At 38.5% G+C, this 57,671-nt stretch carries 53 protein-coding genes and 2 pseudogenes (1 of these 55 running past the window's edge); 29 read left to right on the top strand and 26 right to left on the bottom strand.

What is annotated here, in order from left to right; all coding sequences use genetic code 11:
• A protein-coding gene (gene pncB, locus Aru01_RS04115) for a nicotinate phosphoribosyltransferase (RefSeq protein WP_016654556.1) crosses the window boundary here: on the bottom strand, positions 1 to 834 show its 5' portion. The gene continues 381 nt to the left of window position 1, outside the view; the window shows 834 of its 1,215 coding nt (coding positions 1-834); it begins with the start codon at positions 832 to 834; the stop codon falls past the left edge of the window.
• 289 nt (positions 835 to 1,123) lie between these two features.
• Here pncB and dtd point away from each other — a divergent pair, with 289 nt between their 5' ends.
• Positions 1,124 to 1,564: a D-aminoacyl-tRNA deacylase gene (gene dtd / locus Aru01_RS04110; RefSeq protein ID WP_016654557.1), complete on the top strand. Its 441-nt coding sequence runs from the start codon at positions 1,124 to 1,126 to the stop codon at positions 1,562 to 1,564.
• 93 nt (positions 1,565 to 1,657) lie between these two features.
• Here the strand turns inward: dtd and Aru01_RS04105 are convergent, their stop codons facing one another.
• From Aru01_RS04105 to serB, 3 genes are all read right to left on the bottom strand, one after another.
• On the bottom strand, positions 1,658 to 2,137 hold the full coding sequence (locus Aru01_RS04105; protein ID WP_016654558.1) for a hypothetical protein: 480 nt from the start codon (positions 2,135 to 2,137) through the stop codon (positions 1,658 to 1,660).
• Positions 2,138 to 2,427: 290 nt separating this feature from the next.
• Entirely contained in the window at positions 2,428 to 2,742 is a 315-nt protein-coding gene (aciT, locus tag Aru01_RS04100; RefSeq protein ID WP_016654559.1) for an AciT family ciprofloxacin tolerance protein, read from the bottom strand.
• A gap of 428 nt (positions 2,743 to 3,170) precedes the next feature.
• A complete protein-coding gene (gene serB / locus Aru01_RS04095) occupies positions 3,171 to 4,391 on the bottom strand; it encodes a phosphoserine phosphatase SerB (protein WP_016654560.1) in 1,221 nt (406 codons plus the stop codon).
• A gap of 77 nt (positions 4,392 to 4,468) precedes the next feature.
• Between serB and Aru01_RS04090 the strand changes: the two genes are divergently transcribed.
• The 4 genes from Aru01_RS04090 (at position 4,469) to Aru01_RS04075 (ending at position 8,114) form a co-directional block, all read left to right on the top strand.
• A complete protein-coding gene (locus Aru01_RS04090; RefSeq protein ID WP_016654561.1) occupies positions 4,469 to 5,719 on the top strand; it encodes a hypothetical protein in 1,251 nt (416 codons plus the stop codon).
• A gap of 249 nt (positions 5,720 to 5,968) precedes the next feature.
• Positions 5,969 to 6,484: a 5-(carboxyamino)imidazole ribonucleotide mutase gene (purE, locus tag Aru01_RS04085; protein WP_016654562.1), complete on the top strand. Its 516-nt coding sequence runs from the start codon at positions 5,969 to 5,971 to the stop codon at positions 6,482 to 6,484.
• Between the two features lie 11 nt (positions 6,485 to 6,495).
• Positions 6,496 to 7,623, top strand: coding sequence for a 5-(carboxyamino)imidazole ribonucleotide synthase (locus tag Aru01_RS04080; RefSeq protein ID WP_016654563.1), 1,128 nt, complete (start codon positions 6,496 to 6,498; stop codon positions 7,621 to 7,623).
• A gap of 29 nt (positions 7,624 to 7,652) precedes the next feature.
• Positions 7,653 to 8,114 carry a 2-thiouracil desulfurase family protein gene (locus Aru01_RS04075; protein ID WP_016654564.1) on the top strand — a complete coding sequence of 154 codons (462 nt, stop codon included), beginning with the start codon at positions 7,653 to 7,655 and terminating at the stop codon, positions 8,112 to 8,114.
• 11 nt (positions 8,115 to 8,125) lie between these two features.
• On the opposite strand, the gene Aru01_RS04070 is transcribed toward Aru01_RS04075, so the two are convergent.
• From Aru01_RS04070 to pncA, 3 genes are read right to left on the bottom strand one after another with little or no spacing between them, the layout of a single operon-like run.
• Positions 8,126 to 8,818 (bottom strand): XAC2610-related protein, encoded by a 693-nt coding sequence (locus tag Aru01_RS04070; RefSeq protein WP_016654565.1) that lies wholly within the window; start codon positions 8,816 to 8,818, stop codon positions 8,126 to 8,128.
• A gap of 9 nt (positions 8,819 to 8,827) precedes the next feature.
• Complete coding sequence (locus Aru01_RS04065) at positions 8,828 to 9,775, bottom strand: bile acid:sodium symporter family protein (RefSeq protein ID WP_016654566.1); 948 nt, start codon at positions 9,773 to 9,775, stop codon at positions 8,828 to 8,830.
• Positions 9,776 to 9,798: 23 nt separating this feature from the next.
• Positions 9,799 to 10,425: a bifunctional nicotinamidase/pyrazinamidase gene (gene pncA, locus Aru01_RS04060; protein ID WP_016654567.1), complete on the bottom strand. Its 627-nt coding sequence runs from the start codon at positions 10,423 to 10,425 to the stop codon at positions 9,799 to 9,801.
• A gap of 342 nt (positions 10,426 to 10,767) precedes the next feature.
• On the opposite strand from pncA, the gene dapA reads away from it, so the two are divergent.
• From dapA to Aru01_RS04040, 4 genes are all read left to right on the top strand, one after another.
• Complete coding sequence (gene dapA, locus Aru01_RS04055; RefSeq protein WP_016654568.1) at positions 10,768 to 11,664, top strand: 4-hydroxy-tetrahydrodipicolinate synthase; 897 nt, start codon at positions 10,768 to 10,770, stop codon at positions 11,662 to 11,664.
• A gap of 15 nt (positions 11,665 to 11,679) precedes the next feature.
• Complete coding sequence (locus Aru01_RS04050) at positions 11,680 to 12,285, top strand: lipoprotein-34 precursor (NlpB) (RefSeq protein ID WP_040330992.1); 606 nt, start codon at positions 11,680 to 11,682, stop codon at positions 12,283 to 12,285.
• Positions 12,286 to 12,322: 37 nt separating this feature from the next.
• On the top strand, positions 12,323 to 13,042 hold the full coding sequence (gene purC / locus Aru01_RS04045; protein ID WP_016654570.1) for a phosphoribosylaminoimidazolesuccinocarboxamide synthase: 720 nt from the start codon (positions 12,323 to 12,325) through the stop codon (positions 13,040 to 13,042).
• 205 nt (positions 13,043 to 13,247) lie between these two features.
• A complete protein-coding gene (locus tag Aru01_RS04040; RefSeq protein ID WP_016654571.1) occupies positions 13,248 to 13,625 on the top strand; it encodes a hypothetical protein in 378 nt (125 codons plus the stop codon).
• 105 nt (positions 13,626 to 13,730) lie between these two features.
• Here the strand turns inward: Aru01_RS04040 and Aru01_RS04035 are convergent, their stop codons facing one another.
• The 4 genes from Aru01_RS04035 to Aru01_RS04020 all read right to left on the bottom strand — a co-directional run bounded on the left by Aru01_RS04035 (position 13,731) and on the right by Aru01_RS04020 (position 18,788).
• Positions 13,731 to 15,023 carry a lytic murein transglycosylase gene (locus Aru01_RS04035; protein WP_016654572.1) on the bottom strand — a complete coding sequence of 431 codons (1,293 nt, stop codon included), beginning with the start codon at positions 15,021 to 15,023 and terminating at the stop codon, positions 13,731 to 13,733.
• Positions 15,024 to 15,677: 654 nt separating this feature from the next.
• On the bottom strand, positions 15,678 to 16,220 hold the full coding sequence (locus Aru01_RS04030; protein ID WP_016654573.1) for an OsmC family protein: 543 nt from the start codon (positions 16,218 to 16,220) through the stop codon (positions 15,678 to 15,680).
• A 261-nt stretch (positions 16,221 to 16,481) separates the two neighbouring features.
• Positions 16,482 to 17,087: a hypothetical protein gene (locus Aru01_RS04025; RefSeq protein ID WP_016654575.1), complete on the bottom strand. Its 606-nt coding sequence runs from the start codon at positions 17,085 to 17,087 to the stop codon at positions 16,482 to 16,484.
• Between the two features lie 141 nt (positions 17,088 to 17,228).
• Positions 17,229 to 18,788 (bottom strand): esterase-like activity of phytase family protein, encoded by a 1,560-nt coding sequence (locus tag Aru01_RS04020; RefSeq protein ID WP_016654576.1) that lies wholly within the window; start codon positions 18,786 to 18,788, stop codon positions 17,229 to 17,231.
• Positions 18,789 to 19,006: 218 nt separating this feature from the next.
• Between Aru01_RS04020 and Aru01_RS04015 the strand changes: the two genes are divergently transcribed.
• From Aru01_RS04015 to Aru01_RS04005, 3 genes are all read left to right on the top strand, one after another.
• Positions 19,007 to 19,768, top strand: coding sequence for a PA3715 family protein (locus Aru01_RS04015; RefSeq protein WP_016654577.1), 762 nt, complete (start codon positions 19,007 to 19,009; stop codon positions 19,766 to 19,768).
• Positions 19,769 to 19,979: 211 nt separating this feature from the next.
• Positions 19,980 to 21,392, top strand: a complete 1,413-nt coding sequence (locus Aru01_RS04010; protein ID WP_016654578.1) for an amino acid permease — start codon at positions 19,980 to 19,982, stop codon at positions 21,390 to 21,392.
• 105 nt (positions 21,393 to 21,497) lie between these two features.
• A complete protein-coding gene (locus Aru01_RS04005; RefSeq protein WP_016654579.1) occupies positions 21,498 to 22,274 on the top strand; it encodes an IclR family transcriptional regulator in 777 nt (258 codons plus the stop codon).
• Between the two features lie 206 nt (positions 22,275 to 22,480).
• Here Aru01_RS04005 and gmtX read toward each other — a convergent pair whose 3' ends face one another.
• Positions 22,481 to 23,152, bottom strand: a complete 672-nt coding sequence (gmtX, locus tag Aru01_RS04000; RefSeq protein ID WP_016654580.1) for a gamma-mobile-trio protein GmtX — start codon at positions 23,150 to 23,152, stop codon at positions 22,481 to 22,483.
• A 128-nt stretch (positions 23,153 to 23,280) separates the two neighbouring features.
• Between gmtX and Aru01_RS03995 the strand changes: the two are divergent.
• The 3 genes and pseudogenes from Aru01_RS03995 to Aru01_RS03985 form a co-directional block, all read left to right on the top strand.
• Positions 23,281 to 24,660 (top strand): annotated as a pseudogene (locus Aru01_RS03995) (type I restriction-modification enzyme R subunit C-terminal domain-containing protein); the annotation flags it as partial.
• A gap of 17 nt (positions 24,661 to 24,677) precedes the next feature.
• The gene (locus Aru01_RS03990) at positions 24,678 to 26,528 is read left to right on the top strand and encodes an ATP-dependent nuclease (protein WP_016654583.1); all 1,851 of its coding nucleotides are present in this window, start codon (positions 24,678 to 24,680) and stop codon (positions 26,526 to 26,528) included.
• The gene (locus Aru01_RS03985; protein ID WP_016654584.1) at positions 26,525 to 28,135 is read left to right on the top strand and encodes a UvrD-helicase domain-containing protein; all 1,611 of its coding nucleotides are present in this window, start codon (positions 26,525 to 26,527) and stop codon (positions 28,133 to 28,135) included. The genes Aru01_RS03990 and Aru01_RS03985 overlap by 4 nt, the downstream gene beginning before the upstream one ends.
• Positions 28,136 to 28,458: 323 nt before the next feature.
• Here Aru01_RS03985 and Aru01_RS03980 read toward each other — a convergent pair whose 3' ends face one another.
• Positions 28,459 to 29,136 carry a hydrolase gene (locus Aru01_RS03980; protein ID WP_016654585.1) on the bottom strand — a complete coding sequence of 226 codons (678 nt, stop codon included), beginning with the start codon at positions 29,134 to 29,136 and terminating at the stop codon, positions 28,459 to 28,461.
• A gap of 128 nt (positions 29,137 to 29,264) precedes the next feature.
• Between Aru01_RS03980 and Aru01_RS03975 the strand changes: the two genes are divergently transcribed.
• Both Aru01_RS03975 and Aru01_RS03970 read left to right on the top strand, forming a co-directional pair.
• A complete protein-coding gene (locus tag Aru01_RS03975; protein WP_016654586.1) occupies positions 29,265 to 30,173 on the top strand; it encodes a LysR substrate-binding domain-containing protein in 909 nt (302 codons plus the stop codon).
• A gap of 454 nt (positions 30,174 to 30,627) precedes the next feature.
• Entirely contained in the window at positions 30,628 to 31,842 is a 1,215-nt protein-coding gene (locus tag Aru01_RS03970; protein WP_081407212.1) for an MFS transporter, read from the top strand.
• Between the two features lie 306 nt (positions 31,843 to 32,148).
• Here Aru01_RS03970 and tnpA read toward each other — a convergent pair whose 3' ends face one another.
• Positions 32,149 to 32,562, bottom strand: a complete 414-nt coding sequence (tnpA, locus tag Aru01_RS03965; protein WP_040330957.1) for an IS200/IS605 family transposase — start codon at positions 32,560 to 32,562, stop codon at positions 32,149 to 32,151.
• A 21-nt stretch (positions 32,563 to 32,583) separates the two neighbouring features.
• On the opposite strand from tnpA, the pseudogene Aru01_RS18830 reads away from it, so the two are divergent.
• A pseudogene (locus tag Aru01_RS18830) lies at positions 32,584 to 32,872 on the top strand (RNA-guided endonuclease TnpB family protein); the annotation flags it as partial.
• Between the two features lie 177 nt (positions 32,873 to 33,049).
• Complete coding sequence (locus Aru01_RS03960; protein WP_016654589.1) at positions 33,050 to 33,643, top strand: L,D-transpeptidase family protein; 594 nt, start codon at positions 33,050 to 33,052, stop codon at positions 33,641 to 33,643.
• Between the two features lie 48 nt (positions 33,644 to 33,691).
• Here Aru01_RS03960 and Aru01_RS03955 read toward each other — a convergent pair whose 3' ends face one another.
• From Aru01_RS03955 to Aru01_RS03945, 3 genes are all read right to left on the bottom strand, one after another.
• The gene (locus tag Aru01_RS03955; RefSeq protein WP_016654590.1) at positions 33,692 to 33,895 is read right to left on the bottom strand and encodes a hypothetical protein; all 204 of its coding nucleotides are present in this window, start codon (positions 33,893 to 33,895) and stop codon (positions 33,692 to 33,694) included.
• A 118-nt stretch (positions 33,896 to 34,013) separates the two neighbouring features.
• On the bottom strand, positions 34,014 to 35,072 hold the full coding sequence (hppD, locus tag Aru01_RS03950) for a 4-hydroxyphenylpyruvate dioxygenase (protein WP_016654591.1): 1,059 nt from the start codon (positions 35,070 to 35,072) through the stop codon (positions 34,014 to 34,016).
• Positions 35,073 to 35,406: 334 nt separating this feature from the next.
• Positions 35,407 to 36,804: an amino acid permease gene (locus Aru01_RS03945; RefSeq protein WP_040330994.1), complete on the bottom strand. Its 1,398-nt coding sequence runs from the start codon at positions 36,802 to 36,804 to the stop codon at positions 35,407 to 35,409.
• A gap of 208 nt (positions 36,805 to 37,012) precedes the next feature.
• On the opposite strand from Aru01_RS03945, the gene fahA reads away from it, so the two are divergent.
• Genes fahA through Aru01_RS03930 form a run of 3 tightly spaced genes read left to right on the top strand, consistent with a single transcriptional unit; the run spans position 37,013 to position 39,519 of the window.
• Positions 37,013 to 38,299, top strand: coding sequence for a fumarylacetoacetase (gene fahA / locus Aru01_RS03940; RefSeq protein WP_016654593.1), 1,287 nt, complete (start codon positions 37,013 to 37,015; stop codon positions 38,297 to 38,299).
• Between the two features lie 12 nt (positions 38,300 to 38,311).
• On the top strand, positions 38,312 to 38,950 hold the full coding sequence (gene maiA / locus Aru01_RS03935; protein ID WP_016654594.1) for a maleylacetoacetate isomerase: 639 nt from the start codon (positions 38,312 to 38,314) through the stop codon (positions 38,948 to 38,950).
• 23 nt (positions 38,951 to 38,973) lie between these two features.
• Positions 38,974 to 39,519 (top strand): VOC family protein, encoded by a 546-nt coding sequence (locus Aru01_RS03930; RefSeq protein WP_016654595.1) that lies wholly within the window; start codon positions 38,974 to 38,976, stop codon positions 39,517 to 39,519.
• A 12-nt stretch (positions 39,520 to 39,531) separates the two neighbouring features.
• On the opposite strand, the gene Aru01_RS03925 is transcribed toward Aru01_RS03930, so the two are convergent.
• From Aru01_RS03925 to Aru01_RS03915, 3 genes are all read right to left on the bottom strand, one after another.
• Positions 39,532 to 40,365 (bottom strand): EamA family transporter, encoded by an 834-nt coding sequence (locus Aru01_RS03925; protein ID WP_016654596.1) that lies wholly within the window; start codon positions 40,363 to 40,365, stop codon positions 39,532 to 39,534.
• 176 nt (positions 40,366 to 40,541) lie between these two features.
• The gene (locus Aru01_RS03920; RefSeq protein ID WP_016654597.1) at positions 40,542 to 41,426 is read right to left on the bottom strand and encodes a dihydrodipicolinate synthase family protein; all 885 of its coding nucleotides are present in this window, start codon (positions 41,424 to 41,426) and stop codon (positions 40,542 to 40,544) included.
• A 4-nt stretch (positions 41,427 to 41,430) separates the two neighbouring features.
• Positions 41,431 to 42,213: an aldolase gene (locus Aru01_RS03915; protein ID WP_016654598.1), complete on the bottom strand. Its 783-nt coding sequence runs from the start codon at positions 42,211 to 42,213 to the stop codon at positions 41,431 to 41,433.
• A gap of 90 nt (positions 42,214 to 42,303) precedes the next feature.
• Between Aru01_RS03915 and pdxR the strand changes: the two genes are divergently transcribed.
• Complete coding sequence (gene pdxR, locus Aru01_RS03910; protein ID WP_228128716.1) at positions 42,304 to 43,776, top strand: MocR-like pyridoxine biosynthesis transcription factor PdxR; 1,473 nt, start codon at positions 42,304 to 42,306, stop codon at positions 43,774 to 43,776.
• Between the two features lie 179 nt (positions 43,777 to 43,955).
• Here pdxR and Aru01_RS03905 read toward each other — a convergent pair whose 3' ends face one another.
• Together Aru01_RS03905 and Aru01_RS03900 are read right to left on the bottom strand one after the other, a co-directional pair.
• Positions 43,956 to 45,146: a benzoate/H(+) symporter BenE family transporter gene (locus Aru01_RS03905; protein WP_016654600.1), complete on the bottom strand. Its 1,191-nt coding sequence runs from the start codon at positions 45,144 to 45,146 to the stop codon at positions 43,956 to 43,958.
• Between the two features lie 123 nt (positions 45,147 to 45,269).
• On the bottom strand, positions 45,270 to 46,571 hold the full coding sequence (locus Aru01_RS03900; protein ID WP_016654601.1) for a hypothetical protein: 1,302 nt from the start codon (positions 46,569 to 46,571) through the stop codon (positions 45,270 to 45,272).
• A 289-nt stretch (positions 46,572 to 46,860) separates the two neighbouring features.
• Here Aru01_RS03900 and Aru01_RS03895 point away from each other — a divergent pair, with 289 nt between their 5' ends.
• The 4 genes from Aru01_RS03895 to Aru01_RS03880 all read left to right on the top strand — a co-directional run bounded on the left by Aru01_RS03895 (position 46,861) and on the right by Aru01_RS03880 (position 51,267).
• Positions 46,861 to 49,008: a TonB-dependent receptor gene (locus Aru01_RS03895; protein ID WP_016654602.1), complete on the top strand. Its 2,148-nt coding sequence runs from the start codon at positions 46,861 to 46,863 to the stop codon at positions 49,006 to 49,008.
• Positions 49,009 to 49,105: 97 nt separating this feature from the next.
• Positions 49,106 to 49,393 (top strand): hypothetical protein, encoded by a 288-nt coding sequence (locus Aru01_RS03890; protein WP_016654603.1) that lies wholly within the window; start codon positions 49,106 to 49,108, stop codon positions 49,391 to 49,393.
• Positions 49,359 to 49,649, top strand: a complete 291-nt coding sequence (locus Aru01_RS03885) for a hypothetical protein (protein ID WP_016654604.1) — start codon at positions 49,359 to 49,361, stop codon at positions 49,647 to 49,649. Before Aru01_RS03890 ends, Aru01_RS03885 begins: the two co-directional genes overlap by 35 nt.
• A 1-nt stretch (position 49,650) precedes the next feature.
• Positions 49,651 to 51,267: a PepSY-associated TM helix domain-containing protein gene (locus Aru01_RS03880; RefSeq protein ID WP_016654605.1), complete on the top strand. Its 1,617-nt coding sequence runs from the start codon at positions 49,651 to 49,653 to the stop codon at positions 51,265 to 51,267.
• Positions 51,268 to 51,316: 49 nt separating this feature from the next.
• On the opposite strand, the gene Aru01_RS03875 is transcribed toward Aru01_RS03880, so the two are convergent.
• Complete coding sequence (locus Aru01_RS03875) at positions 51,317 to 51,640, bottom strand: hypothetical protein (protein ID WP_016654606.1); 324 nt, start codon at positions 51,638 to 51,640, stop codon at positions 51,317 to 51,319.
• 142 nt (positions 51,641 to 51,782) lie between these two features.
• Here Aru01_RS03875 and Aru01_RS03870 point away from each other — a divergent pair, with 142 nt between their 5' ends.
• Together Aru01_RS03870 and Aru01_RS03865 are read left to right on the top strand one after the other, a co-directional pair.
• Positions 51,783 to 52,373 (top strand): Type 1 glutamine amidotransferase-like domain-containing protein, encoded by a 591-nt coding sequence (locus tag Aru01_RS03870; protein WP_016654607.1) that lies wholly within the window; start codon positions 51,783 to 51,785, stop codon positions 52,371 to 52,373.
• Between the two features lie 378 nt (positions 52,374 to 52,751).
• On the top strand, positions 52,752 to 53,015 hold the full coding sequence (locus Aru01_RS03865; protein WP_016654608.1) for a hypothetical protein: 264 nt from the start codon (positions 52,752 to 52,754) through the stop codon (positions 53,013 to 53,015).
• A gap of 374 nt (positions 53,016 to 53,389) precedes the next feature.
• Here the strand turns inward: Aru01_RS03865 and Aru01_RS03860 are convergent, their stop codons facing one another.
• The 3 genes from Aru01_RS03860 to Aru01_RS03850 form a co-directional block, all read right to left on the bottom strand.
• On the bottom strand, positions 53,390 to 54,001 hold the full coding sequence (locus Aru01_RS03860; protein WP_016654609.1) for a hypothetical protein: 612 nt from the start codon (positions 53,999 to 54,001) through the stop codon (positions 53,390 to 53,392).
• Between the two features lie 40 nt (positions 54,002 to 54,041).
• Positions 54,042 to 56,513 (bottom strand): TonB-dependent receptor, encoded by a 2,472-nt coding sequence (locus Aru01_RS03855; RefSeq protein WP_016654610.1) that lies wholly within the window; start codon positions 56,511 to 56,513, stop codon positions 54,042 to 54,044.
• Between the two features lie 119 nt (positions 56,514 to 56,632).
• Positions 56,633 to 57,631 carry a FecR family protein gene (locus Aru01_RS03850; RefSeq protein WP_016654611.1) on the bottom strand — a complete coding sequence of 333 codons (999 nt, stop codon included), beginning with the start codon at positions 57,629 to 57,631 and terminating at the stop codon, positions 56,633 to 56,635.
• Positions 57,632 to 57,671: the final 40 nt, after the last annotated feature.

The following is a 57,671-nucleotide window of genomic DNA, read 5'->3' as shown; positions in this document are numbered from 1 at the left end:
AAAATATAAATCGAAGTCTTGTAAGAAGGCATCCATCCCGACTACATCTGTTAGTGCGATTCCAAGGTCACCACGATATTCTTGCACCCAAGTTTCTAAAGCCGCTTTTTGAAAGTCTCTCAAGCGCACATCAAGTGCTTGGAAAGCCTGCAAGAATTCGTGGGCCATCGTACCGATTGGGGTGATATCCAGAATTTTGGCAAGATAGACATTACTGGTACCACGAAACACCTGTGGTACTGCGTGTTGGAAGGACTGCACAACGTGGCGTTGCCATTGCATACTATAACGACGACGTGTACCAAAGTCTGAAATCAACAGGGGTGGGTCAGATGGGTTTTGTTGTTGTTCATAAGCTTGAATCTGTTTGATTTTATCTTGTAAACGACGCTCACCTTCCGCCCAAACTTCTGCGCTATGAAGGCGTTTAAAATACAGCTCATTTACGATCGCTAAGACAAAAATTTCAAACATCATGGCTTGAACCATTGGGCCTTCTACCCAAATGTCTAAACGTCCTTCTGCATCAATCCCTGCTTCGATAAAACGACGCTTTAATTGAAAGAGTTCTAGATAGTCCACGAAGTCACTTTTGATAAAGCGCATACGACGTAGATATTGCAGCTCATCTTCGGTGAACTTTAAGGTGCATAGATGATCAAGTTGCTCATTGAGTTCATCCAAGATCTCAGTTAGAGGATAGCTGGTATCTTCAAGGTTACGACAACGAAAATGGTAAACACTATGTGTCTGGGGGAATTTATGTAAGACCACCTGTAACATAGTAAATTTGTATAAATCAGTATCAAGTAAAGACTGGATAATTGGAGACATATAAGCACGCGTTTTTCATCAGCTTCTGGCATTAAAACACAATTTGCAGATAAAAAACTGCATCTTTAACTGAATCGATGTAAACACAACGGATAAATACTGTGGATGATTGTAGAAAATCTCAAGGCGATGTTGCGAAATAGAGGAAAAAATAAGAGCAAATTTGTGCTTAGATCTTGTAGGGCTCAGATATTGCGTACATTGCAGACGACAGTGATGTTGTGGTGAAGTGTGAACACTAAATCTGTTAGACTTTGGGCGATTTTTTGTCGATAGAGTGGAACAGCGCATGCGTGCTTTATTACAGCGGGTATTAACCGCAAAAGTTGAAGTTGATGGACAGGTTTGTGGTGAAATTGCACACGGTATGCTGGTTTTTCTTGGTTTGGGCCAAGAAGATGACTTTGAAAAAGGCAAAAAGCTGATCGATAAAATTTTAAAGTATCGTTTTTTTGATGATGAACAAGGCAAAATGGGATGGAATGTCAGTCAGGCACAAGGTGGGGTATTGTTGGTTTCACAATTTACCTTAATGGCTCAGACACAAAAAGGTTTACGTCCTGATTTTGGCCCAGCAATGCCACCTGAGGCAGCAAAACAGCTTTATCAACAGCTTGTAGATTATGCTCGTGATCAGTTTCCACAGCTCCAAACGGGTATTTTTGCTGCAGATATGAAAGTACATTTGATCAATGATGGCCCTGTTACCTTTCAACTTGAAGTTGAATAAGCATAGAGACAAGTGACAAAAAAGAGCGCACTAGGCGCTCTTTTTAATGGGGGTGCTTCAGTCTAAGCCGATTGAAGCAGTTGCTTAGGCAACTTAACGTCCCGTTTTTTCTTTGATAAATTGACGTGCAATTTTAATTTTTTCTTGGATCGGTTTAGGAAGTTTAGGTTTAAGTAAACGTGAAGCCTGATTGAACCAAACCAGTAAGCTAAAATCACCTTCCATTTTGATGCTGCCGTCTTGCATACCTGTCATGAATGCAGTTGGGTCACCTTTAGCTAAAGTTTTTACCCCATGTTCGCTGTCTGCAAATTGTAGGATAAAATCAGCTGGTGCTTCTTGACCAGATACAGTATCGATACTGCCATTGTTGATAATAATTTGTCGCGCAAAGCCAAGATCTGTGCTGATCTGGATGCGGAATTGGCGATCGTGAATTAACTCAATAAATTTTGGACTGGTTTTAGCAAGCTGCTTCATACGTAATGCAAGACCAAGCACCAATAAATCGAGCGGATCAGTACTGACATCAACAATTGGTAGCTTTACCACGGGAATTGAAGAAAGTTTCATGAGCATTATGCCTGTTGTTTTAATTCAAAAATATATCGCTCATCCTACCATAAGTTTGATCTAGACAATCAATGCTTTACACAACAAAAAATCAATGACAAATGGTCAATAGATTGAGTTGCTTGCAACTGATTGCATTGTAAGAAAAACAAACTTTTGAGTTTCACCTCATATGAATATCCTGTAGGTGTAGCGATGACTTAGCGTAAAAAGATCCTCTATGAGAGAGGATCTGTATTGTTGTTTTAATTTATCCATTAATAATCATCATTTCAGCAGTTTTCACTCGATCACTCATCTTCATAAACAGGTGTATGCTCGATATAGCGACGATCTGCCATAGCCTTTTGTGCTCTGTTGTCTGCAAACAATAAAAATGCGATGAGGCCAAGCATTGCTGTACTGATTGCTGCCAAATAACTATAGGCAATGGATATCTGGAAAACATTGTGTACACCAAAGCGGATGCCTTCAATTAGACCCCAAAATAGCATTCCTGCACACATAAACCCCAGCCAATGACGGTAAGGGGAGAAAAAAACAGCGATCAACGCTACAGCAATCAGAGCGAATCCAATGATCGTTGTAAATATTGCTGTTACCATAAAAACCTCCGTCAACTTTGATGATGGCTCAAATTTCTACCGGATCTCAAATACTTCTCTATTCATTTTGTTAGGCTGCATACTTATGAGTCTTCGCCGTGTATGTTGTGCATTATGCAGCGTTTCTACGATAAAAAAAGAGCGACTTCTGTCTAAAGCGACACATGCTGTCGCAACATTCTTTTGTCATTACATTTTTTTTTATACACATTCCTTGTTGAAGATAATTCCAATCGACATTGGCGTGTCATTACATCAAAATACTCAGTACTTTCCATGTAGATAGCGCTTTTTTTTACGAGTATGATGACATTGCTGTTTTGTTATTCATATATGAAAAAAGCTGTAAATAGATAAAGATAAGTAGCTTTCACAGCAAAAGTGTAAAGGAGTCGTTACTATTTTTGCTGTGAAGATCATGTTCCCTTTTATGCGCGGCTTAAATCTTTATCATGCACACCCAATAAGTAGAGCACGCCATCTAAACCTACACTAGAAATCGCCTGATTCGCATTTTCTCTGACTAAAGGTTTAGCACGAAAAGCCACCCCTAACCCCGCGATTGATAACATCGGTAAATCATTGGCACCATCGCCAACAGCAATTGCTTGCTCCAATGAGATTCCCATTTTTTCAGCCAAGCCACGTAACAGCTCTGCTTTACGGGCACCATCTACGATTGCACCTTTAACTTCGCCTGTAACGAGGCCATCTTGTACATCCAAGATGTTGGCGTGTACTTCATCAATACCTAGTTTTTCCTGAAGATATTCAGCGAAGAATTGGAAACCACCAGACAAAATAGCGGTTTTATAACCCAATGATTTCAACGTTGAGATAAGACGTTCAGCACCTTCTGTAATGGTCAGACGCTCAGCGATCTTAGGCAAAACATTTGCATCGAGACCTTTAAGTAAGGCCACACGTGCACGGAAGCTTTGCTGAAAATCAAGCTCACCCTGCATCGCACGTTCAGTGATTTCTGCAACCTGCTCACCTACCCCCGCTTCAATCGCGAGTTCATCAATGACCTCTTGTTCGATGAGTGTAGAATCCATATCAAAACACACTAAACGACGGTTGCGACGGTAAGCATTGTCTTCTTGTACAGCCACATCAATATTAGATGCAGATGAAAGCCCCAAACATGCAGCACGCATTGCTTGTGCATCAAGCATTTGCCCTTTTAAACCAAATTGAACACAAGAGCGTTTTGGCTCGGTGCTATCGCAATGTTGGTCTGGACGACCAGAAAGGCGGGTGACTGTCTCGATATTAAAGCCTTGGCTTGAAACAATATTGGTAACTGCCTGTAAGTGAGCAGCGGTCAGTTCTGGGGCTAAAGCCGTCACGATATAACGGGTTCTGCCCCCTTCACTCACCCATTGATCATAATCTGTGCATGAGATGGGTTTAAAGCGAACGGTGAGCCCAATCTCATGTGCTAGAATGAGTATGTCTTTCATTGCTAGCGCAGTTGCGGTTTGATCGTGGGATGACACCACGATCCCTAGGGTCAACTGGTTGTGAATAACTGCCTGCCCTACATCCAAAATTTGTAAAGAATGTACGGACAACACCTGCATTAATCGGGTAAACTGATTCGGTTGGTCAGGTCCTAAAAATGATATAAGAATGATTTCTCGCATGAATTGACTCGAGTCTGAGCTGCAACAATTGTTAGAATCATAATCGAAATTCAATATATTTTCTTTGGAAGTTTAACTTGAATGCGCCAAGACAAGGGCTATTTGCTAGCCTACTAATTATTAGCTTTGCTTTACACACCTGTTTGATGGTGTTGGCAACAACTCATCAGTTGAATGAAAATCGTACCAATCAGGGCCAATTGATGACCAGTCAATTGGTGACAGATAGTATCGTTGAATTGCAGCCTGCGAATACAGTGTCATTGGCATTGCTCGCAAATCGCTATGCAACCAATCCAAGTGTAGCGTCGATTCGTATCTTGGATGCCAATAAACAGGTTTTAGCGACTAGTGGTTTAGCCAAAACACGTCAAGGTGAAGTGTTTTCACGTGATGCTATTTTAAACGATAAAAAAGTGGGTAGCGTAGAGATCGTCCTGATTCAGCCAAGTATTGGTGAGATTCTCCGAACTCAATGGCTAACGATTTTATTATCTTTGTTGGTTCATGGTTTATTGTTCCTCGCGTATCGCGGTATTGCACGTCCAACACGTAGTGAATATTTAAACCGTCTCAATACTGAAGCACGCTTAAAACATGAAGTACAACAATTGACTGAAGCACTTGCACTGGAAAAGTCGAGTAAAGCTTTAGCAATTGCTCAAGCGCAGCAGAAAATCAAAGAAAAATTTGAACCGAAAACCCCTGTTGTTGCTTTTGATGGCAATCAAGCTTGTGTTGCACTAAATATTCAATTTTATGATCCAAAGCAATTATTAAATACGGTCAATAAATCTGTATCGATTCCTTATTTTAATTTGTGTCAAATTTTCCTCAATAAGAGCATTGAGAATTGCGCACAACATTTTAATTTAAATCCTCAAGATATATTGATTGATCAGGCTTTCAATCAGCAAGGTGCAACGATTCATATCGATTCAGCTCATCCACAAGCTGCGCAGTGCCTAGTGCTGATTGGATCAGTATTCCAACTGCTTTCTGATGTGCTTTACAAGCGTTATCGTGCTGATAAACGTTTTGTTTTACAGACACGTTGTGCGATTAGTACTGAAGTCGAAGCAATGCAATTAAATGCGATACAAGCAGCAGAGCGTTTGACACATCATTTGATTGCCAAAGAAATGGCCTTGTATTTAAGCCATGATTTATTAAAACAAGTGAGTGGACAATACCAATTGGTGGTGATGCCAAATCCTTCGAACTTGTTGACGCGTCATGCATTTATGATTAACGGTATGGGCGGTGAAAGTGCAGGTCTGGTAGAACAGATCCGTACCGAAATTTTACAAGCTAAATCAGCATCTTGAGTTAAGAGTTAAAACCAGAGTTTTTGTAAAAAGATTTAGCGCCCAAACATTGTCTTCGTGATGTGTTTGGGCTTTTTTTTGCCTGAAGGCCAGCTAAAAAAATAGTTCTTCTGAAAAAAATCACATTTAGTCGATTGCATAGCCGTTCTTATGAGCAGAATCAGTTTATAATGGTGAGCTTCTAATTCATCTAAAGCTTGGCTCTCGTCGAGATTTAACACGACTCACTTAGTCTCTGGAACATTAGCAATGAATGCGGACGCAGCTACAAATACGCAACCTCTTGTTGGAATCATCATGGGTTCTCAATCCGATTGGGCAACTCTCGAACACACTGCCAATATGCTTAAGCAACTTGGTGTCTCTTTTGAAGCTGAGGTAGTCTCTGCGCATCGTACTCCAGATCGACTTTTTGAATATGCCGAAACAGCGCGTGAACGCGGTATACAAGTGATTATCGCGGGTGCTGGTGGTGCAGCACATTTGCCTGGTATGTGTGCTGCAAAAACAGATTTGCCTGTACTTGGCGTACCTGTAAAATCTTCGATCTTAAATGGCGTTGATTCTTTATTATCTATCGTACAAATGCCAGCAGGTATTGCTGTTGGAACGTTGGCGATTGGTCCTGCTGGGGCAACCAATGCTGCGATTATGGCAGCGCAAATCTTAGGCTTAACTCGCCCTGAGATTGCAGCAAATGTTGCGGCCTTCCGTGCTGCGCAAACAGATAAAGTTTCAAGCAATAATATTCCTGGCCAAGTCTAAGGATCGAGATCATGGATAAAACCATCGGTATTTTTGGTGGTGGTCAGTTGGGTCGTATGATGGCTCAAGCTGCATTACCACTTAATATTCAATGTACTTTTTTTGAAGCAAACCGCGATTGTCCTGCTGCGCAGATGGGTCAAGTGATTGATGCTCAATTAGATCAGGCGATTGAAACGTTTATTGAAAGTGCTGAAGTGTTTAGTTTGGAGTTTGAAAACACGCCCTTGGCTGATGTGGATCAACTCATTAAACACAAACAGATTCATCCGCCACGTCAAGCATTGGCAATTGCACAAAATCGTTTGCTAGAAAAAGCTTTATTTGATCAATTAGACATTCCCGTTGCGGCGTATCGTGCCGTAGATTCACTGCAAAGTTTAGAACAAGCTGTTCGTGAGCTTGGTTTGCCAATCGTATTGAAAACGGCAACAGGCGGCTATGATGGCAAGGGTCAATTTGTACTACGTACTGCAGATCAAATTGCTGAGGCTTGGGCAGAACTTGGTCGTGCTAAGCATTTAGTTGCTGAAAGTTTTGTGAGTTTTAGCCGCGAAGTTTCAATTATTGCGGTACGTGGTCAAGATGGTGACGTGAAAACTTGGCCATTGGCTGAAAACCACCATCATCATGGTATTTTGTCGCATTCGATTGTACCTGCACCCAATAGTGCTAAGTTGCAAGGTGTAGCACAAGATTATATTACGCGTTTACTCAATCATTTAAATTATGTTGGCGTATTAACTCTTGAGCTTTTTGTGACTGAACAAGGTTTATATGCCAATGAAATGGCACCTCGTGTACATAACTCAGGGCATTGGTCAATTGAAGGCGCAGTATGTTCACAGTTTGAGAATCACATTCGTGCTGTTGCTGGTTTACCTTTGGGTTCAACTGAATTGATTCGTCCAACTGTGATGGTCAATATCATTGGTGAGCATCCTGCAACGGCTGAGGTGTTGGCGTTATCTGGTGCTCATTTGCATTTGTATAATAAGACCGAACGTGAAGGCCGTAAAATTGGCCATATTACTCTGATGCCAACGGACCATGCCGAGCTGACAAACTTATGTCGTCAGTTGGCAGAAATTTTACCTGTACCTTTGGCATTAACCACAGACATGCAGATCGATTTTTAATTTCAATCTGAAGCAATGAGGATAGGACAATGAAGTATCTGATTAGTGCATGTTTACTTGGTCAAGCCGTTCGTTATGATGGCGGACATTGTTTGGTCAATGCACTTGAACAGTTACTGGCAACGGGTCAGGCCGTTGCTTTTTGTCCAGAGGTGGCTGGTGGGCTGAGTATCCCACGGCTGCCTGCCGAAATTGTTGCTGGTGATGGTCAAGCGGTACTGTCTGGTCAGGCAAAAGTGTTAGACAGTGCGGGTGATGATATGACCGCAGCCTTTATATTGGGGGCACAGCGTTGTTTAGCTCTGGCACAGCAGCATCAGGTTAGTCATGTGGTATTAAAGGCCAATAGCCCTTCTTGTGGTTCAACTCAAATCTATGATGGCAGTTTTAGTGGGCAGAAAATCGATGGTCAGGGGGTGACAGCTGCTTTACTTCATCAGCATGGTTTTCATGTGATGAGCGAGCAAGAATTTTTACAACAACTACAATAATCTTGATTAGCTTACTGGTAATACTTTAAAAGTGGATAGTACTTTACGCTTTGTTTCCATTGTCCATCGACCAAAACTCGATGAGTCACTTTAACTTTATTGTTTTTGGATGAGTTGGTATCTTCGATTAACTCTCTAACTAAAAGTAGTTCCTGTCCAGGTCTGATGCTGTACTCTGTGCGAACATGGTAGCAACAACCTGATTGACTAAAAGCAATAATACGTTTTTGATGATGATCCAATTCAAACATTCCGAGCTCTGCATTCGTGAGCATCGATAACGCTTCGTTATAAACAAATTTTCCCCATTGATCATTAAATACATAGATGTCATAAATAGGCCCACCATATGCGCCTGTATTGCCATTTTTAATCGCAATATCTTCACGACCATCAAAGTCAAAATCTTTAAAAATTAACGCATTTTGTTCAGCAGGTAGTGGCAGGTCTGTCATAGATGATGCTGAACTTTTATTGAGATGCAGCGCTAAATCATCAGATTCAAACTGTTGTATAACCTTTTGAGTACCTTTTTCGTATAGCGTTATCGTTGCTGGTCCATGGCAGCTAGACTGTTGGCATTGGACTTCAACCGTAACATCAAACAGATCGGTACTTTTGCGTAGTACAAAAGATTGTGCTTGAGCCGCAGTATGAATCACACACAGCAGACTGGAAAATAGGGTTGTTGTTATTTTCTTCATGGGGGTTGCTTACTCATGTTTAGTCGGTTTTTCCGCCTTGGCGGCCCAATAACTGGCTAAAGCTGGTCCGGAGATATTATGCCATAAACTAAAAATTGCGCTGGGTAAGGCTGTCAGTGGCGATGCAGCAAAGTGTACTGTCGCTAAGGCAACACCAAGACCTGAGTTTTGCATACCGACTTCGATCGCTACCGCTTTACAGTCAGCATAATTGAGCTTAAAGCAGTGAGCTGCACAAAAACCAAGCAGATAACCCAAGGCATTATGAAGAATAACCACAGCCAGTACTAATAACCCTGATTGAAAAATAGCCGCTTTACTGGCAGCGATAATCGCAGCAACAATTAAGACGATGGCCACAACTGAAATGATTGGCATCATTTGAATTGAACGCTCTACTTTTTGTTTAAATAAAGCACGGGTAACAAGGCCCAAGAAAATTGGGATGAGCACTACCTGTAAAATTGACACCAACATGGAAGTTGCATTAATTTCAATCCATTGACTGGCCAAGAGATAAAAAATAAAAGGCGTTAAAATCGGTGCCAATAAAGTTGAGACTGAAGTACAAGCAATAGACAGTGCAGTATTGCCTTTTGCCATATAAGTAATCACGTTAGAGGCTGTGCCGCCAGGACAACAACCAACTAAAATAACACCAATTGCAATCTCTGTGGGTAAGCGTAGTAACTGACAAAGGATATAGGCCAAGGCAGGCATAATGATAAACTGAGCCAGTACACCAATGAGTACGGCCTTGGGCTGCTGGGCGACACTTTTAAAATCAGCGGGTGTCATGGTCATACCCATACCAAACATAATAATACCCAACATGATGGCAATATAGGATTTGAGCCAGACAAATGCTTCAGGGAAGCCTAGTGCCAGTACAGCAAAAAACACCACCCATAAGGCAAAGGTTTTTTGTAGAAAAGCACTAAATGCTGATAATTTCATGAATGTTCCTTGAACATGAGGGTTTAACTAAAAGCTTTCATGTAGGTGCGTTGTACACCATGTTGATGCATATTTTGCCATGCATGCTGGAGTGAACCATTGTGATCAATTGCTCTACAGGCATCTGCAATCACAAAGCATTCAAAACCGAGCTTACATGCATCAATTGCAGTCCATGCCACACAAAAATCTGTCGCAATGCCCACGATATATACTGTTGTGATTTGATGAGCATGTAAATAAGCAGCTAATCCCGTGCTGGTCTTGTGGTCAGCTTCGATAAAGGCTGAATAGCTATCCAAATGTTGGCGCCAGCCTTTTCTAATGATTAATTGAGCCTGCGGAATATCGAGATCAGGATGAAACTCAGCATCTGGAGTTCCTTGTACGCAGTGATCAGGCCATAACACTTGTGTTCCATAACTCAGTTCAATCAATTCAAAAGTCTGATGTTTAGGGTGCTGACTTGCAAAAGAGATATGATCTTGTGGGTGCCAATCCTGAGTCAAAATAATATGCTCAAAAGAATGTGCAATTTTATTGATATTGGGGATGATTTCATTTGCATTGGCCACAGCCAAATTGCCCCCTGGGCAAAAACCATTTTGTACATCGACAACAATCAGTGCACTACCTTGCCGCTCTAACATCTTATTTCCCTCTTGATGATGTTTAATTATCGATCATATTAGCGCTGAATATTCTAAACTGAAACAGCATAACAAGTCCCACTGAACGGGATCATGATGAATTGCAAGTCTATTCACCTGCGTAAATCTAAATTTAACGACAATCTTGTGTTAGATTTGCTAAAGTTTTTTCACGCATAGACTAAATGATATTGTTCTGTCACGCTGAATAAGTCATAATTTGCGTAAGCATTACTCAATTGATCAACCTTATTGATTTTGCTTAAAATCAAAAAACTGCTCACCATCCACATTTTCGTTATTTCTATTTCCTTTGGATGGACAAATAGGATTTTTTTTAAAATGACTCAGCAAGCACTCCAGATTCAAGGTTCAATTGTCGCAATTGTCACGCCCATGTTTGAAGATGGTAGCGTCGATTGGAAGAGCCTCGAAAAGCTGGTGGAGTGGCATATAAAGCAAGGAACAGCCAGTATAGTTGCTGTTGGTACTACAGGCGAACCGTCAACTTTGAGCATGGAAGAACATGCTAAAGTTATTAAAGAGATTATTCGTGTTGCCAATAAACGCATTCCTGTAATTGCAGGTACTGGTGCTAACTCAACACATGAAGCAATTGAGCTGACGAAAGAAGCGAAAGCACTTGGTGCAGATGCTGCACTGTTGGTTACACCTTACTATAATAAGCCGACCCAAGAGGGGCTCTATCAGCACTTTAAAGCAGTTGCTGCAGCTGTTGATCTACCGATTATTTTGTATAACGTTCCAGGACGTACTGGCGTAGATATGCAAAATGAAACGATTATTCGTTTGGCTGATGTTGACAACATTATTGGTATCAAAGATGCCACAGGTGATTTAGTCCGTGGTCAAGCGTTAATTGAAGGCCTTAGTGATAAACACATGAATGTTTATTCTGGTGATGATGAAACAGCATCTCAGCTGATTGGTCTAGGGGCACAAGGCAATATTTCAGTCACAGCAAACGTTGCACCAGGTTTAATGAGCCAGCTTTGTGCTGCTGCTCTAGCTGGCGATAAAGCTTTGGCTGAACAGTTAAATAGCAAGATTGCAAATTTAAACAATATTTTATTTTGCGAATCGAACCCAATTCCAGTCAAATGGGCATTATACGAAATGGCTTTAATTGGTTCAGGGATCCGCCTACCACTAACGCCATTGGCTGAACAATACCGTACGCCACTGCGTGAAGAACTTAAAGCAGTTGGTGTCATTTAATAAGAGCAAAATATGATGCAGTTACGTTTTGGTTTAATGCTTTCCCTTGCTGCGATGAGCTTGGCAGGTTGTAGTTCGATGGGAATTAGCAATGGTTCGTTGAAATACAAAAAAGCACCAGAGATGGGTGAGATTAAATACCCAGAAGGTGCTTTAGTTCGACCAGCTTCACCACTATATCCTGCACCAGTTGTTGAACCTATGGCGATTGAACATGCGCCTAACTTTGCCAATAGCAAAGGTAATCGATTTGCTTTACCTCGTCCTGAACAACAGCAAGCCAATACGGACAGCACAGAGTCTGTAGAGGATGTTGCTGTTGGGCGACCTAAGTTGCTTACGGATGGTAATGGTAATCCCCTATTAAATGTGAGTGGAGATCCTGCCACAATTTGGCAATATGCACTCGCTACCCTGAGTTCATTAAATCAAAATGTTGTCGCGAAGAGCAAAAATGCTTACGAAGTGACTGTGAAGAACGATAAACAAGTTTATGTGCTACGCATGACCTCTGTAGGTGCGAGTAACAACATTGCGATCTTTAATGCCGATAGTAGTTTCGCTGATAAAAGTAAATCCAGCGAATTACTGACCCAGATTTACCAAAACTGGCCAGCCTAGTCTCACTAGGCAATTTTTTTTTGTAAAAGGTTCCCCCATGTTGAAACAAACCTTGCTCTATACTGGTAAAGCTAAATCCGTTTTTGAAACTGATAGTGCAGACCACTTGATTTTAGTCTTTCGTGATGATGCCTCAGCGTTTAATGGCGAAAAAATCGAACAACTAGATCGTAAAGGTAAGGTGAACAACCGTTTTAATGCCTTTATTATGGAGAAGTTGGCTGCAGCGGGTATTGAAACTCACTTTGAAAAGCTACTTTCACCAACTGAAGTTTTGGTGAAAAAGCTAGACATGATTCCTGTGGAATGTGTGATTCGTAACTATGCAGCTGGTTCACTATGCCGTCGTCTTGGTGTAGAAGAAGGGAAACAACTCACACCACCAACCTTTGAATTGTTCTTTAAAGACGATGCATTAGGTGATCCAATGGTGAATGAATCTCAAGCAATTGCTTTAGGTTGGGCTACTGCAGCACAATTGGAAAAAATGAAAGAATTGACTTATCAAGTCAATCAAGTTCTAGTGGAGTTGTTTGATCAAGGTAATATGATCTTGGTTGACTTTAAACTTGAATTTGGTGTGTTCCATGACCGTATTGTACTCGGTGATGAATTCTCTCCAGATGGTTGCCGCCTGTGGGATAAAGACTCGAAGAAAAAACTTGATAAAGACCGTTTCCGTCAAGGTTTAGGCGGAGTGGTTGAAGCTTATGAAGAAGTGGCAAGCCGTATTGGTATCGACCTTTCTGATCTTTAAGTCATCACTTTAAGATTTCTGAATTAAAGACGAACAGCAGAATGTGCTGTTCGTCTTTTTTTAACATCTAATTTTTATGGAATGTGGTGATTTTGGAATTTATGTCTAGAATACCTGATTAATAAAAGGCTTTTATGGATAAGAAGAGCTTTTTCGGCTAAATTAGATGTATTGGCATCAGATTGTGTAATTGTAGGAGAACAGCGTGAGTTATTATCATATCCTTTTGGAAGTTAATGATCATATCAGTACTATTGAGCAAAGTCGTGATGTCGAGATCTTTGATATTACTGAGATACAACCATATCTTTATTCGATTTTATTGCCATTTTTCAATGAGCAAATGATTGAACTTGAAGATGAAAATATAGAGTTTAGCGAAGTCTTACATTTACAGATCAAACAAACATTATTGCCTATTCATCAGCTGATTGATGAAGAGCAAAAGCAGTTACCAAGTGATACTGATGTCACTATTGGTGCATATGAAATTTTTAACAATATCAATCTTACTCAAGATGTTACTTCAGTATTTTGGGATATTTTAGAAGCTGTAAAAATTGATCAATCTGCGATTGAATAGTCATCTGAATTTAGATTTTTAAAACTTTAGATTGAGTAGAAATGAACATGCCCCCAAGATACTTCGCTATCTTGGGGGCATCATTTTATCGGAGTGATCAGCAGCTTATTGAAGCATCATGCGTGCAGTTTCTTCGCGGAATGCCTTTAAGATTTGCTGTCCAGCACGACCACTTGGTGCTAAACCAAGTCGAGTTTGTTCGGTGCGGATTGCTTGACGTGTTTTGTCACCAATGAGTCCATCTGCTGCACCAATGTCATAACCTCTTTTTAGCAGGAAGTTCTGAATTTCACGACGTTCTGCACGTGATGTGCCTGGATCTGGTGTTGGCCAAGCCGTTTGGATTGGGCCTGCACCTTGAAGACGGTCAGATAAATGCGCAATAGCAAGTGCATAACTCTCAGCAGCATTGTAGCTATAGATAGCATCAAAGTTTTTAAATACGAGGAATACAGGGCCATTTGGACCACTTGGTGCCATTAAGCCTGCAGGTGTTGCAGATGTTAAGTTGCCTTGTAGTAGTGGGCGACCATCAACTCGTGTTAATCCTTGACCACTCCAGTAACTCAACGCTTTCTTGTTACGACGGCTTTCACCCGAAATAGACATACCACTTGGCACTTTCACTTCAAAGCCCCATGGCATACCCGTTTGCCAGCCACGTTTTTTCAAAAAGTTTGCAGTAGAAGCTAAAGCATCGGCTGTGCTTGATACTAGATCGCGACGTCCATCACCATCAAAGTCAACAGCGAGTTCTTCATATGTCGATGGCATAAATTGAGTATGTCCAAAAGCTCCTGCCCATGAACCGACCATTTGCTCTTGTCTTAAATCGCCACGTTGCAAAATACGCATCGTTGCAAAAAATTCACCACGGAAATAAGCCTGTCGGCGTCCTTCACAACTTAAAGTGCCTAGTGCTTGTAATAGTGGATACTTCCCAGAAATATCACCGAAATTACTTTCTACACCCCAAACAGCGACAACTGTCTCTGCTGGTACACCATAGCTTGATGAAACGCGTTGTAATACATTTTGGTGTTGCTTGAGCATTTCACGGCCTTTCGCTACACGTTCGTCATCGACTAGACCAGATAAATAATCCCAAATTGGTGTAGAGAATTCTGGTTGATAGTTCAATTTATCAATGACTGAATAATCAGGCGTGAGATTACGCGTATAAAGATCATAATTTGAAGATGTTACGCCAGCTGAGATGGCTTGAGAACGTAGGCCAGCGATACAGCTTTGGAAATTATTATTTGGCTTATAATTTGAGCTAGCAGTTGTTGTTTGAACAGCTGGGCTGCTAGTGCTTGAGCCATTAATAACCAAATCGGCATGAAGTTGGCTGTTAAATAATGAGACAGCCGTAAAGAATAGTGAAAGACGCAGCATAGGATTCCAAAATTATTTTTGAATTTAAAAACAAATTAGCACAATGTTGTGGCTAAAGTATGGAAAAAGCAATAAAGAACTTTAAATTCATTTCTGATCTGGAAAATCATCAAGGAATTACAAGTGTTAATTTAAATTCAAAAGTAATTGAGCATAATTTTTTAAATTTAAAACTTTATTGAAATGACGATGACTTTTGAATTTAAAAAGTGGTTTGTCTTGGGTCGTTATATTTGAATTCAAATGGCAATGAAGTGAGCTTGTTATACTTTGAATTTAAATTAGAGTGAGGCTGAATTAAAGGATTACACGCTTAACTCTCGACATTAAGTTTAAATTCAAAAATTAATATCCCGATATTTTACACTTATCCACAGCAGGCTTGAGCAAATATTTTTGAATTCAAACGAGCAGGATTGTTCGTTTTGAAATTTTGAATTTAAAATGCGAGCATTGATTTCTTGTGGATAACTTTATCCACAGGCTGACGCCTGATGTAATTTGAATTCAAAAGTGATGTGTGTTTTGAATTTAAAAATTTACCGAGATAAACATGAAGAAATTGATGTTGAATAACTCAAGGAGGGGAGTTGAATATGATAGGGTCAACTAGACTCAGGAGCTGCTGTCCAACAACAGCCCCGATATAATAAATTAATTGTGTTTTAATGTCGCGTTTAGGTGGATCGGATGAGCAGCATTCCAGCGATTTGGTGAGGTTTTAATCACAGTATCGTGGATGGCTTGATATTGTTCTGCTGTACCATCACCATCAATGATCACCTCATAATCAATGTTTTCATAGCCGGGTGGAATAGCGTCATTTAAGCCCAGAAAGCCTTGTAAATCTAAGGCACCCGATGCTTTAATTTTAAGTGAGTTAATTTTGACACCCATCACGGCTGCCGTAGCAACATATCCCACTGTCATACAGGCATTAATTGCAGCCAAGAGCAGTTCTTGAGGATTTGGGGCTGTATTTTCACCCAATAGTTCCTCTGGTTCATCGGCTTCGATCTTAAATGTTTTTGCTTTTCTTTCCCCAGCCATATACCACTCGTGTACTGAGGTTGTACTCTTACAGCCACCTTTCCAGTCGGTTTCTACTGCAAAAGAGACTTGGCCGACTTGAGGATCTTGGCTAACACTTTGTGCAAACCCTGCAAGATTTTCAGTTTCAATACCATTTATTAACATAAGTCATGCTTCCTGCATTTTAATAAAGTACTTCGCAATAAATTAAGCGATGAGTAAAATAAAGCCTGCGCTATAAAGAGCAATATGCTCTTTGATCGCTGTGTCGATCATGCGGCTTTTATTATTTTTCTGTAAACCTACCTCATACCTATCTTTCTTTTTAAGTTTTTCATCTTTTGATGAAACTGTACTTTTTAGAATGACCATGATGAATAAAAAAAGGCTGCTAAAATTATGGCAGCCTATTTTTACGATATTTAATTAGAATGATTTAAAGTCGTTGCGATACTGTTTGATATCACCCTCAATGGCACGACAATTTACATTGATCATTTGATCAAAAGGGTCTTTAGAAATGAGTATGACGCGTGCCTGATTTGGATAAAATTGCATTGCATAATATTCAGTGGTTTTGGCTGATTTAATGACTTCACCCTGATCATTATAATGCTCATGGGTTCTGCTAATTTGAGACCACTGCTTAATATTGAGATGCTGCTGTGCTTGTTTTAAAATCAAGGGAAGTTGGCCGTTTAGTTCAACGTTAAATCCTGCTGAAGTCCATTCTCCACCATAACCTGCATCTGTTGTAACACTACGGATTGCAGCAGTATATAACTGCTGTGGTTGGCGCGGTTGATAGATATCAACATAATAATCGCCTTCGTCTTCATCACTTGATTTAGTTTGTTTAAACTCTTTTTTAAATGCAGTAGTTTTTACAAAGGATGGAAATTGCATGACTTCATTAAGTTGAAGACGCCAATTTTTACAGCTAATTTGATCTTGATATGAAGGGTCTATCGCAAAACTAGTTGCTGGGAGTACTAAAGCGATTAAGCCTGTGGTGATGCAAAGTGTTTTCATCAATTTCCTAAATATATACCAATGATTGCTAAGATAATTTTAGGTATAGATGAAAAGGTGATCAACTGTTATTGAACGAGTATTTCATCGAGTTAATGACTGATCATCACATCATCGGTGATGATCAGCTTTAAATCGGACTTATGATTTTTTTGTGGTCATTTTTAAGTTATCTACAATGTATAAAGTCGAACGATCTAGACGCGTGTAATTAAGGTCTAGGTATTTTTGTTCAAGCCCTTGGCTATTTTTCCATAGTCCAAAATCATCATCGTTGAGTAGGCCAAGGTGGGTATCATCAATAAGCCAAATTCCTTCCATTTTGTCATGGGCATAATCAACTTGTTTGATCATATCAACCACTAAGGTTTTAGGAGCAGGGCGTATGTTTAATGCGTTCAGCCCATCCCAACCTTTATCTAATACATATTGCTCTAGGGTTTGTCCTGCAATAGTTAAACCTAACTTTTTATCTTGTTTAAGTTCATTATTCTCAGCCACTGTATGTAAGTTTGTCGCTTGATTCAAATCGATCTTATAAACACGTTTTGTCGCTTTTTGTGGATCTTTAAGATAAAAACCTTCATCGCGTTCTAGAACTAAAAACTCATGATCGTTTAAAGCAACGATCGCTGAGTTTGAAAATGCATTACCTTCTTGACGATATAGGAATTGCTGCATTTTACCACTTGCTAAGTCAATGCTGATAATACGAGTCAACGTTGATTTATTTACAGCGCTGGTCGGAAGGTTCATGGTCGATTGCATGATGCCTACGAGTGTTTTTTGATCTGGTGTAATGGTTAATCCTTCCATCCCACGATTTGGGCGGCGGTAACTAAATTCGTTGGGAAGAGTATATTTATTACGTTTATCTGCGCTAAAAGGATTAATTCGTTCGATTTCTCGACCATCCGCAGCGTAATGCACGATATGTGGACCATACTCATCACTGACCCAGAAAGTCCCATCTTTGAGTGCAGCCAAACCTTCACTGTCTAGGCCATAATCATCTAAACGCATTGGATTGTTGATAGGATCATAAGGTTGCTCAGGATTCATCGTGATGACTCTGCCCTGAAGATCATATGGTGTTTCGCCAGTGCCTCCTAAGGCAGCTGTATTGGGTAAACCTGTAATATCTTTACCGTTTCTATCTTTTAATGTGATTGTTTTTAGCTGCTTAATAGAACCATTTTCTTGAACTTCAAACAGGCCAATTTTAGGTACATAGTCAGGTCTTGGGAAAATTTTACCTGCACCATGTACTCCATCGTTATAGTCTGCATTTGGTCCGCGGTCAGTGAGTGCATAAAACTGTGTTTTCTCGGTTGGGTGCGCAGCTAAGTCAGAGCCATAACCTCCTTGGCGTAATTCAAAATTACTATCAATAATCCCCGCATTAGCGCTATATTTTCCTAAAATGCTATAGGGCATAATGGCGCCTTGAGCAAAAAGATTTTTACCACAGCGTACGGTTTTCTCTTTGACTTCATTTTTGTCTAATAAGCCGTTTCGATTCGTATCAATCCCTGTTTCGCTAAGCACCCCAGCATGCCAACATTGATCATTGCCCAAAGCTAAAGCTGTATCTTTACTTAAGGTTTTGGCCTCTCCTTGGCTGTTGTCTTTATCATCACCACAGGCTGTTAAAGCTAAAGTGGTGCTCAAGATAAGTAGTGATAAGTATTTCTTTTCCATGATGTTCTTTGAGTGATTAAAATATCGCCATGGTAAAAATAATTGGCTACAGTTTCGTGACTTAAGATAAACCTTTCACTTGATCAGGACTAAAAATGATCTTAATTTTTGCATGTAAGTCGGGATGAAAATAAATTTTAATCTTTTATCGAAGTACTTCGATTCCCACTGTATATCTGTTATGAATATAGGATGAAAACCAACTGAAAGAATAGCGAATGCAATTAAAACTTAAATTAATATTAGGCGCATTATTATTAACTATTGGTTCATTGGCATATGCCAATATTTGTGAAGAGCATAATTTTACCGATTCAATTTTAAAACAAGCTAATCTCAGCCTAGAACAGGGCTATATTGGGGATTGTAAGGTTTTACCTCAGCAACAAGACCGTGCTCTGCTAATTTTTCAGTTGGGTGATCCAGATGCGATCAAATCTGGCGATGCGGGACAAACCTATCAACTGCATTTACTGACCGCAGATACTCGGCAGTTAAAGTTATTGGATCACTATATTGACCCAACATCTTATACTTCTGATGCAGTGGAGCTAAATGATATCCGTATCGACACGGCAGTGTATCAATTACAACCACAGTTAAGAGCGATAGGACTACGTCTTAGTTTTGCTAATTCATCTTCAGTGAATCCCTATGCTTATACGATGCTTAATCTGTACGATTTAAAACAGCATAAAAAAGTGTTAAGTCATTTAAGAGTAAATTTGGGGCAAGGTGAGAATGATGGGCGTTGTAATGCTGACAATCATAGTAGGAACAGTACAGTTGTTATATTAGATACCCAGCATCATGGCATGTTTGATTTACGGATTAATACTAAAGAACTAGATGAGAGTTATCGCTGGATCAAAACAGATTGTGAACAGGTCAATAGCACTGAAAATAAGCGTAGCCATATTTTAAAATTTAATGGTAAAGATTATGTTATACCTAGGTATTTACAAGAATACGCACCTTAATATTGTCTGGATGATCTGTTTAAGCTGGGGTGATATTGTCTATTTAATATTTATCAAAGACGCATAAAAAGATCGATTTTAACCATGATGTTTAGACTGGGGGTCAATTTTTTCAACTACTTATATGCTAAAACTCAGTACGTATGGCGTTATACTGTGCGGCCAGAAGATGATGTATTTCATCAAGGTTTGGTTTTATAGGTAAGGTTTAATGGACGTAGAGAAGTCACAGCATGATTCAGCACAAGCACCGCCAGAACTACATAAAGGATTAAATAATCGCCATATCCAGTTGATTGCATTAGGTGGAGCAATTGGCTCGGGTCTCTTCATGGGTTCAGGTAAAACAATTCATCTATCTGGTTCATCGATTATCCTCACTTATATGGTGGTTGGCTTCTTCATGTTCCTCATGATGCGAGCCATTGGTGAATTGTTATTATCAAATAGTTCTTATAATTCTTTCGTGGATTTTACCAGTGAATATCTAGGTGCTCGAGCTGGTTTTTTTCTAGGCTGGAGTTATTGGCTGTGTTGGGTCATTAGTTGTATTGGTGATGTGGTGGTCATCGGGGGGTATATTCAGTTTTGGTTCCCTGATTTAAGTTTATGGATACCCGCTGTCTGTTCATTGATATTTTTAGTCTGTGTAAACTTCTTTTCAGTGAAGAATTTTGGTGAAATCGAATTTTGGTTTGCAGTCATTAAGGTTTTAGCAATCTTGGTGTTGATCGTGGTAGGTTTCTACATGATCTTTACTGGTTTTACCTCACCAAATGGTGTTGAAGCATCGCTTTCACACATCGTACAACAAGGTACAATCTTTCCAAATGGTGCTTTTGGTTTTATTGCTGGTTTCCAGATCGCAATCTTCTCATTTATGGGCGTTGAGCTACTTGGGATTACTGCAGGGGAGACGAAGGACCCTGAGAAAAACTTACCTAAAGCGATTAATTCCATTCCACTTCGAATCATGCTGTTCTATATTTTATCGTTGATTTGTATTATCTCGATTACCTCATGGCAATTTGTTTCTCCAGAAAAGAGTCCATTCGTTGAAGTATTTACTTTAGCTGGTATTCATATTGCGGCAGCACTCATGAACTTTGTGGTACTGACGTCTGCATTATCTGCTGTGAACAGTGGTATTTTTAGTACCAGTCGAATGTTATTTGGTTTGGCATGCCAAAAAGATGCACCGCATGTATTTGAAAAGCTTAATCATAAAAAGATTCCATTCTCGAGTTTATTTTTCTCTGGGGTTGGGATGTTAATTGGTGTTTTACTCTTAGTGATTATCCCAAGTGTAATGCAACTTTATACATTGCTCTCTACTTTATGCGCGATTTTGATTTTATTTGTTTGGGGCCTGATGGTGTGTGCTTATCTGTCCTATCGAAAAAAACGTCCAGATTTGCATCAAAACTCTAAATACAAAATGCCTGCGGGTATCGTGTTGTCTTATGCCTGTTTAGTTTTCTTTGGTTTTGCACTGGTTGCTTTGTTATTTGAAGAAGATACACGTGTGGGAATGTATATTGCGCCATTTTGGTTTATATGGCTGGTGATCGCATTTAAATATCGTGATCATATCCATGCATATTTTAGAAAAAGATTTAATTAATCGCACTGTATTAACTAAGCTAACAAAAGATATACAGCCCTATAGAGGGCTGTTATCATATTGAACAAACTAAAAAATGAGATGTTGTACTGAAAGGGCATTTAAATGAGTGAAGAAAAAATATCCGCTGGTGTACAGTCACTAGAGGTCGGATTAGCTGTATTAAATGCTTTATTGGAACATAATCAGCCCATTATTCTAAAACAATTGTCGCAAAAACTTGCGATGCATCCAGCTAAAGTTCACCGTTATCTGGTGAGTTTAATTCGTATGAATTATGCGCAGCAACTTGAAGACGGCCAATATGCATTGGGTGATCAAGCCTGGCGTTTAGGATTAAATTGTATTCAGCATACAGATCGATTGCAGTTGGTACAGCATTTAATTTATGCCTTACAAGCACAGGTTGGTTGTGGTATTCAAATCTGTAAATGGTCACCACAAGGTCCTGTTGTTGTTCAGTCAATTGAGTCTAATCAAGCAATTTCGATTGTCACCAAAGTGGGCTCAGTGATGCCGCTATTAAACTCGGCTGCTGGTCGTTTATTTGCTTCATATATGCCAGAGGCATTGATTAAACCTATGATGCAATCAGAGTGGCAACAAGCAAAGCAACAAAATCGCGCCATTATCCCCACAGATTGGGACGCATTTTTAGCGATGAAACAACAGATCATCTTGCAAAAACAGGCTGTAGTGAGGGGTGATTTACTGGTTGGGATTAATGCAGTTGGATTCCCAATTTTAAATAGCCAGCAGGGGATCGAATACTGCTTAACCGCTTTAGATAATGAAAGCTTTTTGGCGCTTGATCAGGACTGTGAAAAACTACGATTACTACAACAAGGTATGCAGAGAATCAATCAGTTTATTTTAAATTGAGTAGAATTTAACTGTGCTTTAGCTCTAAATATATTCCGATCGGGACATTGATGAGCAAAAAAAAGACTCACATGCTATTTCTAGTAGAAAGTGTATAAAATGAAAGAAAGATGTAAGTATAACCTTTAATATCAATTTGTTATCTTGCATCTTTCTTTTTATATATGTATAAAATAAATATATAAAAGATATAATCCTTTCCAAGACTACAATTGATCTAGAATTTTTTTAATAGCTAACACAAATCCAGTTTTAAATAATGGTCGTTCATACTCATCTTTTACAGCGCCATACTTTGATACGGTCCAACCAAACTGTGCCATTTTATTTTCGTCAATAGCGTCTTTTAAAGCTTCAATATCACTTGGTAGGAGTAGACTATCTAAGGTAGATAAGACTTGTACTCCTTGATGCGCTTGTTCTGCACCAATGTTTTGATTAGGACGCATATCAACAATAACTTCAGTGTTATGTTTAAGAATACGGTTTTCAGCTTTTAACTTATTTCTCTCAGCAATGATCTGACCAATTACAGCTCTCATTACAGGATCATTTAACCGTAACAAAACCTCCGTATCTGTTGGAATTTCATTCTTTCGAGAATGAGGTACAGGAGGCTTTTTCATTTTAGTATTTGCTTTGGTTGCCCAAGCATCAATCAGTAGACGAAAGTGTTCCCCAGTTTTATTTCGAATACTTACTGCGCCGATACCTCCATCAGCTTTTGAGACTTTACCAATAGTAGCAATAGAATAATCTTTCTCTTTAGCATTAAAGCGAGTTTCCAATAAAGTATTGAGTTTATTTAGTGAGTCTTGAGTTCTCTGACTCTTTCCAAATTTAAGATTTTCTAAAATTAAATTAATATCAGCACTCATGACATATCCTTGGGTTTTAAGCCATGAGGCGTTAGCTCTAAAATAGGTTGATTAATATTATTTTTTAATACTTCCATACCAGCATCAAGTAATTTGCTATCTTGCATGAAATGCCCTAGCTCTAGGTAGACTTTAGTAAGAAAGATTTACCTGAGCCACAAATAGCCATTTCAGTCGATATGCTTGATACAGGCATTGATGTTCCTGAAGTGGTCAATCTCGTATTCTTTAAAGCAGTACGCTCTAAAGTGAAATTTATGCAGATGCTTGGGCGTGGTACACGACTCTGCAAGGAACTGTTTAGCCCTGAAGATGATAAAAAAGAATTTTATATCTTCGACTACTGCTCCAACTTTGAATACTTCAATGAAAATCCAGATGGTGCTCCTGTATCGACCACAGAGCCACTCGGACAACGCTTGTTTAAAGCTCGTTTAAATATCTTGGGTTTGCTGAATACGAAGGACTATGACACCGAAGAGTTAAAAGCTGTACAGCAAGATATGCGTCAGAGTTTACAGACTGAAGTGAAGTCGATGAACAATGATAATTTCATTGTGAAGTCTGAGCTTGAGCATGTTGAACGCTTTAAGAATGACGATGCTTGGAACAATTTAGATGACCTTGCTATTGGTACATTGCGAGAACACATCTCTAAACTACCGAATCAGCTTGAGCCTGAAACCCTAGAAGCCAAACTTTTCGATATGTTGTGCTACAACTTAGAACTTGCGGTATTGGAAAAGAATAATAAAGCAATTGAGAACTACGCCAATCGAGTGATTGAAATTGCCTCGAAGCTTGAAGGCAAAGAAAATATTCCTGTGGTTGCACAACAGATTGCGCTGATCCAAGAAATCCAAACCGTGGAATATTGGAAAGGCATTACCTTGCCGATGCTGGAGGCGATGCGTAAACGTATTCGTGGTCTAGTTAAACTGATTGAAAAATCGACCTCAACCATTGTGTATTCAATGCTTGATGATGAAATTGGAAATATGCAAGCAGTCGATCTCCCAGTCGTTTCAAGTGGCGTAAACCTTGCTCAGTATCGTAAGCGTGTCGAGAGTTTCATTAAGGCTAATGAAAACCATGTCACTATTGCCAAACTCAAGCGTGGTTTGGCTCTTACACCGACTGACTTAAGCGAGCTAGAACGTTTCGTTTTTGAAGCTCAGGAAGTAGAAAGCCGAGATAAGTTCGAGCAATGTTTCGGCACAGAAAAAACACTCCCTCTTTTCATTCGCTCTTTGGTTGGCTTAGATCGTCAGGCGGTACAAGAAGCATTCTCGAAGTACTTACTAAGATCAACATATAACGAGAAACAAATTCGTTTTGTGCAAATGCTGATTGAGCATCTCACTCAAAATGGCGTGCTAGAGGCAGCACAGTTATATGAATCACCGTTTAATCAGATCCATTTTGAAGGGATTGATGGCGTGTTTGGTGATGGGGACGCTGACAACATATTTGGGGTTGTAGAAGCGTTTAATGAAGCGGTGGCTTAATAATAAAGGGGAAAATGATGAAAATTGATAAAGTGATTTTGAAAGGCTTTAGAAATTATCAAGATGCAACAATAAATTTTAATAATAACACTTTAATTATTGGTGAAAATGATATTGGTAAAACCAATCTCATTTATGCATTACGCTTAATGTTAGACAGAAGCCTTTCTGAAATGGATATAGAGCCATCAGAGTTAGATTTTCATGTAAATGATGGTGTTCAGTCTGAAGTGTTGGAAATTATAATTAAATTTGTAGATATCAAAGAAGAAGCTGCATTATCCATTTTGAAGGAGCATGTAAGCGATGATGGAGTATGTATTTTTAAGTATACTGCTTCTAAAGAAAATCTAGATTACAAATTATATCTTGGCCAAAGTGAGAGTGACTTATCTGAAATTCAAAGTCGTTATTACTTAAAGTATATAAATTTAAAGTATATTTCTTCTCAACGGGATTTAAGTAAGTTTATTTCTAAAGAGAAAAAACAATTGCTTAAGATTTCTAAAACAAAAATTACTGAAGAGCAAGAAAAACTTGATCGAGATAACCTAATAACAATTTCTAAGCAATTGGTTGAGCTCGATGATAAAGTTGCGCAACTAGAGTATGTAAAAACTGCTACTCAGGAAGTCAATTTAGAATTAAAAAAATTAGCATATGCCCACGATGACTATGACGTAAAATTAAATGCGAGTGGGATAGAAGTAGCTGATTTTATTAATAAACTACAATTAGGTGCGATAAGTGGTGGCTCAAATGTTATGTTGGGAGGTGATGGGCGTAATAATCAAATTTTGATTGCCTTATGGAAGGCATTAAGCGTATTTGAACATGATTCAAATGATGAAGTTGTTTTTTACGTTATTGAAGAGCCAGAGGCTCATTTACACCCACATCAACAAAGAAAACTAGCTAGTTATTTATCTTCAGAATTACCTAGTCAATGTTTAATAACAACACATTCTCCGCAAATAGCTTCAAGTTTTTCGCCAAGTTCTATTATTAGATTACTTAAGAAAGGAGGAATTACAATTGCGGCTAATAATGGTTGTACTAGAGAATTAGAAAAAGCATGGAAAGAATTAGGTTACAGAATGAGCATTATTCCTGCAGAAGCATTCTTTTCAAGTGGTGTCTTTTTAGTGGAGGGACCGTCTGAAGAAATTCTATATAAAGAACTATTATTAAAAAATAAAGTTGATATTGATTACTATAATTTATCAGTTTTTGCAGTTGGAGGAATACAATTTAAAGTATTTTCAGCTGTTTTAAGAGCTCTAGAAATACCTTTTGCATTAAGAACTGATAATGATATCAAGACTATAGAAATGAATTGCAATTTTTCTAGTTTTACTAGAATTAATGTTTTAAACCCTTGTTATGTATATAAAAGGATTGAAGTTAATTATAAAGATAAAAAATGTAAAAAATGGCAGTATTTGGGAGTTAATCGATGCTATGGAATATTAAATAAAGATTCTGAGAAGTGGAACCATAGCCTATATCCTTTAGATAGGGCTAAGATCTTAGGTGATAAAAGATGGAACCCTTTTGAAAAAATGATTAATTCTAAAGGCATATTTATGTCAGATAGAGATTTAGAATTGGACTTAGTCGGTGTCGCTTCAGAAGAAATTAAAAAAGCTTTGGGTAAAACAACGGATACTAGTTCGGTTGAATTTCTTAAAACTAGTAAGGCACTAAATATGCAGGTATTAATGGCAAAAATAGAAGATGAAGGATTTAAGAAAATTTATGAAAGTTCTTTTGGTGAGCCTATAAAGTATTTAATAAAGTTATTATCAAATAATACTATGCCAGTGATTGAGTCAATCTCTTTAGTTAAAGAAGAAGCCTTAACATGAAACTTACTGATGATCAAATAAAAGCAATCCAAGATGTAGAAAATAACTCAGTAATTATGGCATGTCCAGGGAGTGGGAAGACCACTGTTCTTATTCATAAAATGAGTTTATGTTGTGAAAAGTTAAAAAGCCATAATGGAGTAATAGGTTTGTCTTTTACTAGAAAATCTAGTGCAGAATTAAGAAAAAAATTCCAAAAAAAGATACTAAGCTCCAATCTCAATTATCTAGGTACTATAGATAGTTTTTTCATTAATGAAGTAATTAGACCATTTTTGCCAAAGCTATGGGATTGTGATCATGACGATATTGAGATCGTAAATGTTTTATTGGAAGAAGAAGAAATTCCATTTATTCAAGAATATTCGAATAGAGAAATATGTTTAACAGATATAGAAAGTGATAGTGCTTTTAAGGGGTTATTTCTAAGCGGAAAAATATGGCAAAGAACAGTAACGCCTTTAGCTTTATTTGTACTTAGAAATTCATCAATATGTAGAAGATATATATCATCTAGATATAAATACTTGTTTGTCGATGAATATCAAGACACATCATTAGCTCAACATTTAGTTTTTTTAGAATTATTGGAATTAGGATTAAAATTTACAGCAGTAGGAGATATTGATCAATCAATTTATAGGTGGCGAGATGCTGTTCCTGAGAATATGGAATCATTAGTGAGTGAACATGATTTTAAGGAATATACAATCGATAAAAATCATAGATGTGATCTATCTATTGATTTGTATGCGAGAGTTTTTTTAAAAGATATAAATGAGAGTGAGATCACTGATAAAAATATTTTTAGATTACATATTAATAATTTAGGAAGAAGTCGATACGCCAAGTTGGATAATTTTATACAAAAAATTAAAGATGATAATAAATTTGAATTATCAGATTTTGTAATATTAGCAGCTAACAATTCAACAGTTCAGCATTATGCTAAGAATACTATCCATAATTATAGAATTTACGAAGATGATCCATTAGACAGTATGAATCACTATATTGCACAATTATGTTCTGACTTGCTTCTATATAAATATAGTAAAAATTACTCTAGTTATTCAATATATGAAAGTTATAAAAATAGGTTTATAAATTTTAAATTAGATAATTTTAAGTCAGAAGCTAAAGAAATAAAGCTTGAAAATGATATTGATGAAATTTGTAAAATAATTGAAAATATAATTATTAAAACTAGTTATAGAGGAAATTACGAAAATTTTATTCTAGCAACAAAGAATATCCTTAATAACCCTCATTTACTTAAAAAATACCAGCCAAGCAATAAGAATGAATTGCAAATAATGACAATTCATAAAGCAAAGGGCTTAGAATTTAAAGTAGTCATACACATTGGTTTAGAAGAGTGGGTATTGCCTCGAAGAACAATAAAAAATGGTAAGTGCTACTTTCAAGATTTTGAAGGAGATAAAAACTTACATTATGTTGCAATTACGAGAGCTGAAAAATTTTGTTATTTAGTGGATATGCCTATTAGAGTAAATGCACGGTTCAGAGAAATAGAAGCGATTAAATCTGAATTCTTATGTATTGAAAGTTTAAATAAGCATATTGTGAATTTAGGAGTTATATAGTTATTCTCAGATGTAATTTGGATCTAAAGGTTTTTCTAGCACTATTAATCAGAAATTGGTGGACTACTCTTAGATAAAGTTGATGGGAGATTATTACTGATATATAAGTATCTTTTATTAAATGGATTAGCCATCTAAATGTATCTAAGTATTCCAAGATCCTTTATTTTTGTAATTTATATATTATTGACTAGTTTTATTTATTTGAAATCATCCTTATAAGAATAAGAAAGACCCCTAAAACGGGGTCCTTTTTATATGCTTTATATATATTACTAAACTAGTAATAACCTATAGGAGTCTTTTTAATTGGATGTGTAAAATTAACGATTTGAATCTAGGATTTCGTTGTTCTGAATAATGTCTTGAGCTTTGGCGTAGCTTTCAATCAGCAGTTGGTATGCTGGGAAAATTTGAGTATATGCTTGTGCCCACTCAGCCGCATCTTCACGGTTCCAAGTACGTTGAATTTCTGATGCAACTGCTGCAGTATCCATAGGTACAACACCAGCTTGTACAATACGGGCTAATGTAATTTCCTCAGCCATTTTCGTGTATGTGCCCGAAGCATCAATCACCGCAAAGACTTTATACCCATCTGCAACTGCACTAATCGCGGGAAAGGCCATACAAACACTGGTAATTGTTCCAGCAATGATTAATGTTTTGCGACCTGTTTCTTTTACTGCATTTACAAAATCTTCATTATGCCATGCATTAATTTCGCCTTTACGGGCAATATATTTTGCATGTGGGGCATTGGCATGGATTTCTGGAATTAATGGACCGTTTGGACCTTGTGGAACAGATGCAGTAGTGATTACAGGGATATTTGCAAGGCTGGCAATTTTAGCTAAAGCAGCAGCGCGTTGACGTAACTCTGGCATTGGCATATCGCCAACAGTTTGAAATAAGCCACTTTGATGGTCGATTAAAAGCATTACAGTATCGTTTACATCAATAACAGGCGCTTGGCCGTTGAAATTAGCAGGTGTAGACATTTTTTTATTCCTGAGTATCGTGTTTAATTTGTAGTTTTATTTTATTTATATGACAATTGATTTAAAACATCTAAGATAGGAATCATTGTCTTGTACAGAGAACAATTTACTTAAAATGGGAATCATCAATGAAAGATTTTAATGACCTATATTATTTTGCAAAAGTTGTTGAATTTGGTGGGTTTTCAGCTGCAAGTCATGAATTAATGGTGACAAAATCATTATTGAGTCGACGGGTAGCCGAATTAGAAAATCGTCTCGGGGTAAAGTTACTTAATCGAAATACACGTAATTTGGCGATTACTGAAGTGGGTAAAATCTATTATCAGCATTGTCAGGCGATGATTATAGAAGCTGATGCAGCAGACGCTGCCATTGAGATGTTGAGTTCAGAGCCAGTGGGAATCGTTAAAATCTCATGTCCAGTGAACTTGTTACACATCAATATGAGTCAAATACTCAATGATTTTTTGGAGAAGTTTCCCAAAGTTCGTTTGCATATCGAGGCAACCAATAGAAAAGTGGACTTGGTCAATGAACAGTATGATATTGCTATTCGAGTACGACCATTGCCATTAAAAGATAGCGATTTGATTGTTCGTAACCTTTCATTATCACGCCAGTATATCGTTGCAAGTCCTGAATTGGCTTATAAACACTTTTCAATACAACATCCTAAACAATTAAACCAGTGGCCTGTACTGATGATGGAATCTTATGCTCCAGAGTACTATTGGAAATTGTTTAATCAAGACAATGAACAATACTTATTTAAATGTGAACCACGATTAACCACGACAGACTTAGTGGCTTTGCATTCAGCAACCTTACAGGGGCTTGGGATTGCAAAATTACCCGCTCTTATCGTTGAGGATGAGTTAAAACAAGGTCGACTGGTCAAAGTCATTGCAGATTGGGAACCTAAACCTGAGATGGTTCATATTGTTTATACTTCAAGGAGGGGATTATTGCCTTCTGTGAAAGCACTCATTGATTTTCTTGTTACTGCATTTGAGCACGATGACAAACAGCCCTAAGTCAGTTGTTTGAATATTGGTTCATGATCTGGTGATGTTTATTTAATGTAGTTGAGAGTGAAAAATAAAAGCATGAACACCAGATCAGATTTTTGTGATTGAAAGGTTAGGTACCAAGGATGACAGTGACATTTGCAGTTCAATGTTCCACATGGAACTCTATTTGAAATTGAACTGCTTAAAATTACATCAGTTGACTGGTATTTATTATAAAAAAACCTTAAGAATAATATGGATTATAATTAATTTTAACTAACTGATTTTATATACCTTTTGCTTAAACCATCAAAGTTAAACCAGCAAGATCTTTGGATGATTTAGATTTGATCACAATTAGCAGCATAATGATCAGACAATGTACAGCTAATCTCATTTATTATTATCTCTTAAACAGTATCTAGATCAGGCAACTTTAAATAGAAGATTGTCCTGAACGCAATGAATTGAAGAGAAAATGAGTATAGAAAACATGGCCACCTCGCCACCTCCAGTGGGCTACCGTGCTTGGTTGGCAGTAGTATCCGTCGCGCTAGCAATTTTTGCTGTTGTTAGTGCTGAAATGTTACCCATTGGTTTGCTTACACCTATTGCGCATAGTTTGGATCAATCAGTGGGGCAAAGTAGTCTGATTATTTCCTTACCCTCATGGGTTGCTGCAATAACTGCACCTTGTGTCGTATTAATTTTTAATCGTATTAATCGACGTAGTTTATTGCTGTTTTTTATGTTGCTATTGTTGGGCTCCAATTTAATGGCTGCATGGGTGAATGATTTTCACTGGTTGCTATTTGCACGCATATTATTCGGTATATCTATGGGGGGAATTTGGTGTATGGCTGGAAGTTTGGCCATCCGTCTAGTTCCTTTACATGTTGTAGGCTTAGCTACTTCAATTATTTTTAGCGGTATAGCAGCAGCTTCTGTACTCGGTGTCCCTTTAGGGGTTTATCTCGGTGACTTATGGGGGTGGCGTTTTGCCTTTATCTGTATCGCGATCATGGTCGCCGTGGTCTTTGTCATGCTGTATTGGTCTTTGCCGTCTTTAGAAACTGATCCTACTGCACATTGGTCTTCGAGTTTGGATGTATTAAAACAAAAGAATGTTCTGTTCGGTTTAGCAATTACGGTGTTTATGGTGATGGCACAGTTCTCAGCTTACACATTTATTCGACCGTTGTTACAGTCAGTTGCACAGTTTTCAGATCAGCATATTAGTGCATTACTTTTGTTTTATGGTTTCTTTGGCATATTAGGTAATTTTACAGCAGGTCATTTTGCACAGAAATATCTATGGCAAACCTTATGTACTATTGCAGTATTTATTGGTGTTTCCCTATTAATCTTCGCTTATTTCGGCGGATCGCAGTCGATCAGTATTATTTTGTTATTGATCTGGGGCATGGCATATGGTGGCGTATCTGTATCACTGATGACTTGGATGATGCGAGCAGCACCAACACAAATTGAAATTGCCTCAGCTTTTAATATTTCGATGTTTAATTTGTCTATTGGTCTGGGGGCATTTACAGGAGGTCTTATTGTTGATCATATGGGACTAGAGCAGAACTTAATTAGTGCAGCAGTGTTTAGTACAGTTGCAGCTCTATTGATCCTGCTTTGCGTTAAAACACGCAATCAGCCTCAGCCTCTGGAAAGTAAAAGACCTTAAATAGAGCTCAATCGCACTGCGTATTGATTTATTTTTGTAAGCATTTGCTCACAAGTATTAAGGAATTTTGCTGCTATTCAGAAATTTAATATTTACTTATGATGAGAGACATAGAGAACAGGAAGTTCCAAAACATAAAACAACAATGATAAGTTCGACACCGGGATTGTGAGGGATGACAGGAGTTGACCCTAAAAACCGAACACAAAAAAAGCCTGACAGGATGTCAGGCTTTTTTTTATCCGATGGAGCGTAAAACCTCACCATTCAGGGTGAGGATTGAATCGACTGGCATGAGCCACAGCTCTAATGAGGTGTTTGTTGTTGCTCAATATATTGTTTGATGATTTCTAATGGTGCTCCACCACAACTAGAAGCAAAATAACTTGGCGACCATAATGAACCCTCCCATAATTTAGATTTAATTTCAGGATATTGTTTTCTTAAGTGCCGACTAGATACGCCTTTTAAGCTATTTACTAGGCTTGAAATAGCAACTTTAGGAGGGTAATTGATCAACAAATGAATATGGTCATCTTCTCCATTAAATTCCACTAATTCAGCTTCAAAGTCTAAACAAACTTTTTTAAATATTTCATTCATTGAGGCCAACATTTTTAAATCAAAAACATTTTTTCGATATTTAGTCACGAAAACCAAATGAACGTGCATATTAAAAACACAGTGGCGACCCACTCTTATTTCTTGATTTTTCAAAATAGACCAACCAATATGTTAAACATGAAGATCCTTAATTTACGTATAAAATATAAAAATTGCAATATGCTAGACCAACTAAAGTCAAAGCTTGATTTTTGTCTGGAGTGATGTCAATGATCTGTGTTCCTAACATCTTAAACGGACAGGACATTTTTTAGTGCTTACAATGTCAATGAATATACTTCGAATGCATCAAAAACTCTGTAATTTACATAGCCAAACTATTTAAGCAATTACAGAGGAATTGGTTACACGCAGAAAGCAATTTAAAAAGGCAAAACTCAAATGGCTAAGTCTTTTTTGGATGCCGGTTTTTCGACCCCTGCTTGGGCAGAAGCGTCTAGCAGAAGGAATCACCTCAGTTTAGGGAGGAGAGGGTGTCAACAGAAAAATCTTGGCTTAAAACTAATGAACATATTTATTTATCTTAAAATTCAATCATAATTGTAACAAACATGCTGTCGATACATCCCTTTCTGAGGTTTTAATGAAAACAATAATTTTAAGACTATCGTTAATTATGTTAGTCATTATTCTAGTTGGGGTATATATCAAGAGTGGTAGATATAGTCCCGCTGCAAGCGAGGATATTGTGAATGAGGCACTTAGCCCTGCACAAATCGAGAAGATTCGTAGAGAAACGCCGATTACCGAAATTAAAGTGTATAAGGCGAATCGTGTGATCAAGCTTCTACATCGAGAAGAGGTCATTCGAGTTTATCCAATGCGTTTGGGGTTTTCACCCAAGGGCCATAAACATCAAGAAGGTGATGGTAAAACACCAGAAGGCCGGTATACCATCGATTGGCGTAATGGAAAAAGTGAGTTTTATAAGTCTTTACACGTGTCGTATCCAAATAAAAAAGATGTCTTAAGAGCAGAGCAGCTCGGTGTATTGCCTGGCGGAAATATTATGATTCATGGCTCAGGCTCAAATCATGAGCATGATACTCAAGCGGATTTAATGGAGTATTTGCCTAAAAAAGATTGGACCACAGGATGTATTGCGGTTAGAAATATTGATATGGATGAAGTTTGGAGTTTGGTAGATGACGGTACAGTAATTGAAATCTATCCTTAAATGTTGGCACATCATTTGAGTGATCAGAAGTAAACAAGGGGTCTATCGTTAATCACTGAGTAGTGTATAGCCTAAACCACATAGACCAACTAAAAGAAGTATGCTGACTATGGTGCTTCTAATACCGTGTTGATTAGATGCATTCTTTTTTTTAGTCAGTTCTAATAATCCAGCAATAATCAATAGAACAATACTGGCTAGCATAATGAGCGCTAAATTGATTCCATGTTCAATATTGGCAGAACTTAACATTTTTCCCCCGAATATGAAGTGAAATAATATTCTTTTGATTCATGATCAATAGACTCATACTATATGTTTTAATTGCCCAAGTATCTACATGTGACTTGGGCAATTTAAATAAGTCAGATTATAGGTCGGTGTTTAATACGCCACGACGAATTTGATCACGTTCAATCGATTCAAAAAGTGCTTTAAAATTACCCTCGCCAAAACCATCATCATCCTTACGTTGAATAAATTCAAAAAAGACTGGCCCAATCATATTTTCAGAAAAAATCTGTAGTAGCAATTTCTTTTGTCCATCTTTTGTATGACCGTCAAGTAAAATGCCACGTTTTTGTAGCTCTGAAGTCGGTTCACCATGTTCAGGTAAGCGTTCTTCTAGCATCTCATAGTAGGTATTGGGTGGTGCGGTCATAAACTTTAGATCTAAGCTTTTGAGTTTATCCCAAGTGTCAAGCAAGTCATCGGTAATAAAGGCAATATGCTGAATTCCTTCACCATTGAAGTCTGCAAGAAATTCGGCGATTTGACCATTACCTTTATCTGAATCTTCATTGAGTGGAATACGGATTAAACCGTCAGGCGCAGTTAATGCTTTTGAGGTTAGGCCTGTATATTCACCTTTAATATCAAAGTAACGAATTTCTCGAAAATTAAAGATTTTTTCGTAGAAATTTGCCCAGTATTCCATACGGCCTTTATAGACGTTATGAGTAAGGTGATCGATTTCATTTAAACCGACCCCAACAGGGTGACGTTCGACATCATTAAAGAAAATAAAATCATTTTCATAAATGTCACGATCTACCAAGAAAATTGGCATGCCACCGATTCCCTTAATCGCAGGAATGTTGAGCTCCATAGGGCCGACTTTAGAATGTATCGGTTCAGCACCTAGTTCAATCGCTTTATCAAATGCTTTGGCAGCATCGAGCGTTTTAAATCCCATTGCACAAGCAGATGGGCCATGCTCTTTAAAGAAGAATGAAGCATATGACTCAGGTTGATAATTCAAAATGATATTAATATTACCTTGACGCCATAAATGTGCATTTTTAGATTTATGTTGAGCAACCTTGGTAAAACCAATAGTTTTAAAGATTTGATCGAGTTCGCCATTTTTAGATACAAACTCGATAAATGCAAATCCGCACAGTTCTAATGGGTTGTCTAAAATATCCATTTATATTTTTCCTATCAGTTAATTTTGCCCTTGGGCACGGCTATTATGCAAAAAGCAACTGTTTAACTTTGCTGATTCAATACCAACTTTATGGTGTGATTCCGTTCATGAAAGTTATGTTCAAGGTGTTAGGTTTGTAGTGTTGCCTTGATACAGAATAACCAGTTAGAAAAAAGCTTACTAAAAACAATTTTATTATGCAATACATAATTTAATTACATTATACATAATTTATAGCTTGATGATTTATGCATAAAAACAGCGAAAAAGCCTTTGCTCACTATGCAACAAAGGCGATTTAAGTATCGAGTTAGAGAGCAGTTTGGATCTACATTTAGTCTAAGACGACATTAGGAGTGATGACCTTTTTTTGTCGTTTTTTAATGAGATATGCAATTGTTAGACAAAGAACCCAAATCGGTAGCATCCATACCGCAATTTGCATATCAGGACTGACTGCCATGACAACTAAGATGGCTAACATAAAGACGATACATAGATAATTACTCAATGGATAAGCAAAACTGGCAAACTTGCTTTGTTGTCCGTGTTGCTGCATATGTTGGCGGAACTTGAGATGGGTAAGTGAAATCATTACCCAGTTAATGACAATGGCGGCAACAACCAGCATCATCAGTAAGCCGAAGGCTTTTTCAGGAAAGATGTAGTTAATTAACACGCAGAGTGCACTGGCAAGAGCCGAGACCAATACGGCATTGCTGGGTATGCCATTTTTATTAATGCGTGCAAGGGCTTTAGGTGCATTGCCTTGCTGTGCCAAACTAAGCAACATACGGCTGGTGCAGTAGCAAATACTGTTATAAACAGAAACAGCCGCAGTTAAGATCACAAAGTTCAAAGCAGTTGCAACACCGATACTATCTAAAGAGGCAAAAATCATCACAAATGGACTACCACCTTGCGCGATATGATTCCATGGGAACAGCGCAAGTAAAATGGTGAGCGTTGCAATATAGAAAAGTAATACACGATAGACAATCTGATTAATTGCTTTGGGTAAGGTTTTATCGGGATGACGGGTTTCTGCAGCGGCAATACCGACTAACTCAATTCCACCAAAGGCAAAGATAATCGCAGCCATTGCCATCACAAGTCCGCTCACTCCGTTAGGGAAGAATCCCCCTAAGGCCCAAAGATTATCAAAACCAGCCTGTGGTCCAGCTGTACCTGTAGCGAGCAAGTAAGAACCAAAGCCGATCATTGCTAAAATTGCGAGGACTTTAATAATGGAAAACCAAAACTCCATTTCTCCAAACAATTTAACATGCAATAGATTGATACCATTTATGATGAGAAAGAAGGCAAGTGCAGAAACCCAAGTCGGAATTTCTGGCCACCAATATTGAATATATAAGCCGATTGCACTGAGTTCAGCCATACATACTAAAATGTTGAGCACCCAATAGTTCCAGCCTGAGATAAATCCAGCAAAGGGTCCCCAATATTTTTGTGCAAAATGGCTAAATGAACCGCTGACGGGTTCCTCTACGACCATTTCACCAAGTTGACGCATCATTAAAAATGCAATTAAACCTGCCAGCGCATAGCCTAAAATGACTGATGGTCCCGCCATTTTAATCGATTGGGAAATACCTAAAAAAAGCCCAGTACCGATTGAACCGCCAAGCGCAATGAGCTGAATATGTCGACTACTTAAGCCTGTTTTGAGTTGTCCTTCGACTTGATCGGATACTGTATTATTTTTATCCATATGCATAATTACTCCATGTAAAATTATGTATTGCATAAACGGGTGGGCTTAACTATATCGTAAAAAAACTGAAATGGTTCATTAGAAATACAATATTGATTACATTATTTGTAATCATATTATGTATTGCGTAATTATAAAAAATAAGTATGATGAAATAAATCCGCACCAATTCACAGTAAAAGCAATAAGACAAGGAATGCTCATAATGGATCAGTCACTTACTTCATTTATTGATATTGCAGCAGACAGTGATTTCACGCTGCACAATTTGCCCTATGGTATTTTCAGTGAAACTCCTGAGGGTTTAAGACGTGTTGGTGTTGCCTTGGGAGATTGGGTTATCGATTTGACGGTGCTTGAACAGCATCAGCTATTGGACTTACCTATAGCGACACAGTATTTCTCTCAATCTAGCTTAAATGCCTTTATTGCTGCTGGAGCGACCACATGGTCTGGTGTAAGACGTGCCTTGCAATATTTATTCTCGAGTGAGCGTAGTGTTTTACAACAAGATAAGGCCTTGTTAAAACAAGTGTTACTGCCAAGGTCTGCGCTGTATTTACATCTACCGATAGAGGTTGCTGGTTATACTGATTTTTATTCATCCAAGGAACATGCAACCAATGTGGGATCTATGTTTCGTGATCCTAAGCATGCTTTACTTGCAAACTGGAGCGAGTTACCCGTAGGTTACAACGGTCGTGCCAGCTCAGTTGTGGTGAGTGGAACCGATATCGTTCGTCCATCGGGTCAAATTAAACTGGTTGATCAGCAAAGACCAATTTTTTCTGCAAGTAAAAAACTCGATTTTGAACTAGAAACAGCTTTCATTGTGGCGAAGAATACACAGTTAGGTCAGCCAGTACCTATCGATCAGGCATGGGAACATATTTTTGGTATGGTGCTTCTCAATGATTGGTCTGCGCGTGATATTCAACAATGGGAATATGTACCACTGGGACCATTTAATGCGAAGACATTTGCCAGTGCAATTTCTCCATGGGTTGTGACTTTAGAAGCACTTGAACCTTTTAGAACGGCAGGCCCTGTACAAGATCCAGAGCCTTTAGATTACTTAAAAGAAGATCATCGACACAACAGTTTTGATATCAACTTATCGGTCAAACTATTGCCTGCTGGAGGTGATCAGGCTGATGTGATTTGCCAGACCAATTTTAAGCATATGTATTGGTCGATGGCGCAGCAATTGACGCATCACACCATTGCCGGCTGTAACTTACAAGTGGGCGATTTGATGGGTTCAGGAACAATTTCAGGTGCAACAGTTGATGCTTATGGCAGTTTGTTAGAACTCACTTGGAACAACAGCAAACCCTTACAGCTGAGCAATGGCCAAAGCCGTGGTTTTATTGAAGATGGCGACAGCATTATCATGCAAGCTTATGCTGAAAAAGACGGTATTCGAGTGGGATTTGGAGAGGTCCGTAATCAAGTTCTGGCTGCGATTGATTTTAACTTCCCTGTTAAATAGGCGAATATCACGATGCAACTGTATAGTTATTTTCGTAGTTCCGCTGCATATAGAGCTCGGATTGCACTTAATTTGAAAGCTGTAGATTACACCATTGTACCTGTTCATTTATTGAAAAATGGCGGTGAACAACATAGTGATGCTTACCGCAAAATTAATTTTAGTGAGTTGGTTCCTACATGGGTGGATGAAGAGCTTCGCTTAGGTCAGTCCTTAAGTATTCTGGAATATTTAGAAGAGCGCTATCCACACCCTGCATTATTACCTTCGAGTTGCATTGAACGTGCTCAAATCCGTCGTTTTGCGCAAACCATCAGCTGTGATATTCACCCACTGAATAACCTGAGGGTGTTGCAGTATTTAGTGGATGAAATAGGCATCGATCAAGAACAGAAAAAACAATGGTATCAGCACTGGGTGATACAAGGTTTTCAAGTTCTAGAAGATCAGTTGACTGAGTCAAATGGCTTATTTTGTTTTGGTGAACAGCTCACATTTGCTGATTGTTGCTTAATTCCTCAAGTATATAACGCACTCCGTTTTGACATCGACTTAACGGCTTTTGTCAAAATTAAATCTATTTATCAACACTGTATGACGCTCCCTGCCTTTATTCAGGCAGCACCAGAACAACAAGTTGATGCGCAATAACAGTATTAAAAAGGAGTTTTAACATGACATTTGCAATTGAAAAAATTCATCATGTGGCCTATCGCTGTAAGGATGCACAAGAGACTGTGCAATGGTATAAGACCATGTTACATATGGATTTTATTTTAGCTTTTGCCGAAGATCATGTGCCTTCAACCAAGGCTTTTGATCCTTATATGCATTTGTTTCTAGACGCAGGACAAGGCAATGTTCTGGCATTTTTTGAATTACCTACACAGCCAGAAATGGGCCGTGATGAAAATACACCACAGTGGGTACAGCACATTGCTTTTCAGGTTGCAGATCAGGAGGCATTATTAGCTGCGAAACAACATCTAGAGCAGCATGGTGTTCAGGTTCTGGGTGTGACCAATCATGGAATTTTTCATTCAATTTACTTTTTTGATCCAAATGGTCATCGTCTAGAACTGACCTATAATGATCCAAATGCTGCACATAAAATTGCTCGTATTACAGAAGAGATGAAATTGGCAATGTTGAAAGAATGGAGTGAGACTAAACGTGCGCCACACCATACCCATTTTTTACACGAAACTGAGTTGGGGTAAAAGCCAATGGGTTTAGGCCAAACGTAGGATAAAAATTCCGACCATAATCACACCAGCAGAAAGTAGGCGAATTAAGCCTACTTTTTCTTTGAGAATGAATATAGAGATCAGCAGTACAAACAAGATTGAACTTTCACGTAATGCTGCAACTATAGCGACAGGTGCAAGTACCATTGCCCAAAGTGCTAGGGTATAAGAAGTGATACTGCATATTCCACCAATCGCTCCGAGGTACCAATATTTTCTGAGATAGCGCCAGTTACGCTGTCTCCCTTTTAAAGTCATATGGGCCAACATCAATAGCCCAGTAAGTAAAAAAATCCAAAGAGAATAAGCTATTGCAGAACCCGAATAACGTGCGCCAATCGCATCGATTAAGGTATAACAAGCAATCACTAGAGCATTAAGTAGTGCCAAAACTATCGTTTTTCTTGTAATGGTTTGATTTGCATAAAGAATAAATAATATGCCCGCACAAAGCACACTTATTCCTATCCAAGCCATGAGCGACAGTTGCTGATCAAAAAGAGTAATACTACAAAGCGCAACAATAAGAGGTGCTGTTCCACGCATTAAAGGATAGACCTGACTAATATCAGCGATTTGGTAGGTCTTGGCCAATGAGACGAAATAAATAATTTGTAGAAATACAGAAGCGAAAATAAAAGGCCAACTCTGCAATGCTGGTGTAGGAAAAAATGGAAGTAAGAGTAATGCCCAAAGTGCGGCAGCGCCTGTCACCAATACTGTATTTAAATACTTATTCGGGGCTGATTTAAGTACAGCATTCCACGTTGCATGCATTAAAGCAGCAAAGAGAAGTGTGATGAATACCAATTGGGACATGATTTATTTGTCAATTCTTGATTGGGTATTTAGGTTTAACTGAAAAATGGTGTGTGAAAAAGAGGGAGGAAACAAAGTTTTAATCTTTTCTGAGGAGATTGAGCCAATACAAAGCATAAGCATAGTCATTCCATACAGATCAGTTTAAACCTCACCATATGGAATGTCGTATAAAATTATGCAGTTGTCGCAAATTTCAGTAGTGATTTTAATTGATGAATCTCCGATGGGCTGGCACTTTGTAGAGGTTTACGGGGAGCGCCTACAGAGAAACCTAATTCGTTTAATCCTGCTTTTACGGTCTTAGGCAAACCACCTTGTACAATAAAACGCAGTAGTGGCAGTTGCTTGTAAAATAGTTTTTGGGCTTGTGCTAAATCGCCTGCATTTGTCGCTTGATATAGTTGACGAGGAAGTTTACCCAATAAATTAGGTGCAACTGTGCACCAACCGCTTGCACCTGCGCAAAAAGCCTCAAGTGCCAATGGATTACAACCATTATAGAACGGTAGTTGTCCTTGAGTGAGTTCATGAAACTTATGCATACGTTGAATATCACCCGTACTGTCTTTGACCATACTGATGTTTTCAATATCTTGGAACATTCTGACAATCAATTCGGGTGATAAATCTACACCGCTGGTTGCAGGGTTGTTATAGACCATGATTGGTAATTTAGTTGCTGCTGCAATTTCTTGATAGTAATCATAAATTTCTTGATCAGTCAGTTTCCAATAAGAAATAGGCAGCACCATGATTACATCTGCACCTAATTCTTCAGCCTTTTTAGCTTTTTGAATCGCCATATTCGTGGTGAGTTCAGAGATTCCCAAGATGACAGGTACGCGATGATTAACAATTTCAATGCTTTTTTCAGCAACTTTTTGCCACTCTTCCCAAGATAAATAAGCACTTTCACCTGCGCTTCCAAGTGGTGCAATCGCATCACAGTCATGTTCAAGCAAAGTGTTCAGAGTAATGCTAAGTGCATCGAAGTCGACTTCTTGGCTGTCTGCTTTGAAGGGAGTAATTGGATAAGCAATAATGCCGTTGAGTTTCATGGTCCTAGCCCTCTAAACAGTCTTTGTGGTTTTTTAAAGCTTTACGTGCGTAGTAAGCAAAGTTGACTTGATTGCGTTTTTGAGTTGAAACCCAATCATGTGCTTCTTTGGCCAATTCATGTGGGATTTGCTGAATTTGACCTGCTGCCATTGCTAAAAGTTGTAAGCGTGCTGCACGTTCAATTAAGATTGCTAAATTACATGCTTCTTCGATGGTCTTACCTGTGACGAGTTGACCATGATGTGAAAGTAAAACTGCACGGTTGTTGCCCAAGGCACCTGAAATTAAAATACCTTCTTCATTGCCTACGGGTACGCCCGGCCACTCTCCAACAAAAGAGCAGTCCTCATATAAAGCACAAGTATCCATATGTGAAATAATTAAAGGAACACGGAGCATCGAAAGTGCTGCAACATGTGTAGGATGCGTGTGAATAATGCAGTTTACTTCAGGGTGCTGTTTATAAATCCAAGTATGAAAGCGGTTCGCGGGGTTTGCCATGCCTTCACCGTTGAGAGGTTTTAGATCCTCATCAACTTCAAGTAAATTATTCGCACTAATTTCATCGAAACCTAGACCGAAGCGCTGTGTAATAAAGGTATTGCCTTTCTCTGTTCGGCTTGTAATTTGTCCTGCAAGACCAGCATCATGACCATGATCAAATAAGATACGGCAGGTCAGAGCTAATTTTTGTTGATCGCTATAGCCTTCATCTTGGAAAAGCTGTTGCATGCTTTGCTGGGCATTTTGCATCAATTGCTGTTTGTCGAGTAATGCAGTTTCCATAACATTTCCTATTTGATTGATTTGTAGATACAACAAGGTCAGAATAGGAAATCCTTGGATGGTTTAAAATATCCAGTTTTTAAAACTTATATGGTCCAGTACATCATGCAGCAACCATGGAAAGTTCGTCTACATATCGCAGAGCGTGCAGAAAAAACCATTTTTTTTAAATTGGCCAATCAAATCATTCAAGAGATTTTATCTGGGCGTTTATTACATGGTACCCGTTTGCCAGGCTCACGTACTTTAGCTGATGAATTAGGAATTAACCGCAAAACAGTACAATTGGTCTATGAAGATCTAGAGGCACAAGGCTGGTTAGTATCTAAAGCACGACAAGGTACTTTTGTATCTGAACATTTGCCTGATTTAAAGTCTGAAAGTAAAACAAGTTCTACATATGCATTGCTCGAAAAGACTGAACCAAGCATGCAACAACGACAAGAACCAGTCATTAAAAATGATGGTATTCCAGACACACGGTTGATTCCATATGAGCTATTTTCTCGTGCTTACCGACGGGCTTTAATTCGCGTTACACGCCAGCAGATCATGGGTTATGGGGATCCACAAGGCAGTTTAGAGTTACGTCAAGCACTACTCAATATGCTTTCAATGGAACGTTTTATTCGAGCATCACTCGACCATATTTGCGTTGTTCGTGGTAGTCAAATGGGCATATTCCTTGCGGCACGTATCTTGGCAAAGCAAAGACCGAAAGGGCAGGTGATCATCGTTGAACAATGGTCTTATCCACCCGCTGTAGAAACTTTTTTATCTAATCATTATCAAGTGATTCAGGTTCGATTAGATCAAAATGGTTTGGATACTGAGCATCTGGCCGAATTACTTGAAATACATAATGTTGCAGCAGTATATACCACACCACATCACCAATACCCGACAACAGTTTCGATGTCGATGGATCGACGATTAAAACTATTAGAATTATCAAAAGCTTTTGATTTTTATATTATTGAAGATGACTACGATCATGAGTTTCACTATGACAGTCGTCCTATTCCACCTTTGATCAGTTTGCCATCTTCTGAGAAAGTTATACATATTGGGTCACTTTCAAAGGTATTTGCACCCAGTTTAAGGGTGGGGTATGTCGTTGCTGATCTCAACACAATTCAAGCCATGTGTCAGGATATTTTATTGATTGATAAACAGGGTAATTCTATTACTGAGTTGGCCATTGCAGAACTGATGCAACAGGGTGAAATCAAGCGTCATACTCGAAAAATGCGTAAGGTATATCAGGGTCGCCGTGACTTTGCTGTACAGTTATTTCAGCAGACTTTTCAGGACAATGTTGAGTTCATGACACCTGCAGGGGGGATGGCATTATGGGTGAAATTTAATTTCTCTTATCAGCCACACTACACTGAGCTGCTTATGAGTTTACATATCGACTCCGAATATAGTTTTGGCTCGAAGCCTCAAAAAGCATCTCTACCTTATTTTTATATTCGTTTTGGTTTTGCTGCATTGAGTGAGATTGAAATGACTCAAATTATTGAGCAGTTATATCAGGGTTTTAACCACGTTCATGTTTAGCACTGTCTTAAAGACCAATGAGGACTCCATCCGTACGAGGATGGAGGTGAACTTTGCCAACGCAAGCAGTGTTGGTTGGGATGTATGGCTTAATTGCTTCTCGTGGTGGACCTCGGCAAGATCCTGCATCATAAGAACTTGACCATAAAGTTGAGCTGGCTTAGCAGTATTAAAAACTTTTATTTTTTAAATGCAACATTTAAAACCAGATGTGCAATCAGTCCTAAAATAAGCCCCCAGAATGCACCGCCTATACCGAACAGCTGAATATTGGCTGTTGTGGCTAAAAATGTAATGAAAGCGGCCTCTCTATTTTGACTGTCTTGTATGGCATTGGCCAAACTACCTGCGATAGTCGCGAGTAGGGCGAGACCTGCAAGGGTACTAATAAATGTTTGGGGGAACGCTGCAAATAAGGCAGCCAGTGTCAGGCCGAAAATACCCACCAAAATATAAAATACACCTGCAGCAATCCCTGCAATCCAGCGTCGATTCGGTTGTTGGTGTGATTCATTACCTGTGCATATGGCAGCAGTAATTGCTGCCAAGTTAAACGCGTGGGAACCAAAAGGTGCCATCAGGAGCGAACCTAAACTAGTGACTATAAGTATCGGTTTAGCACGGGTTTTAAAACCATCGTTTTGAAGTACTAACAGACCAGGCATATATTGACCTGTTAGGGTGATTAAAAATAAAGGTATAGCGACACTAAGTAATGCATTGAGTGAAAACTCTGGTGCTGTAAATACTGGTGTTGCCAGTGCTAGGCTTAATCCAGAAAAGTTGATACGTGATTGAAGTAATAAAAAAATAAGGCCAAAGATTAAGACACTAACAATGGCATAACGTGGGGACAGTCGTTTTGCAATGAGATAAATAAAAAATAAAGTGATAGCCAATAATGGATCAATACTCATATTACTAAAGGTAGAGATTCCAAATTGCAGCAATATACCCGCCAATAAACCCGAAGCAATGCTGCTCGGAATTAAACGGATCAGTTTTTCAAAGTAACCTGTAAAGCCTAAAACGACAAAAGCCAAAGCTGACAGTAAATAAGCACCAATCGCTTCAGCGTAAGGTACAGCTGCAAGCGCGGTAATTAAGAATGCAGCAGCAGGAGTTGACCAAGCCGTTATAATTGGCTCGCGAGTATACCAGCTGAGTAATATCCCACTTATCCCTACCCCGATTGAAATGGACCATACCCAAGAGGCGGTGAGTTCTGCACTGAGCCCAGCGACTTGTGCCGCTTGGAAAATTAAAATAAAGGTTCCACCATAGTTAACAATCACGGAAATTAATCCAGCGATCGTCGGTGGGAGTACATCAGAAACACCATAACGTGTGGTAGAGCGTAATGAAACCATTGACCCAGCCCCCTAAAGTCCTTAAAAATTAGAGTGTTGAGTCTAGTTAAACATCTGGTACCTATATAAGGCACACTTTGGCTTTTTCTATAGGTACCAGTTTGAAAAGTTCAGTACCTACAGCTAACAGAATCTTAAATTGCCGTAACAGTTTGGGGCAAAATCTTGATTTTTAAGTTGTAAGTCGAGTAACTCCATAGAGACTCTGGAGTTTTGCAGGGTAATATCATTCAGTGCGATATTTCCAAAAATACAACTCAATGCGAGAGCACCACACTTAATTGGATCTTTATCCAAGTGTTGGCTAATTAGCGGTAATACTTGTTTGATTACATCATCCGTCACATAGACCTTCTGGCTTGGAGTTACATCCCCAATATCAATAGAATCCTCAATCGCTAACCACCACCCACGTTGTGCTGCGACTTCAGCATTGGACCACATGACATTTTGTTTTTGTGAGGATAAAGAAAAGGGATTATTCAAAGGAATTTTATGGATAAAACCTAAGTTTTCTTTGACAGTAACATCTACACCTAGATTATTCAGACGTCCAGAAAGTTGACCATCATTAATAGGAATTGTAATAAAGCCCCATTTGGCTTTTGCTTGGATGGTACCGCCTAGGGCAATGTTATTTACAGTTGCTGTTCCTGTTAGATTAATATCAGACATCCTACGGCCATAAATATCTTGTCCCTTAATAAATAATGAACCGCTGCCTTCACCAAGATTGAGTGAATAATCATTGGTGCTAAAGTCTGCTTTTATGGCACCCGTTGTACTCGTGACTCTTCCTGTAATAGGCACACCTAAGCTGTTATAAGTTACACCTGTTCTAGAGTCAGTGGTGACTCTGCCAGTGGTGTCTTTAATCTTTAGAAAGCCACTTAAGCTATTGATGCCGTTTGGTTCAGAACTATTTTCAGTACCCATAGTCATGAGGCCTAAAATTTGATCTGCACTTAAACGAAAACCAATCACTTCACGCTCTGCCGCTGAGTTTGGGTTTTTAATAGCAAATTCAATAAATGGATTGGTAATTTTGGCGCTCGATGTTGCACGGCCTGTACGCGTGTCTGCCATGCCACTTAAACTCAGATTATTAATATCGATGTCGCAACCATTGATACCATTAATACCGCCACAACCTAATTGTAATTTTTTTATATTGGTGTTGAGTTCAACATCAGCTTCCATACCAAGCTTATAAAAACCTACATTTTCAGCTTGCATTTTATTCATAGAATCCGTCGGTGCGAGATAAGACAGACTAAGGAGCGCCTGTCCATTTACATTAGATAGCTCCGAGTCATTCAATGCTTGAAGACCTAATTCGTTGGCATTTGCATAACTTATGAAGCAAGTGCAAAGCAAACTCAGGCTAATTTTTATGCTGTGATGTAGGTGATTTTTAATGTCCATATAATTCCCACACGCCTTTTAAAACTGATCTAAAATTAAACGAACTTAATAGAAATTAAAAGAAAAATACGATGAAAGGTCTACAAATTTTAATTGATAAACTCAATATCGAGACCAAGGGGGAATCTATGAATATTTTTTGGATTCAACTCAGCTGAATAAAAAAATTGTTATTCAATTTAAAAAAGCAATTGATATTTCGTAATTAATTTAAATATACAATACTTAGTGAGAATTATTACAAATATAATAATCATTATCATTTAGTTTTTGATCGAATATTTCTCCTATGAAACAGTTTTATAGAAAAGATCTCTCACACGCAGTTGCCATACTCATGTTGAGTAGTGCATCAACTGTAGTCTGGGCAGATGATGAACGTGTTGCATTGCCTACAATTACTTTAGAAGCAGATGCTGATGCACAAAGTTATGCCAATGGAACTTTGGCTAAGACAGCACATTTAGCAGCATTAGGTGATAAAGGCACTATAGACACACCATTTAGTGTTATGACTTATACATCTCAGATGATTGAAGATCAGCAAAGTACCACACTTGCAGCGATCTTAAAAAATGATCCAAGTATACGTATTAGTACCAACCAAGGTCATTTCAATGAGAACTTCCAAGTTCGTGGTTTTGTTTTGCACAATGACGATGTGGCCCTAAATGGTTTATATGGCATGTCACCAACTAGCCGTTTACCGACAGAGTTTTTAGAGTCAGTTACCGTATTAAAAGGGCCAAATGCCTTGGTTGGTGGTATGTCACCAACAGGGAATGTGGGTGCAGTTGTCATCGCTAATATGAAGCGTGCAGATCGGGATTTAAATCGAATCGGTATGAGTTTTGAAGGGGAAAGTTATTATAAAACTCATTTTGACTTTGCTCGTCGTTTTGGTGGAGGTGATCAGTTCGGGGTGCGTGTCAATGCAGCTTATGCTGATGGTGAGCATATTATTGATGGTCTGCAAGATCGTCAGGCTTTGGGTGCAATCGCCGCTGATTATCGTGGTGAAAAACTAAAACTCAATTTTGATGCTTATAGCGTGCGTGAAAATCGTGATGGTGGTTCACCTGCGATGGTGTCATTTGCAAATATTAATCAGGTTATTGCAGCACCAAAAGGTAGTACCAACTATTTCTCACATTTAAAAGGTTGGACCAATAGTCAATTTGTTGGCCTCAATGCACAATACCAATTTAACCCTGAGCTTAAAGCTTTTGCGGGTGTGGGTTATGTAGAAAAAGAATATGCGGGTCATATGTTTGGTACTCGCATGATCTTAACCAATACTCAGGGCGATGCGACATCACAATATTATAGTACGCGTTCAAAAGAGCACAATGTCAGTAGTAATATTGGTATTGAAGGTAAGTTTAATACAGGTGCTATTCAACACACTTTGGGGTTACGTGCAGATTATCTAACACGTAAATACAATCAACACAAAGCTGCAGGTGTAAATCCATTTAACACCAATTTATATCAACCGAGTCAGCAAGGCAGTATGCCTGAACCACCAGTGGTTGTACCTTATAAAGACGACAAATTTGTTAGCTATATCTTAACTGATCAAATCTCGCTGCTTAACGATCAACTCCAGTTCATTTTAGGTGCGCGTTATCAGGAAATGGATACTCGTGTGTTGACCAATAAGACGCAATATAACGAATCAAAACTTTCACCAAGCGTCGCTGTTGTATTTAAACCGTGGGGAGAAAATAGTTCGATTTATGCCAGCTATGTAGAAGGTTTATCAGCTGGTTCGACGATTGATAATCCACAGGATGCAAATGATGGTGTCACTTTTGCACCTTATCAAACCAAACAGTATGAAATTGGCGCTAAATATCAGCAAGGTTCTTGGTTAAATACTTTAGCAATTTATCAAATTGAGAAACCTGATACAGCAACTGATAAGACTTATCGTGATCCAAACAATAGCAAGATTATTCAGAAGACAACCGATGGTAAAGAGACGCGTTCTAGAGGGATTGAATGGACAGCGACAGGTGAAATTTACCAAGGTTTAAATCTATTACTGAATGCAGCTTATACAGATACTGAAATTACTCAGTCACCTGCGAGTAAATCGACAGAGGGCAATACTCAATTTGGTACGCCTAAGTTTACCGCAGGTCTAGGTCTAGATTATCAACTTCCGTTTGTTGACGGTGTGAACCTAAACACGCGTGTTTCTTATGTCGACTCACAATATATCAATGACAACAACGATGTGAAACTTCCAAGTTTTACTATTGTTGATGTTGGCGCGAGATATAAAACACGTCTCGGCGGAGTAGAAACAACATTCTTAGCCAATATTGATAATGTTGCGAATAAAAAATATTGGGAAGGTATGTTTAATCCAAACTATGCATTAATTGGTGCAGAGCGTAGCTATAAAGTGGGTGTGACTTTCGATTTTTAATGGATTCACAATGCAGCAGCTGATTGAGCTCAATCAGCTGCCTTATTTTTTATAATCTCAGCATTCGTGATTCGTATGCATTATTGATGAAAAGGCTATGAAAATATTTGCCGTTTTGTTGTATGCCGTGGCTTGTTTCGTGATTTATCTCAGCCACGCTAATCAAACTTTACTGGTCCAACCATTATCTAGAATTTATCGTTATCTCGCCTTATTGATTGGGGTTATTGCCTTTGGCCTATTAAGTTATGACTTACCTTGGTTGGTGGCTATTTTTATGAGTGTTGTTACCGCAATTGTGGTTTGGACATTTGCTCCCTTTATATCTGCATTAAAAAGGTATTCTGCACATGAAAGTGAAAAGTCCAGCAAAAATTCAAGCTGATTGGTGGTCCAAAACCTTTGCCGGATTGGTGCTGGGTCTCTTGATTGCGATTGCGCTAGGGAGCTTGGTTGTACTGTTGAGTCTTGCCCATGTCGATCGCTCTTTGGCACCACAGCTCGGAATGTGGACGATTGCTTGGGTATGGAGTCCACTATTTTTTCTGGCTTATTTTATCCCTAAAGGCTGGCAGGCAATCGCAATTTATAGCTTAACAGCTGTGCTGGCTTACGCGGCAATTTTCTGGTTGCGAGGTTAATATGAAGATTCGTACTGATATTCTTAAAATCGCAAAAGAATTACATACTTGGGTTGGTATTAGTGCAGGTATTCTGCTTTTTATCTGCTTCTTTGCTGGCGGGCTGACCATGTTTCAACATGATCTGAGTCGCTGGGCAACTCCACCTCAACAGCGTTTGGCCAGCATTGAACCATCGCAGTTTAATCAATTGATTACTCAAGCGCATGCAGCATATCCAGATAGTGTCAGCAGTTTTCAAATCAATATTGACTCTAAAGAGTATCACCATGCGCCAATGATGTGGCAAGCAGCACGTAAAGATGCCGATCAAGGTGCGTTTGATACTGCGCAAAATAGTATGTTGGCAACTTTGACTACAGATGGTCAACTGCAGGTACAACAGGAAAATCGTTCTAATCTTGGTTGGTTGATTGAACAATTACATGAAACTGGTGGCATACCAGGCATGCTAGGTCACCATACCATTGGCGTTTATGTCATGGGGGGCGTGGCATTACTTTATTTTCTCGCCATTATGACGGGCTTGGTTGTGCTTTTACCTACTTTGGTCAAGGATTATTTTGCCATTCGTAAGGGTAAAAATAAAAAACGGTTTTGGTTAGATACACATAATGTTGTCGGTATTAGTAGTTTACCTTTTCACGTGATTATCTGTGTGACGGTTGTTGTCTTTGCTTTCCACGATGTGTTTTATGGAGCAATTGGTAAACTGATTTACGCAGATCGGCCGATGTTTGAACGCCGTGCAGCTGTAGAACTTGCTGAGCCACATCCGCAATTGGATATTGATCATATCTTACAACGCCTGAAACAACAGGCACCAGATTATCAAGTGACATCGATACGTTTTACTCAGGTTGATCAACCCAGTAAGGCAACTGCTTTTGCTGCCTTATATAATCCAAATCAAATGCTACGTGGTGATAATTTTGATTATCTAATCTTTAATCCTTACCAAACGACGCCCTATAACACATCGACATTAAATGCCTTTAATGGGAACTTGGATAAACTGCTTAACTCAATGTTTAGTTTGCATTTTGGTAATTTTGGTGGAGATTTTACCCGTTGGATTTATCTGATTTTGGGTATGGGAGGCGCTTTCTTATTTTACTCTGGTAATATTTTGTGGATTGAGTCGCGAGTTAAAAGACAGAAAAATCCTCAATTGGCTGCACCTACACAACGTAAAGATGTACGTTTTGTTGCTAGTCTCACTGTTGGAGCTTGTTTAGGTTCGATGTTCGCTATATTCACTGCAATGTTATTGGGACGTTGGGGCTTGGTCTTTATGCCACACTTGAGCAGCATGAATCATCTCTTGCTTTATAGTTATTATGTGCTTTTTGTGGGATGCCTAATTTATAGCTTTTGCATCGGCGCAGCTCGGGCTTTACCGCATTTATTATTGGCAATCGTTATCGTATTGACGCTTATTCCATTCACCTCATTATGTGCTTATCTCTTTCCTCATATTGGGCTCTGGTCTACCACAGGGTCGTTGTGGTGGATTGATCTCATGGCATTAATTTTTGCTGCTTTGTTTCTACGTTTTTATCAGCAGGCCAAAGGCCGCGCTCAACATGCAGCAAAAGGCTCGCTGTGGTCAGTTTGATTAAGCTTGAATTGATACACCCTTTGATTTAAAGGGTGTATTTTTTGGATTATTTAAAATATTTAAGCCAATATTGCTCTCGACAGTGCGAGTTAAACTGAACCTTGTGGGGAGAAACTTTTAATGTCGGGGGATGTTGCAGCACTTGGTATTGAATCCAACATTCACTACAACTTTCAACTTCTGCGGGTAAATCATCTTGCTCGATCTCTTTTTGGATAACCGTGCCGTCATTAAAATAAAATTTTTCGCTAGAACTTTGTAGGTGCACATCATCATGGCTGTTTTCTAACTGTTCATGTTTGATGATGTGTAATAACGGATTTGAATTTGGTTGTTGAATAACTTCAACATATTGTGCCAAATGCTGCATAAAATAAGCGCTTTCTCTTTACAATCTAGAATATTTAAGCACGTCATGTGGTTGATTGCGACTACTATATTGCAGCATTTAAAGCGAAACTATTTTTAAAATGATCCGTAGGTCATCATGATGATTTAACAGGGGAGCGACTGTGAAAAAACTATTTTTAACATCATCATTTTCAGATGTATATCTTGATTTTAAGGCGTGTATTCAAGACGAGCTTATGGGTAAAACGGTGAGTTTTATTCCTACCGCCAGTAAACCTGAGTCAGTGACTTTCTATGTAGAGAATGACAGGTTAGCGTTTGAAAAATTGGGAATGAAAGTTGAGATTTTAAATATCGATGAAGATGATCCCAAAACCATAGTGCAAGCTTTAACGCGTAATGACTATATTTTTGTTTCAGGTGGAAATACATTTTATCTTTTACAGGAGTTGAGACGTTCTAAGATGGATCAAGTCATTGTTCAACTGATTCAAAGAGGAAAACCTTATATAGGCAGTTCAGCAGGCTCTATCGTTTTAGGTGCTGATTTAGAATATATCAAGACTATGGATGACTATTCTCAAGCACCTGATTTACTCAATACAGCGGGCTTAGACGTTCTTCCATTTTCAATATTACCGCACTTTGGCGACGCCCCTTTTAGTGAAATCACCAATCAAATCTTTAATGAGTTTCATCAAAAGCATGTTCTAGTTCCGCTTAACAATAGACAATTTATATATTTGGACTAATTGGAATAGAGTCATGTTCAGACCGAATTACTAGAAACCGAAGAAAATAAAGCTGTGACATTATAAATGAGTGAATAAATAATGTAAGATTTGACCGAGAAAATGACTGTGTTGCTTATAAAACCAGCGATTATTGATCATTATGGTCTAGGTATTTATCATTTAATCACTACAACTTTGAAGTCTATCTAAAAAAAGTCTTTAAATTTAGTCTTTAAATAACTTTTTAAAATGAACGACATCGGTTAAAGTACTCGCTGGTGGATGAGGACATAAGTTTTGATCTACTCGCGTTAAAATGCCTATTTTTATTATTTATAAAAAAAACTTGATGATCCTCAGTACCACTGGGGATCATTGCTCTGCAAGGATTGAAAAATGGACAAAATAATCTTGGTCACACTGCTAAGTTTATCTATTGTGGGTTGTAGTACTTTAAGTAGTGCGATGATGAGTGATAGAAGTTTGGCAGCTCAAACGGCAAAGCAATTGAATACGACAGTTGATAGCGTCATTATTTCCAACCGTAGCTCATCTATTACTGAAACAAAATTTGTAGCGACTGTAGATGGAACAAAATTTGACTGCCAAATCGTATTTGTGGGCAAAGATCACTGTTATGAGCGATATACCCCAAAGTAATTAAATCTTATATTCATCTTGAGATTGACCAAGTTAGTCTTAAGTATTTTTAACTGATTATTTTCAGTCATCACTTGGTAATGCCACGATTTTGAGTGGTTAATATCTACAACCCAATGGGTGAAAGCTTGCTTCAGTGTAGGTTTTGGCTGACAAAGATTCGAGTGATTGGCGCTATGCGGGTTTAGAATATTTTCTTATGATATGAAGCATAGAGAGCAGGATGCTCCAGAGAATAACAAGAAATAGACAACAAGGATTGTGAGGTAGGACAGGAGTCATACCCAACCCCCTAATGCAAAAGAGCCCGACAGGATGTCGGGCTCTTTTGTTTTCATAATCTTAGTAGATCAGACCGGAAAAGATTTTAAATGTTAATTCACATTGAAGCTTAAAGTTGCCACTAAATAACGGTTTTTGTAGGCTTGTTTGTTGTACTCGCCAGCTTCATCTACACCTTTACCAATTTCTAAGACATATTGTCCTTTCCAAGGGGTATCAACAGTGAATTGCCCTTGCTCATTGCTGATATATTTCTTTTCCCAGCGCTGTGGTGAAATAATCGTAACCTCTTGTTTAGCTAACGGTTTTCCTTGAAAAATAATGGTGAATTGATTGCTATTTGCTGTGGTTGGAACAATTTCAAGTTCTGAGATTGCCTTGATTTCTTGACGGCCAGCTTTGGCGCGAAATTGTGCCAACATATCACCATGAACTAAATCATTATTTACTCGTACATCAGCAGTACCTTGTGTTGCATAGCTCAGGTTATTGTTATTAACCTGAGCAGTTAATTCTTTTTTGCCTTGAACAGCTTTTGAGGAGTTAAATGCTTGCAAAGGTCCTTGCTGCGTTTCTGTAAGATTTTCACCATATTCACCAAAATAGGCTAGGGTTTTCTGGTCTGCACCACGCTCTAGCCACAACATATGGGCTTGAGTGGTCATTGCTGTGAATGCTAAAGCAAAGGCGGTTAAACGTTTCATGAGGACATCCTTTAAATCGTCGAGGTTGGTAAATATTGTTTTAAAAATCAAATGTAGCTGAGAACATTAATGTTCTTGGGGCACCTAAGCCTGAGCTCGTTGAACTTGCCCAATAGGCTTTATTGCTCAGGTTTTTGATCTCTGCACGTAACACCGTTGGAACTTGTCCAATCTGAGTTTTATAAAGTCCACCAATGTCATAAATCGTGCGACCTGCAACATGTAAGTTATTTTCAGCATTGATATATTGTTTGGACATGGCCGTTATATTGGTGTTTAGACTTAAGCCTTCAATCATAGGTAAATCATATTGCATACCCAATTTGGCCTGTAGTTTAGGAGTTGCTGTTGCAAAGTTACCTTGGTTTTTGCCTCCTTGGGTTTTGGTTAATTCGGCTTCAGTGTAGGTTATACCGCCCATCAGATTAAGTTCAGGTAATAACTTGCCAAAGAATCCCCATTCAACACCTCGATTGCGTTGTTCTCCACCAAAGGAAAAAATATTGGTTGTAGGGTCTGTCAGAGAATTGGGTTTTTTAATTTGAAATAAGCTTAGTGAGCTTGCAAAATCACCCATTTCGAATTTACCGCCAATCTCATATTGTTTGGTTTGATAGGGCGGAAAGACTTCTCCCTTGTTTGCAGCAGTGACGGGTGCAGTTGCGCCGATACTTAAGCCTTCGATATAGTTTCCATACACGGATAAATTTTCTAAAATTTTATAAGAAGTGGCAAAAGCTGGAGTCACCTTATCTGTATCATAACGTGCTGTTCTTTTTCCAGATGCCCCATCAATCGTGTCTTGAAGTACATTTTGCTGACGTACACCTACGATTATATTTAATCGATCATCCAATAAGCTCATATGATCTGCAAAGCCATAACTGGTATTTTTGACTTCACCAGTTTTGGGAAGAGCTGCATGACTAAAGCTTTTATCCAGCGTTAGGCCATCCCAGTTTGGATGATACATATTCGTGACATAAAATTTCGTTTGATCTGTGCCCAACATATTCCGTGAGAAACCAAATTTTTGATCATGATGATAGTAGGTCGCATTTATCGTTAAATTATGCTTAACCCCAAAGGTATTAAAGTTAAACTTGAGCCCTGCATCTGCAGAATTTTTGTCATATTGAAAGCGTTGGTGGGAGTAATTACTTTTAAAATCACCCTCGGTATTGATAATTTCTTGAAGTGATCCAGCGAGTGAGTCGAAGTCAGTTTTTGCATATCCATAGCTTAGATAAGCGCCAACGAGATCTGTAAATTGATAATCACCACGTAAGATAATCACATCATCTTTTGTATTAGAAAATGTATCTGGTGGTGCAAAAACAGTGGTTGGTTTAGGGGCTTTGGGGATAGGTAAACCTGCTGCCATTGATATCCCACGGTTTAATCCATCAATATGATCTTCTGAATGATAAAGATCAGCAGAAATTTGACCACGTTCAAAACGCCAATCTAAGCCCAATGCTGCTAATTCGGTTGATGCGGATTGACCATCCACAGCTGTATCGCCATCCCGATATACTCCATTAAATCTGATGCCGAACTGTTGTTCTTCACCAAAGCGTTGACCAATATCAAGATGAACGCCTAATTTAGATTCTGAATCATATGTTGTACTCACGCGGCGAGTAGGTGTGGCTTCAGCCCGTTTAGTAACAATATTGACTGATCCACCCACAGATCCACCTGGCGGCATGCCATTTAAGAGTGCACTGGGTCCTTTTAACACTTCAATACTTTCGGCAAATTCAGGAGAGGTCCGATAATAGGGCGATACGCCATACAAACCATTAATACTTGCATCGCTATTAGAAACACTAAAGCCACGAATACTATAGTTATCAGAAATTCCGCCAGTAGATCCATTGGTATAAACGGTTGGATCTGTTTTAGTGATTAGACTCGAAAGATCTTTAGCTTGTACATTTTGAATGTGATTGCTGGTGTAACTGACCGTATTAAAAGGGGTATCCATAAAGTCCATTTCACCCAACATACCCACACGACTTTTACGATTTATTTTTTCGCCTGCTAAGGTATTATTTACAGCACTCATGCTAATCGTGGGTAACTGTATTCTGTCATGATCAATTGATTCAGCCGGTTCAAGATGGCTTTGTTCAAGTGCGCTCTGTGGGGGCAGGGTTTTAGCGCTGACCACAATAGTGTATCCAGTCGCTGTTTTTTGTAGTTGTAAACCATGCGGACTAAGGAGCGTGGCAAAACCAGTCTCAACACTATATGAACCATTAAGCCCTGAGGTTTTTTTGCCTTCCAAGAGTTTTGCATCATAGTTGATTAAGATGCCTGATTTTTCAGCAAATTGATTGATGGCTTGTGCCAATGAATCGCTACTGATTTTTACATTCTTGACCATTGAAGTGTTGGCAGATGCAAATACACTGACACTCATACTGCTACAAAGTATAGAGGCGGTGATTAAGCTGTGTTTTATGGCAAGGCTTAATCGCTTTGTTTTAAATCCTGTGGTGTTCATTTGATTTTCTCAAAGGCAAAATACGCTTTCATTACCTATGCCCCTTGAGAATCAAAAAGCCCTCATTATTTTTAATAAAAAATTTAATTATTTTTTAATATTTTGATTTATAAGAAAATTTATTTTTCTTTTAATGTGATTTTTTTCCAGAAGTAAAATTGAGATTCAACTTTAATCGGTAATTGCTGTTCAAGTGAATCTAAAACTTTTTGATATTCCTTTAATGGAAATACACCAGAAACTTCAAACTTGCTCACGCTTTTATCATAAGACAGCTGATCCCTAGAGTAACGATTGAGCTCTGTAAGAAATTCATTTAAAGGCATCTTATAAACACTCAGCATGCCATTTTTCCAAGTGGAATATTTTAAATCGATCGCTTTGATATTTTGAATCTGATATTGATTAAATAAGACTTGTTGTTCTGCATGAACATGAGCTTTGTTCTGGGATTTTGTTGCAGTGACTAAAACCTCTCCTTCAGATACAGTGAGTACAGTATGTTTGTCATATTGCCGAATATTAAAGGTTGTACCTATATCTTGTATGAGACCATCACGATTACTGACTGAAAATGGGCGATGCTGTGGATCTTTGACTACCTCAAGGTGAATTTCACCTTTGATCAATTCAATTTGTCGCTGTTTATGATTGTAATTAACATTCACTACAGTATCAGTATTTAAAATAATCTGAGAACCATCTGCGAGCTGAATACTTTTTTGTTCGCCTATTTGGGTTTTATAGTCTGCCTGCCACTGTTGCCATAATTGTTGCGGTTGCATGGCGATTATTGTAACAATAGAGCCACCAAGCATAATCATATAAGCAATTGATTTAGTCGGAAATAAATTTCGAGAAGGCGCTTTTTGGTCAATTGAAAGCAATGCTTGTTTTAACAATGGATGTTTAAGGCTATCTAGAGAAAGACCGAACTGTTCTAGGCATTTCCAAGCTTTTTGATGTTGTTGGCTGGTTTGAAGCCAAGTTTGAAACTCAGTAATCTCCTGTTCAGTAACATCATCAGCTTGCAAGCGTACATACCATTCTGTGGCTTGTTGACTCACCTCTACAGGGATCTGTGTGGAGTTTTCTGGAAGAATTGATTTATTTTGCATAAATCAGCCTGCTTAACTGTCGACAAAGCATGTTATTTAT

Source organism: Acinetobacter rudis, from assembly GCF_000829675.1.
GTDB lineage: Bacteria > Pseudomonadota > Gammaproteobacteria > Pseudomonadales > Moraxellaceae > Acinetobacter > Acinetobacter rudis.
The sequence above is the reverse complement of the archived record's forward strand: the minus strand, read 5'-3'. Positions and strand labels throughout refer to the sequence as shown.

What these genes read in the sequence shown, in the direction of transcription:
- Aru01_RS03925 (WP_016654596.1), bottom strand. Translation starts at nt 40,365, where the DNA reads ATGTCCCAATTGGTATTCATCACACTTCTCTTTGCTGCTTTAATGCAT.
- Aru01_RS03895 (WP_016654602.1), top strand. Translation starts at nt 46,861, where the DNA reads ATGAAACAGTTTTATAGAAAAGATCTCTCACACGCAGTTGCCATACTC.
- pncA (WP_016654567.1), bottom strand. Translation starts at nt 10,425, where the DNA reads ATGTTAGAGCGGCAAGGTAGTGCACTGATTGTTGTCGATGTACAAAAT.
- Aru01_RS04020 (WP_016654576.1), bottom strand. Translation starts at nt 18,788, where the DNA reads ATGGAAAAGAAATACTTATCACTACTTATCTTGAGCACCACTTTAGCT.
- Aru01_RS04035 (WP_016654572.1), bottom strand. Translation starts at nt 15,023, where the DNA reads ATGCTGCGTCTTTCACTATTCTTTACGGCTGTCTCATTATTTAACAGC.
- Aru01_RS03980 (WP_016654585.1), bottom strand. Translation starts at nt 29,136, where the DNA reads ATGTCTACACCTGCTAATTTCAACGGCCAAGCGCCTGTTATTGATGTA.
- Aru01_RS03990 (WP_016654583.1), top strand. Translation starts at nt 24,678, where the DNA reads ATGAAAATTGATAAAGTGATTTTGAAAGGCTTTAGAAATTATCAAGAT.
- Aru01_RS03930 (WP_016654595.1), top strand. Translation starts at nt 38,974, where the DNA reads ATGACATTTGCAATTGAAAAAATTCATCATGTGGCCTATCGCTGTAAG.
- Aru01_RS03970 (WP_081407212.1), top strand. Translation starts at nt 30,628, where the DNA reads ATGAGTATAGAAAACATGGCCACCTCGCCACCTCCAGTGGGCTACCGT.
- Aru01_RS04005 (WP_016654579.1), top strand. Translation starts at nt 21,498, where the DNA reads ATGAGTGAAGAAAAAATATCCGCTGGTGTACAGTCACTAGAGGTCGGA.
- pdxR (WP_228128716.1), top strand. Translation starts at nt 42,304, where the DNA reads ATGGTCCAGTACATCATGCAGCAACCATGGAAAGTTCGTCTACATATC.
- maiA (WP_016654594.1), top strand. Translation starts at nt 38,312, where the DNA reads ATGCAACTGTATAGTTATTTTCGTAGTTCCGCTGCATATAGAGCTCGG.
- Aru01_RS03885 (WP_016654604.1), top strand. Translation starts at nt 49,359, where the DNA reads ATGAAAGTGAAAAGTCCAGCAAAAATTCAAGCTGATTGGTGGTCCAAA.
- Aru01_RS03900 (WP_016654601.1), bottom strand. Translation starts at nt 46,571, where the DNA reads ATGGACATTAAAAATCACCTACATCACAGCATAAAAATTAGCCTGAGT.
- Aru01_RS03920 (WP_016654597.1), bottom strand. Translation starts at nt 41,426, where the DNA reads ATGAAACTCAACGGCATTATTGCTTATCCAATTACTCCCTTCAAAGCA.
- Aru01_RS04075 (WP_016654564.1), top strand. Translation starts at nt 7,653, where the DNA reads ATGAAGTATCTGATTAGTGCATGTTTACTTGGTCAAGCCGTTCGTTAT.
- Aru01_RS03985 (WP_016654584.1), top strand. Translation starts at nt 26,525, where the DNA reads ATGAAACTTACTGATGATCAAATAAAAGCAATCCAAGATGTAGAAAAT.
- Aru01_RS03860 (WP_016654609.1), bottom strand. Translation starts at nt 54,001, where the DNA reads ATGAAACGTTTAACCGCCTTTGCTTTAGCATTCACAGCAATGACCACT.
- gmtX (WP_016654580.1), bottom strand. Translation starts at nt 23,152, where the DNA reads ATGAGTGCTGATATTAATTTAATTTTAGAAAATCTTAAATTTGGAAAG.
- Aru01_RS03975 (WP_016654586.1), top strand. Translation starts at nt 29,265, where the DNA reads ATGAAAGATTTTAATGACCTATATTATTTTGCAAAAGTTGTTGAATTT.
- Aru01_RS04105 (WP_016654558.1), bottom strand. Translation starts at nt 2,137, where the DNA reads ATGAAACTTTCTTCAATTCCCGTGGTAAAGCTACCAATTGTTGATGTC.
- Aru01_RS04010 (WP_016654578.1), top strand. Translation starts at nt 19,980, where the DNA reads ATGGACGTAGAGAAGTCACAGCATGATTCAGCACAAGCACCGCCAGAA.
- Aru01_RS03960 (WP_016654589.1), top strand. Translation starts at nt 33,050, where the DNA reads ATGAAAACAATAATTTTAAGACTATCGTTAATTATGTTAGTCATTATT.
- Aru01_RS04080 (WP_016654563.1), top strand. Translation starts at nt 6,496, where the DNA reads ATGGATAAAACCATCGGTATTTTTGGTGGTGGTCAGTTGGGTCGTATG.
- Aru01_RS03945 (WP_040330994.1), bottom strand. Translation starts at nt 36,804, where the DNA reads ATGGATAAAAATAATACAGTATCCGATCAAGTCGAAGGACAACTCAAA.
- Aru01_RS04030 (WP_016654573.1), bottom strand. Translation starts at nt 16,220, where the DNA reads ATGTTAATAAATGGTATTGAAACTGAAAATCTTGCAGGGTTTGCACAA.
- Aru01_RS04015 (WP_016654577.1), top strand. Translation starts at nt 19,007, where the DNA reads ATGCAATTAAAACTTAAATTAATATTAGGCGCATTATTATTAACTATT.
- dtd (WP_016654557.1), top strand. Translation starts at nt 1,124, where the DNA reads ATGCGTGCTTTATTACAGCGGGTATTAACCGCAAAAGTTGAAGTTGAT.
- Aru01_RS03955 (WP_016654590.1), bottom strand. Translation starts at nt 33,895, where the DNA reads ATGTTAAGTTCTGCCAATATTGAACATGGAATCAATTTAGCGCTCATT.
- Aru01_RS03855 (WP_016654610.1), bottom strand. Translation starts at nt 56,513, where the DNA reads ATGAACACCACAGGATTTAAAACAAAGCGATTAAGCCTTGCCATAAAA.
- fahA (WP_016654593.1), top strand. Translation starts at nt 37,013, where the DNA reads ATGGATCAGTCACTTACTTCATTTATTGATATTGCAGCAGACAGTGAT.
- Aru01_RS04025 (WP_016654575.1), bottom strand. Translation starts at nt 17,087, where the DNA reads ATGAAAACACTTTGCATCACCACAGGCTTAATCGCTTTAGTACTCCCA.
- purE (WP_016654562.1), top strand. Translation starts at nt 5,969, where the DNA reads ATGAATGCGGACGCAGCTACAAATACGCAACCTCTTGTTGGAATCATC.
- purC (WP_016654570.1), top strand. Translation starts at nt 12,323, where the DNA reads ATGTTGAAACAAACCTTGCTCTATACTGGTAAAGCTAAATCCGTTTTT.
- Aru01_RS03865 (WP_016654608.1), top strand. Translation starts at nt 52,752, where the DNA reads ATGGACAAAATAATCTTGGTCACACTGCTAAGTTTATCTATTGTGGGT.
- Aru01_RS03915 (WP_016654598.1), bottom strand. Translation starts at nt 42,213, where the DNA reads ATGGAAACTGCATTACTCGACAAACAGCAATTGATGCAAAATGCCCAG.
- Aru01_RS04050 (WP_040330992.1), top strand. Translation starts at nt 11,680, where the DNA reads ATGCAGTTACGTTTTGGTTTAATGCTTTCCCTTGCTGCGATGAGCTTG.
- Aru01_RS03880 (WP_016654605.1), top strand. Translation starts at nt 49,651, where the DNA reads ATGAAGATTCGTACTGATATTCTTAAAATCGCAAAAGAATTACATACT.
- Aru01_RS03875 (WP_016654606.1), bottom strand. Translation starts at nt 51,640, where the DNA reads ATGCAGCATTTGGCACAATATGTTGAAGTTATTCAACAACCAAATTCA.
- Aru01_RS03890 (WP_016654603.1), top strand. Translation starts at nt 49,106, where the DNA reads ATGAAAATATTTGCCGTTTTGTTGTATGCCGTGGCTTGTTTCGTGATT.
- Aru01_RS04065 (WP_016654566.1), bottom strand. Translation starts at nt 9,775, where the DNA reads ATGAAATTATCAGCATTTAGTGCTTTTCTACAAAAAACCTTTGCCTTA.
- serB (WP_016654560.1), bottom strand. Translation starts at nt 4,391, where the DNA reads ATGCGAGAAATCATTCTTATATCATTTTTAGGACCTGACCAACCGAAT.
- aciT (WP_016654559.1), bottom strand. Translation starts at nt 2,742, where the DNA reads ATGGTAACAGCAATATTTACAACGATCATTGGATTCGCTCTGATTGCT.
- hppD (WP_016654591.1), bottom strand. Translation starts at nt 35,072, where the DNA reads ATGGATATTTTAGACAACCCATTAGAACTGTGCGGATTTGCATTTATC.
- Aru01_RS04070 (WP_016654565.1), bottom strand. Translation starts at nt 8,818, where the DNA reads ATGAAGAAAATAACAACAACCCTATTTTCCAGTCTGCTGTGTGTGATT.
- Aru01_RS03905 (WP_016654600.1), bottom strand. Translation starts at nt 45,146, where the DNA reads ATGGTTTCATTACGCTCTACCACACGTTATGGTGTTTCTGATGTACTC.
- dapA (WP_016654568.1), top strand. Translation starts at nt 10,768, where the DNA reads ATGACTCAGCAAGCACTCCAGATTCAAGGTTCAATTGTCGCAATTGTC.
- Aru01_RS03850 (WP_016654611.1), bottom strand. Translation starts at nt 57,631, where the DNA reads ATGCAAAATAAATCAATTCTTCCAGAAAACTCCACACAGATCCCTGTA.